The sequence below is a fragment of the Xinfangfangia pollutisoli genome (assembly GCF_020179405.1).
Classification (GTDB): domain Bacteria; phylum Pseudomonadota; class Alphaproteobacteria; order Rhodobacterales; family Rhodobacteraceae; genus Pseudogemmobacter; species Pseudogemmobacter pollutisoli.
On record NZ_JAICBZ010000012.1, the window covers coordinates 1 to 55816 of the forward strand.

The 55816-nt window shown below is 67.6% G+C and carries 53 protein-coding genes, 1 pseudogene and 3 riboswitches (1 of these 57 cut by a window edge); of the genes and pseudogenes, 22 read left to right on the forward strand and 32 right to left on the reverse strand.

The genetic code is table 11. The annotated features are described in order from the left end of the window. A pseudogene (gene purU, locus K1Y73_RS06160) lies at positions 1-153 on the forward strand (formyltetrahydrofolate deformylase); the annotation flags it as partial. Between the two features lie 24 nt (positions 154-177). Here the strand turns inward: purU and K1Y73_RS06165 are convergent. Next, positions 178-597: a DUF1636 family protein gene (locus tag K1Y73_RS06165; RefSeq protein ID WP_225027225.1), complete on the reverse strand. Its 420-nt coding sequence runs from the start codon at positions 595-597 to the stop codon at positions 178-180. Positions 598-632: 35 nt separating this feature from the next. After that, a riboswitch (cobalamin riboswitch) is annotated at positions 633-874 on the reverse strand. A 134-nt stretch (positions 875-1008) separates the two neighbouring features. On the opposite strand from K1Y73_RS06165, the gene K1Y73_RS06170 reads away from it, so the two are divergent. The 6 genes from K1Y73_RS06170 (at position 1009) to nrdF (ending at position 8950) form a co-directional block, all read left to right on the forward strand. After that, positions 1009-2049, forward strand: coding sequence for a homocysteine S-methyltransferase family protein (locus tag K1Y73_RS06170; protein WP_225027227.1), 1041 nt, complete (start codon positions 1009-1011; stop codon positions 2047-2049). Continuing rightward, a complete protein-coding gene (metH, locus tag K1Y73_RS06175) occupies positions 2046-4760 on the forward strand; it encodes a methionine synthase (protein ID WP_225027229.1) in 2715 nt (904 codons plus the stop codon). Before K1Y73_RS06170 ends, metH begins: the two co-directional genes overlap by 4 nt. 96 nt (positions 4761-4856) lie before the next feature. Continuing rightward, positions 4857-5046: riboswitch (cobalamin riboswitch) on the forward strand. Positions 5047-5148: 102 nt separating this feature from the next. Next, a complete protein-coding gene (gene nrdH, locus K1Y73_RS06180; protein ID WP_225027230.1) occupies positions 5149-5370 on the forward strand; it encodes a glutaredoxin-like protein NrdH in 222 nt (73 codons plus the stop codon). Positions 5371-5377: 7 nt separating this feature from the next. Next, a complete protein-coding gene (gene nrdI, locus K1Y73_RS06185) occupies positions 5378-5791 on the forward strand; it encodes a class Ib ribonucleoside-diphosphate reductase assembly flavoprotein NrdI (protein WP_225027232.1) in 414 nt (137 codons plus the stop codon). After that, positions 5776-7899: a class 1b ribonucleoside-diphosphate reductase subunit alpha gene (gene nrdE, locus K1Y73_RS06190; RefSeq protein WP_225027233.1), complete on the forward strand. Its 2124-nt coding sequence runs from the start codon at positions 5776-5778 to the stop codon at positions 7897-7899. The genes nrdI and nrdE overlap by 16 nt, the downstream gene beginning before the upstream one ends. A gap of 76 nt (positions 7900-7975) precedes the next feature. Further along, positions 7976-8950 (forward strand): class 1b ribonucleoside-diphosphate reductase subunit beta, encoded by a 975-nt coding sequence (gene nrdF / locus K1Y73_RS06195; RefSeq protein ID WP_225027235.1) that lies wholly within the window; start codon positions 7976-7978, stop codon positions 8948-8950. 57 nt (positions 8951-9007) lie between these two features. Here the strand turns inward: nrdF and iaaH are convergent, their stop codons facing one another. The 16 genes from iaaH to K1Y73_RS06275 form a co-directional block, all read right to left on the reverse strand. Further along, positions 9008-10411 carry an indoleacetamide hydrolase gene (gene iaaH, locus K1Y73_RS06200; protein ID WP_263626533.1) on the reverse strand — a complete coding sequence of 468 codons (1404 nt, stop codon included), beginning with the start codon at positions 10409-10411 and terminating at the stop codon, positions 9008-9010. 17 nt (positions 10412-10428) lie between these two features. Next, positions 10429-11430 carry a branched-chain amino acid ABC transporter permease gene (locus tag K1Y73_RS06205; protein WP_225027239.1) on the reverse strand — a complete coding sequence of 334 codons (1002 nt, stop codon included), beginning with the start codon at positions 11428-11430 and terminating at the stop codon, positions 10429-10431. 5 nt (positions 11431-11435) lie between these two features. After that, positions 11436-12314 (reverse strand): branched-chain amino acid ABC transporter permease, encoded by an 879-nt coding sequence (locus tag K1Y73_RS06210; RefSeq protein ID WP_225027240.1) that lies wholly within the window; start codon positions 12312-12314, stop codon positions 11436-11438. A gap of 3 nt (positions 12315-12317) precedes the next feature. Continuing rightward, a complete protein-coding gene (locus K1Y73_RS06215) occupies positions 12318-13031 on the reverse strand; it encodes an ABC transporter ATP-binding protein (protein WP_225027242.1) in 714 nt (237 codons plus the stop codon). Further along, positions 13021-13818, reverse strand: a complete 798-nt coding sequence (locus K1Y73_RS06220) for an ABC transporter ATP-binding protein (RefSeq protein ID WP_225027244.1) — start codon at positions 13816-13818, stop codon at positions 13021-13023. Before K1Y73_RS06220 ends, K1Y73_RS06215 begins: the two co-directional genes overlap by 11 nt. Before the next feature lie 23 nt (positions 13819-13841). Next, the gene (locus tag K1Y73_RS06225; RefSeq protein WP_225027245.1) at positions 13842-15149 is read right to left on the reverse strand and encodes an ABC transporter substrate-binding protein; all 1308 of its coding nucleotides are present in this window, start codon (positions 15147-15149) and stop codon (positions 13842-13844) included. A gap of 30 nt (positions 15150-15179) precedes the next feature. After that, the gene (locus tag K1Y73_RS06230; protein ID WP_225027246.1) at positions 15180-16610 is read right to left on the reverse strand and encodes an amidase; all 1431 of its coding nucleotides are present in this window, start codon (positions 16608-16610) and stop codon (positions 15180-15182) included. After that, positions 16607-17989, reverse strand: coding sequence for an aminotransferase (locus tag K1Y73_RS06235; RefSeq protein WP_225027247.1), 1383 nt, complete (start codon positions 17987-17989; stop codon positions 16607-16609). The genes K1Y73_RS06230 and K1Y73_RS06235 overlap by 4 nt, the downstream gene beginning before the upstream one ends. Continuing rightward, complete coding sequence (locus tag K1Y73_RS06240) at positions 17989-18387, reverse strand: RidA family protein (protein ID WP_225027248.1); 399 nt, start codon at positions 18385-18387, stop codon at positions 17989-17991. Before K1Y73_RS06240 ends, K1Y73_RS06235 begins: the two co-directional genes overlap by 1 nt. Positions 18388-18398: 11 nt before the next feature. Beyond that, positions 18399-19154, reverse strand: coding sequence for an IclR family transcriptional regulator (locus K1Y73_RS06245; protein ID WP_225027249.1), 756 nt, complete (start codon positions 19152-19154; stop codon positions 18399-18401). Then, complete coding sequence (locus K1Y73_RS06250) at positions 19154-21181, reverse strand: alpha-ketoacid dehydrogenase subunit alpha/beta (RefSeq protein ID WP_225027250.1); 2028 nt, start codon at positions 21179-21181, stop codon at positions 19154-19156. The genes K1Y73_RS06245 and K1Y73_RS06250 overlap by 1 nt, the downstream gene beginning before the upstream one ends. A gap of 292 nt (positions 21182-21473) precedes the next feature. Then, a complete protein-coding gene (locus K1Y73_RS06255) occupies positions 21474-22718 on the reverse strand; it encodes a type II toxin-antitoxin system HipA family toxin (RefSeq protein ID WP_225027252.1) in 1245 nt (414 codons plus the stop codon). 9 nt (positions 22719-22727) lie between these two features. Beyond that, a complete protein-coding gene (locus K1Y73_RS06260) occupies positions 22728-22991 on the reverse strand; it encodes a helix-turn-helix domain-containing protein (RefSeq protein WP_225027253.1) in 264 nt (87 codons plus the stop codon). A gap of 198 nt (positions 22992-23189) precedes the next feature. After that, entirely contained in the window at positions 23190-24074 is an 885-nt protein-coding gene (locus K1Y73_RS06265; protein ID WP_225027254.1) for an NAD(P)/FAD-dependent oxidoreductase, read from the reverse strand. Between the two features lie 3 nt (positions 24075-24077). Further along, positions 24078-24521, reverse strand: coding sequence for an Rrf2 family transcriptional regulator (locus K1Y73_RS06270; RefSeq protein WP_225027256.1), 444 nt, complete (start codon positions 24519-24521; stop codon positions 24078-24080). A 73-nt stretch (positions 24522-24594) separates the two neighbouring features. Further along, the gene (locus K1Y73_RS06275) at positions 24595-25632 is read right to left on the reverse strand and encodes a helix-turn-helix domain-containing protein (RefSeq protein ID WP_225027258.1); all 1038 of its coding nucleotides are present in this window, start codon (positions 25630-25632) and stop codon (positions 24595-24597) included. Between the two features lie 121 nt (positions 25633-25753). Between K1Y73_RS06275 and K1Y73_RS06280 the strand changes: the two genes are divergently transcribed. After that, positions 25754-26743: an alpha/beta hydrolase family protein gene (locus tag K1Y73_RS06280; RefSeq protein ID WP_225027259.1), complete on the forward strand. Its 990-nt coding sequence runs from the start codon at positions 25754-25756 to the stop codon at positions 26741-26743. Here the strand turns inward: K1Y73_RS06280 and K1Y73_RS06285 are convergent. From K1Y73_RS06285 to uxuA, 3 genes are read right to left on the reverse strand one after another with little or no spacing between them, the layout of a single operon-like run. Beyond that, positions 26740-27657, reverse strand: a complete 918-nt coding sequence (locus tag K1Y73_RS06285; RefSeq protein ID WP_225027260.1) for a sugar kinase — start codon at positions 27655-27657, stop codon at positions 26740-26742. The two genes, K1Y73_RS06280 and K1Y73_RS06285, sit on opposite strands and share 4 nt — an antisense overlap. Continuing rightward, positions 27654-29117: a mannitol dehydrogenase family protein gene (locus K1Y73_RS06290; RefSeq protein WP_225027262.1), complete on the reverse strand. Its 1464-nt coding sequence runs from the start codon at positions 29115-29117 to the stop codon at positions 27654-27656. Before K1Y73_RS06290 ends, K1Y73_RS06285 begins: the two co-directional genes overlap by 4 nt. Then, complete coding sequence (gene uxuA, locus K1Y73_RS06295) at positions 29114-30328, reverse strand: mannonate dehydratase (protein WP_225027264.1); 1215 nt, start codon at positions 30326-30328, stop codon at positions 29114-29116. The genes K1Y73_RS06290 and uxuA overlap by 4 nt, the downstream gene beginning before the upstream one ends. Positions 30329-30428: 100 nt before the next feature. On the opposite strand from uxuA, the gene K1Y73_RS06300 reads away from it, so the two are divergent. From K1Y73_RS06300 to uxaC, 6 genes are all read left to right on the forward strand, one after another. Then, entirely contained in the window at positions 30429-31145 is a 717-nt protein-coding gene (locus tag K1Y73_RS06300; protein ID WP_225027266.1) for a GntR family transcriptional regulator, read from the forward strand. Beyond that, positions 31142-32350, forward strand: coding sequence for an AGE family epimerase/isomerase (locus K1Y73_RS06305; RefSeq protein ID WP_225027268.1), 1209 nt, complete (start codon positions 31142-31144; stop codon positions 32348-32350). Before K1Y73_RS06300 ends, K1Y73_RS06305 begins: the two co-directional genes overlap by 4 nt. A 15-nt stretch (positions 32351-32365) precedes the next feature. Further along, the gene (locus K1Y73_RS06310; RefSeq protein WP_225027269.1) at positions 32366-33340 is read left to right on the forward strand and encodes a C4-dicarboxylate TRAP transporter substrate-binding protein; all 975 of its coding nucleotides are present in this window, start codon (positions 32366-32368) and stop codon (positions 33338-33340) included. Positions 33341-33403: 63 nt separating this feature from the next. Beyond that, positions 33404-33895 carry a TRAP transporter small permease gene (locus K1Y73_RS06315; RefSeq protein WP_225027270.1) on the forward strand — a complete coding sequence of 164 codons (492 nt, stop codon included), beginning with the start codon at positions 33404-33406 and terminating at the stop codon, positions 33893-33895. Beyond that, entirely contained in the window at positions 33892-35184 is a 1293-nt protein-coding gene (locus tag K1Y73_RS06320) for a TRAP transporter large permease (RefSeq protein WP_225027271.1), read from the forward strand. Before K1Y73_RS06315 ends, K1Y73_RS06320 begins: the two co-directional genes overlap by 4 nt. A gap of 1 nt (position 35185) precedes the next feature. Beyond that, positions 35186-36580, forward strand: coding sequence for a glucuronate isomerase (gene uxaC, locus K1Y73_RS06325; RefSeq protein ID WP_225027272.1), 1395 nt, complete (start codon positions 35186-35188; stop codon positions 36578-36580). A 118-nt stretch (positions 36581-36698) separates the two neighbouring features. Here the strand turns inward: uxaC and K1Y73_RS06330 are convergent, their stop codons facing one another. Then, on the reverse strand, positions 36699-37007 hold the full coding sequence (locus tag K1Y73_RS06330; RefSeq protein ID WP_225027273.1) for a DUF2834 domain-containing protein: 309 nt from the start codon (positions 37005-37007) through the stop codon (positions 36699-36701). Between the two features lie 306 nt (positions 37008-37313). Next, positions 37314-38210: a LysR family transcriptional regulator gene (locus K1Y73_RS06335; protein ID WP_225027274.1), complete on the reverse strand. Its 897-nt coding sequence runs from the start codon at positions 38208-38210 to the stop codon at positions 37314-37316. Positions 38211-38317: 107 nt separating this feature from the next. Here K1Y73_RS06335 and K1Y73_RS06340 point away from each other — a divergent pair, with 107 nt between their 5' ends. Continuing rightward, the gene (locus K1Y73_RS06340) at positions 38318-38941 is read left to right on the forward strand and encodes an NADPH-dependent F420 reductase (RefSeq protein WP_225027275.1); all 624 of its coding nucleotides are present in this window, start codon (positions 38318-38320) and stop codon (positions 38939-38941) included. A 36-nt stretch (positions 38942-38977) separates the two neighbouring features. On the opposite strand, the gene K1Y73_RS06345 is transcribed toward K1Y73_RS06340, so the two are convergent. From K1Y73_RS06345 to K1Y73_RS06360, 4 genes are all read right to left on the reverse strand, one after another. Continuing rightward, positions 38978-39667, reverse strand: coding sequence for a TetR/AcrR family transcriptional regulator C-terminal domain-containing protein (locus K1Y73_RS06345; RefSeq protein ID WP_225027277.1), 690 nt, complete (start codon positions 39665-39667; stop codon positions 38978-38980). Further along, positions 39667-40071 (reverse strand): DoxX family protein, encoded by a 405-nt coding sequence (locus K1Y73_RS06350; protein WP_225027278.1) that lies wholly within the window; start codon positions 40069-40071, stop codon positions 39667-39669. Before K1Y73_RS06350 ends, K1Y73_RS06345 begins: the two co-directional genes overlap by 1 nt. A 160-nt stretch (positions 40072-40231) precedes the next feature. Continuing rightward, positions 40232-41020 (reverse strand): alpha/beta hydrolase family protein, encoded by a 789-nt coding sequence (locus tag K1Y73_RS06355; RefSeq protein ID WP_225027279.1) that lies wholly within the window; start codon positions 41018-41020, stop codon positions 40232-40234. Between the two features lie 230 nt (positions 41021-41250). Then, positions 41251-42501, reverse strand: a complete 1251-nt coding sequence (locus K1Y73_RS06360) for an MFS transporter (protein ID WP_225027281.1) — start codon at positions 42499-42501, stop codon at positions 41251-41253. A gap of 121 nt (positions 42502-42622) precedes the next feature. On the opposite strand from K1Y73_RS06360, the gene K1Y73_RS06365 reads away from it, so the two are divergent. The 7 genes from K1Y73_RS06365 to K1Y73_RS06395 all read left to right on the forward strand — a co-directional run bounded on the left by K1Y73_RS06365 (position 42623) and on the right by K1Y73_RS06395 (position 49805). Continuing rightward, positions 42623-43327 (forward strand): ArsR/SmtB family transcription factor, encoded by a 705-nt coding sequence (locus K1Y73_RS06365; RefSeq protein WP_225027283.1) that lies wholly within the window; start codon positions 42623-42625, stop codon positions 43325-43327. A 482-nt stretch (positions 43328-43809) separates the two neighbouring features. Further along, positions 43810-45189: an MATE family efflux transporter gene (locus tag K1Y73_RS06370; RefSeq protein ID WP_225027285.1), complete on the forward strand. Its 1380-nt coding sequence runs from the start codon at positions 43810-43812 to the stop codon at positions 45187-45189. After that, positions 45186-45617, forward strand: coding sequence for a glyoxalase superfamily protein (locus tag K1Y73_RS06375; protein ID WP_225027286.1), 432 nt, complete (start codon positions 45186-45188; stop codon positions 45615-45617). The genes K1Y73_RS06370 and K1Y73_RS06375 overlap by 4 nt, the downstream gene beginning before the upstream one ends. Before the next feature lie 379 nt (positions 45618-45996). After that, positions 45997-46196: riboswitch (cobalamin riboswitch) on the forward strand. 33 nt (positions 46197-46229) lie between these two features. Then, positions 46230-47255 carry an ABC transporter substrate-binding protein gene (locus tag K1Y73_RS06380; protein WP_225027287.1) on the forward strand — a complete coding sequence of 342 codons (1026 nt, stop codon included), beginning with the start codon at positions 46230-46232 and terminating at the stop codon, positions 47253-47255. Beyond that, positions 47252-48283: a FecCD family ABC transporter permease gene (locus K1Y73_RS06385; RefSeq protein WP_225027289.1), complete on the forward strand. Its 1032-nt coding sequence runs from the start codon at positions 47252-47254 to the stop codon at positions 48281-48283. Before K1Y73_RS06380 ends, K1Y73_RS06385 begins: the two co-directional genes overlap by 4 nt. Next, positions 48280-49050 carry an ABC transporter ATP-binding protein gene (locus K1Y73_RS06390; protein WP_225027291.1) on the forward strand — a complete coding sequence of 257 codons (771 nt, stop codon included), beginning with the start codon at positions 48280-48282 and terminating at the stop codon, positions 49048-49050. Before K1Y73_RS06385 ends, K1Y73_RS06390 begins: the two co-directional genes overlap by 4 nt. Further along, a complete protein-coding gene (locus tag K1Y73_RS06395) occupies positions 49050-49805 on the forward strand; it encodes a class I SAM-dependent methyltransferase (RefSeq protein WP_225027292.1) in 756 nt (251 codons plus the stop codon). Before K1Y73_RS06390 ends, K1Y73_RS06395 begins: the two co-directional genes overlap by 1 nt. A gap of 397 nt (positions 49806-50202) precedes the next feature. On the opposite strand, the gene K1Y73_RS06400 is transcribed toward K1Y73_RS06395, so the two are convergent. The 6 genes from K1Y73_RS06400 to K1Y73_RS06425 all read right to left on the reverse strand — a co-directional run. Beyond that, positions 50203-51177, reverse strand: a complete 975-nt coding sequence (locus tag K1Y73_RS06400; RefSeq protein WP_225027294.1) for a sensor histidine kinase — start codon at positions 51175-51177, stop codon at positions 50203-50205. Further along, the gene (locus tag K1Y73_RS06405) at positions 51174-51848 is read right to left on the reverse strand and encodes a response regulator transcription factor (protein ID WP_225027295.1); all 675 of its coding nucleotides are present in this window, start codon (positions 51846-51848) and stop codon (positions 51174-51176) included. Before K1Y73_RS06405 ends, K1Y73_RS06400 begins: the two co-directional genes overlap by 4 nt. Beyond that, complete coding sequence (locus K1Y73_RS06410; RefSeq protein ID WP_225027296.1) at positions 51845-53332, reverse strand: DUF4153 domain-containing protein; 1488 nt, start codon at positions 53330-53332, stop codon at positions 51845-51847. The genes K1Y73_RS06405 and K1Y73_RS06410 overlap by 4 nt, the downstream gene beginning before the upstream one ends. A 143-nt stretch (positions 53333-53475) precedes the next feature. Beyond that, positions 53476-54087 carry an ATP-binding protein gene (locus tag K1Y73_RS06415; protein WP_225027297.1) on the reverse strand — a complete coding sequence of 204 codons (612 nt, stop codon included), beginning with the start codon at positions 54085-54087 and terminating at the stop codon, positions 53476-53478. Between the two features lie 236 nt (positions 54088-54323). Next, on the reverse strand, positions 54324-54791 hold the full coding sequence (locus K1Y73_RS06420) for a DUF2269 family protein (RefSeq protein ID WP_225027298.1): 468 nt from the start codon (positions 54789-54791) through the stop codon (positions 54324-54326). Then, positions 54788-55816: the 3' portion of an SDR family oxidoreductase gene (locus tag K1Y73_RS06425; protein WP_225027300.1), read on the reverse strand. It continues 267 nt past the right edge of the window; 1029 of the gene's 1296 nt are visible here — the last part of the coding sequence; the start codon falls outside the window, past its right edge — the gene reads right to left on this strand; it ends in the stop codon at positions 54788-54790. Before K1Y73_RS06425 ends, K1Y73_RS06420 begins: the two co-directional genes overlap by 4 nt.

The following is a 55816-nucleotide window of genomic DNA, read 5'->3' on the forward strand; positions in this document are numbered from 1 at the left end:
GATGACTATGTCAGCCTGGGCCGCGATGTGGAAAGCCAGGTGCTGGCCCGCGCCATCCACGCCCATATCCACCGCCGCGTCTTTTTGAACGGCAACAAGACCGTGGTCTTCCCGGCTTCGCCCGGCAGCTACGCCTCGGAACGCATGGGCTAAGCGCGCCCCGAGCGCGCCGCCCGGCTATTGGATCGGGCCGGCCCGGGTGACGATGATCGCCGCCGGGCCGCCCCCTGCCCCGCCCCCTGCCCCGCCGTCAAGGCCCGCCGCGCGGCTCTGGCAACGGGTGGCCAGATCGGTCAGCGCGTCGATATCGGCATCGGCCGCGACATCGCCGAACAGCCACATCGCCCCGGCCGAGGCGCGCCAGGCCAGGGTGCAGGGCCGGGTGCAGCTGGTCGGACAGGCCGAGCCCGACAGCTCGAACCCCGCGCCCAGACCCGCCAGGGCAATGGCCGAATGCAGCTGCGCCAGCAGCGCCAGGCCGGGCCGGCAGGGCTGGCCGGTATGCCGGCAGATCTGACAGAGGTGGATCTGATGCGCCGCGGGCTTGGCCCCGGCCGGGCAGGATCGCGCCGCCAATGGCGGCATTGGATGGTCCATCGCAGGCTCCTTCCGGGGCACCCCGCCCGGCTTGGTGGTCATTTCACGCGATGGCAGGTCTCCTGACTTGCGGGTCGCGGCCTTTCCCCACCTTCCCGGTCCGGCGCAGGGCGCGAAGGACCAGTGGTCGCTCGGGGGCAGGCTCGCCGCTTACAGTTGCGGGGGCAGTCGCGGCCTTGGCTTCGGGGATCCCCCCTTGGCCGCACCGCGTTCCCTTTTAACCCGGACAGGGATGCAAGCGCATCTCGGCCCGGGAACCATCGCGCCCAGATGGTCGCGCCGGGCCGGCGAAGTCAAGCCCGCGCCCGCGCGATTGGACATGAGACAATTTCATGTTCTTCAAGAGAATTATGAATTTCAAGCATCTGGCTGGCCGGCCTATATCCGCTGCAACCAGCCTTGGGATCTTCGATGACCGTGCCTCTTCCCCCCGTGACCGCCGCCGTACCGGCCGAACTGCAAGCCGCCGCGCAGCAGCGCATCCTGATTCTGGACGGGGCGATGGGCACGCAGATCCAGGCCCTTGGCCTGTCGGAAGAGGATTATGCCGGCCAGAAGGCCGGGGCCTGCTGCCGCCACCACTCGGACCACCCGCAGAAGGGCAACAACGACCTGCTGATCCTGACCCAGCCGCAGGCGATCGAAGAGATCCATTTCCGCTATGCCATGGCGGGGGCCGATATCGTCGAGACCAACACGTTTTCCGCCACCAGCATCGCCCAGGCCGATTATGGCCTGCAGGAGGCGGTCTTCGATCTGAACTCGGAAGGCGCCCGGATCGCCCGGCGCGCGATGGACCGCGCCATGGCCATCGACGGGCGGCGGCGTTTTGTCGCCGGGGCGGTCGGGCCCACGAACCGCACCGCAAGCCTGAGCCCCGATGTGAACGACCCGGGCTACCGCGCCGTGACCTTCGACGATCTGCGCCTTGCCTATGGCCAGCAGGTGATGGGGCTGATCGCCGGCGGGGCCGATCTGATCCTGATCGAGACGATCTTCGACACGCTGAACGCCAAGGCCGCGATCTTCGCCTGTCTCGAGGCTTTCGCGGCCAGCCGGGTGCATCTGCCGCTGATGATCTCGGGCACCATCACCGATGCTTCGGGGCGCACCTTGTCGGGACAGACCCCCACGGCCTTCTGGCATTCGGTCATGCATGCCCGCCCCTTCACCGTCGGGCTGAATTGCGCGCTGGGCGCCTCGGCCATGCGGCCGCATCTGGCGGAACTGGCGGCCGTGGCCGAAACCCGGATCTGCGCCTATCCGAATGCCGGGCTGCCCAACGCCTTTGGCCAATATGACGAAGGCCCGCAGGAAACCGCGCGCCAGGTGGCGGATTTCGCCCGCGACGGGCTGGTGAATGTGGTGGGCGGCTGTTGCGGCACCACGCCCGAGCATATCCGCGCGATCGCCGAGGCGGTGGCCCCCTTCTCGCCGAGGGCCGTGCAATGACCCCTCTTCTGCGCTTGTCTGGGCTGGAGCCCTTTGTCCTGACGCCCGACATTCCCTTCGTGAACATCGGCGAGCGGACCAATGTCACCGGCAGCGCCCGGTTCCGCAAGCTGATCGTCAACCGCGATTATGCCGCGGCACTAGAGGTCGCGCGGGATCAGGTGGAAAACGGCGCCCAGATCCTGGACATCAACATGGACGAGGGCCTGATCGACAGCAAACAGGCCATGGTCGATTTCCTGAACCTGCTGGCGGCCGAGCCCGATATCGCCCGGGTGCCGGTGATGATCGACAGTTCCAAATGGGAGGTGATCGAGGCCGGGCTGAAATGCGTCCAGGGCAAGCCGGTCGTCAATTCGATCAGCCTGAAAGAGGGCGAGGCGGCGTTTCGCCATCATGCCCGACTGTGCCAGGCCTATGGCGCGGCCGTGGTCGTCATGGCCTTTGACGAGACGGGCCAGGCCGACACGTTCCAGCGCAAGACCGAAATCTGCGCCCGCGCCTATCACATCCTGGTCGACGAGCTGGACTTCCCGCCCGAAGACATCATCTTCGACCCCAATGTCTTTGCCGTCGCCACCGGCATTGAAGAGCATGACAATTACGGCGTCGACTTCATTCAGGCCGCGCGCTGGATCCGGCAGAACCTGCCGCATGCCCATGTCTCGGGCGGGGTGTCGAACCTGAGCTTCTCGTTCCGCGGCAATGAACCGGTGCGCGAGGCGATGCATGCGGTCTTCCTGTATCACGCGATCCAGGCCGGCATGGATATGGGCATCGTCAATGCGGGCCAGCTGGCGGTCTATGACCAGATCGACCCCGATCTGCGCGCCGCCTGCGAGGATGTGGTGCTGAACCGCACGCCGCAGGCGACCGAGCGGATGCTGGATATCGCCGATCGCTACCGCGGCGGCGGCCGGGAAGAGAAGGTCCGCGATCTGGCCTGGCGCGACTGGCCGGTGGAAAAGCGGCTGGAACATGCGCTGGTGAACGGGATCACCGAATTCATCGTGGAAGACACCGAAGCGGCGCGTCTGGCGGCCGAGCGGCCGCTGCATGTGATCGAGGGCCCGCTGATGGCGGGAATGAACGTGGTCGGCGATCTGTTCGGCGCCGGCAAGATGTTCCTGCCGCAGGTGGTGAAATCGGCGCGGGTGATGAAACAGGCGGTCGCGGTGCTGCTGCCCCACATGAATGCCGAACGCGCGGCCAGCGGCGGCGAGGGGCGCCAGACCGCCGGCAAGGTGCTGATGGCGACGGTGAAGGGCGATGTGCATGACATCGGCAAGAACATCGTCGGCGTCGTGCTGGCCTGCAACAATTACGAGATCGTCGATCTGGGCGTGATGGTGCCGCCGCAGAAGATCCTTCAGGTGGCGCGCGAGGAAAAGGTCGACGCGATCGGTCTGTCGGGCCTGATCACGCCCAGCCTGGACGAGATGGTGCATCTCGCCGCGGAAATGGAACGCGACGGCTTCACCATCCCGCTGCTGATCGGCGGGGCGACCACCTCGAAGGTGCATACGGCGGTGAAGATCGCGCCGCGCTACAGCGGGCCTGCGGTCTATGTGCTGGATGCCAGCCGCGCGGTGGGCGTGGTGGGGGCGCTGCTCAGCCCCGCGCAGAAGGCGCCCTACCTGCAGGGCCTGCGCGCCGATTATGCCGAAGTGGCCGAGCGGCACGAACGCGGCGAGCGGGCAAAGCAGCGCCTGCCCCTGGCCCAGGCGCGCGCCAATGCGCTGAAGCTGGACTGGGCGGGATACAGCGTGCCGGCACCGCAGTTTCTGGGCGCGCGGGTGATCGACGACTGGGATCTGGCCGAAATCGCCCGCTATATCGACTGGACCCCGTTCTTCCAGACCTGGGAGTTGAAGGGGATCTACCCGAAGATCCTGCAGGATGAAAAGCAGGGCGAAGCCGCGCGGACGCTGTTCGCCGATGCGAAGGCGATGCTGCAGCGCATCATCGGCGAGCGCTGGTTCAGCCCGCGCGCGGTGCTGGGCTTCTGGCCGGCGCAGGCGGCGGGCGAGGATATCCGGCTTTACAGCGGCGAAGACCGGCAGGTGCCGCTGGCCACGCTGCACACGCTGCGCCAGCAGCACGCCAAGCGCCCCGGCCGTCCGAATGTGGCGCTGGCCGATTTCGTCGCCCCCGAAGGCAGCGTGGCCGATTATGTCGGCGGCTTCGTGGTGACCGCGGGCCCCGAAGAGGCCGCGATCGCCGCCCGGTTCGAACAGGCCAACGACGCCTATTCGGCGATCCTGGTCAAGGCGCTGGCCGACCGCTATGCCGAGGCCATGGCCGAAATGCTGCATCAGCGGGTGCGGCGCAGCTTCTGGGCCTATGCCCCCGACGAAAGCTTCTCGCCCGACGACCTGATCGGCGAGCCCTATCGCGGCATCCGCCCCGCGCCCGGCTATCCCGCCCAGCCCGACCATACCGAGAAGCTGACCCTGTTCCGCCTGCTCGATGCCGAAGCGGCAACCGGGGTGCAGCTGACCGAAAGCATGGCGATGTGGCCGGGATCCTCGGTTTCGGGCCTGTATATCGGCCATCCCGAGGCCTATTATTTCGGCGTGGCCAAGGTCGAGCGCGATCAGGTGGAAGATTACGCCCGGCGCAAGGGCATGACCCTGGCCGAGGCCGAACGCTGGCTGGCGCCGATCCTGAACTACGCGCCCGCCCCCGCCGCGGCGCTGGCCGCCGAATAGCGGCGCGGGCAGCGGTCGCGGGGCGGGCGGCGCGGTTTGCCCCCAAGGCAGGGCCGCCCGCGGCCCGCTAGATATTGACAACCACCGGCACAAAGCCTCTATTGATGGTGTCATGGTTCCTGCGAGGCGACTCGCGGGTGAAAATGGGAAGCCGGTGCGATGCCGGCGCTGCCCCCGCAACTGTAAGCGGCGAGCGAAGCTGGAACACCACTGGGGCCCTGCCCCGGGAAGGCCGGCCAAGCGTCAAGCCGCAAGCCAGGAGACCTGCCAGGACAGACGAGACGAAACCGTGCGGCGGGCGCGGGGTGCGCAGGTAAAGGCCAGACCTCGGGTCGGCCCGCCGTGCCCCTGCCCGTCCGCCAGAAAAAGAAGAAAAAGGACCTCAGGCATGGCCATCACCGTCTATTCGAAGCCGGCTTGCGTGCAATGCACCGCCACCACGCGCGCGCTGGACGCCCGCGGCCTGCCCTATCGGGTGATCGACCTGACCGAGGATGCCGAAGCGATGGAGCGGGTGATGGCGCTTGGCTATCGGCAGGCGCCGGTCGTGGTGGCGGGCGAAGCGCATTGGGCGGGCTTCCGCCCCGACATGATCGGGCGCCTGGCCTGACACCGCCGTGCCGGCGCTGGTCTATTACTCTTCGGCCTCGGGCAATACCGCCCGCTTCGTCGCGCAGCTGGGGCTTGAGGCCCTGCGGATCCCGATCTCGCCCGCGGCGCCGATGCCGGAACCCGCCCAGCCCTATGTGCTGGTCTGCCCAAGCTATGCCGACGGACAGGGCCGCGGCGCGGTTGCCAAACAGGTGATCCGCTTTCTGAACGACGCCCCGCGCCGCGCCCTGCTGCGCGGGGTCATCGCCAGCGGCAACCGCAATTTCGGCCATCTCTTCGCCTGTGCCGGCGGGGTGATCGCCGCGAAATGCAACATACCCGTGCTGTATCGCTTCGAATTGGCCGGGACGGAAACAGACATCGCCCGCGTCCGCGCCGGGCTTGCGACATTCCTGGGGACCCAATGCTTGACGCCGTGAAACCCGCGCTGGACTACCACGCCCTGAACGCGATGCTGAACCTGTATGACGATCAGGGCCGCATCCGCTTTGACGCCGACCGCATGGCGGCGCGGCAATATTTCCTGCAACATGTCAACCAGAACACGGTCTTCTTCCATTCGCTGGACGAGAAGCTGGGGTATCTGGTCGAGGAAGGCTATTACGAGCCCGAGGTGCTGGACCAGTATTCGCGCAACTTCCAGCGCCGCATCTGGGCCGAGGCCTATGCGCGGAAATTCCGGTTTCCGACCTTTCTGGGCGCGTTCAAATATTACACCAGCTACACGCTGAAGACCCGCGACGGCCAGCGCTATCTGGAACGCTATGAAGACCGGGTGGTGATGGTGGCGCTGACCCTGGCGCGCGGCGACGAGACGCTGGCGCTGCGCTTCATGGACGAGATCATCTCGGGCCGGTTCCAGCCCGCGACCCCGACCTTCCTGAATGCCGGCAAGACCTCGCGCGGGGAGCTGATTTCCTGCTTCCTGCTGCGGATCGAGGACAATATGGAATCGATCGGCCGGTCGATCAATTCGGCGCTGCAGCTGTCCAAACGCGGCGGCGGCGTGGCGCTGATGCTGACCAACCTGCGCGAGGCGGGGGCGCCGATCAAGGGGATCGAGAACCAGTCCTCCGGGGTGATCCCGGTGATGAAGCTTCTGGAAGACAGCTTCTCTTACGCCAACCAGCTGGGCGCGCGGCAGGGGGCGGGGGCGGTCTATCTGAACGCGCACCATCCCGACATCCTGCGCTTCCTCGACACCAAGCGCGAGAATGCCGACGAGAAGATCCGCATCAAGACCCTGTCCCTGGGCGTGGTGATCCCCGATATCACCTTCGAATTGGCCAAGAAGAACCAGGACATGTACCTGTTCTCGCCCCATGACGTGCAGAAGGTCTATGGCCTGCCCTTCTCGGAAATCTCGGTGACCGAGAAATATGCCGAGATGGTCGATGACAAGCGGATCCGGAAGAAGAAGATCAACGCCCGCGCCTTCTTCCAGACCCTGGCCGAGATCCAGTTCGAGTCGGGCTATCCCTACATCATGTTCGAGGACACGGTGAACCGCGCGAACCCGATCCACGGGCGCATCACCATGTCGAACCTGTGCAGCGAGATCCTGCAGGTCAACGAGGCCAGCACCTATAACGAGGATCTGTCCTATGCCCATCTTGGCACGGATATCTCCTGCAATCTCGGCTCGTTGAACATTGCCGCCACGATGGACGGGCCGGATTTCGGCGCCACGGTGGAAAGCGCGATCCGCGCGCTGACGGCGGTGTCGGAAATGTCGGCCATCGAGGCGGTGCCCTCGATCCGGCGCGGCAATGACGAGGCGCATGCGGTGGGGCTTGGCCAGATGAACCTGCACGGCTTCCTGGCGCGCGAGCGCATCCATTACGGCAGCCCCGAAGGGGTGGAATTCACCTCGGTCTATTTCGCCGCTGTGGCCTATCACGCGATCCGCGCCTCGTGCCTGCTGGCGCAGGAAAAGGGCACGACCTTCAAGGATTTCGACAAGTCGACCTATGCCGACGGGTCGTTCTTTGACCGCTATACCAGCCGCGACTGGCTGCCCGTCCTGCCCGAGGTGGCGCGCCTGTTCGGCGCGATCGCGCTGCCCAGCCGCGACGACTGGGCGCAGCTGAAGGCCGATGTGATGCGGCACGGGCTTTACAACCGCAACCTGCAGGCGGTGCCGCCGACCGGGTCGATCAGCTATATCAACAACTCGACCTCGTCGATCCACCCGATCGTGGCCAAGATCGAGATCCGCAAGGAAGGCAAGATCGGCCGGGTCTATTACCCCGCCGCCTTCATGTCGAACGACAATCTGGACTATTACCGCGATGCCTATGACATCGGGCCGGATGCGATCATCGACACCTATGCGGCGGCCAGCGAACATGTGGACCAGGGCCTGTCGCTGACGCTGTTCTTCCCGGCCGAGGCCACGACGCGCGACATCAACCGCGCCCAGATCCGGGCCTGGAAGAAGGGCATCAAGACGATCTATTACATCCGCCTGCGCCAGACCGCGCTGGAGGGGACCGAGGTGCAGGGCTGCGTATCCTGCACCCTGTGATCGGGCGATGCCGGGGGGCCAGCCCCCCCGGACCCCCCGGGATATTTATGGACAGATGAAGAGGAGAGCCTTCGCGATGAAGGATCATGCGGCGGGTTGCGCGATACGCAAGGCGATCAACTGGAACCGGATGCAGGATGACAAGGATCTTGAGGTCTGGAACCGGCTGACGGTCAATTTCTGGCTGCCCGAAAAGGTGCCTCTGTCGAATGACGTGCAAAGCTGGGCGACGCTGCGCCCCGAAGAGCGCGAGTTGACCATCCGCGTCTTCACCGGGCTGACGTTGCTGGACACGGTGCAGAACACCGTGGGCGCGCCCTCGATGCTGCCCGATGCGACAACCCCGCATGAAGAGGCGGTGCTGACCAACATCGCCTTCATGGAGGCGGTGCATGCGCGCAGCTATTCGTCGATCTTCTCGACCCTGTGTCTGACCAAAGAGGTGGACGAGGCCTTCCGCTGGTCGGAAGAGAACCCGCATCTGCAGGCCAAGGCCCGGCTGATCTGCGAGGAATACAAGGCCGGGGCCGATCCGCTGAAGCGCAAGATCGCCAGCGTCTTCCTGGAAAGCTTCCTGTTCTATTCCGGCTTCTACCTGCCGATGTACTGGTCCAGCCGGGCCAAGCTGACCAATACCGCCGATCTGATCCGGCTGATCATCCGCGACGAGGCGGTGCATGGCTATTACATCGGCTACAAATACCAGCGCGGGCTGGAAACCCAGCCCGAGGCCCGCCGGCAGGAGTTGAAGGATTTCGCCTTCGCGCTGATGTTCGACCTTTATGACATCGAACAACGCTACACGGCAGAATTGTATGACGGGCTTGGGCTGACCGAAGACGTCAAGGCCTTCCTGCATTACAACGCCAACAAGGCGCTGCAGAATCTGGGATATGAGGCGCTGTTCCCGCCCGCCGCCTGCGAGGTGAACCCCGCCATCCTTGCCGCCCTGAGCCCCGACAGCGAGAACCACGATTTCTTTTCGGGTTCGGGCTCGTCCTATGTGATCGGCAAGGCCGTCGCGACCGAGGACGAGGATTGGGATTTTTGACATCCGGGCCGGTCCCCGCGCGGGACCGGCAAGCCCGCGCTGCGGCGCGGGGCTTCGCTAGCGCGGCGCAGACGCGACCTGCTCGATCGCGAGGCCGATCTGCAGCAGATCGCGATCCGATCCCACCGGCCCATCAAGCTCAATCCCGACCGGCAGGCCATCCCGCGTGGTTCCGGCCGGAAGGCTGAGCCCGGGCAGACCGGCATTCGCGCCCGGATCGGTGTTGCGGATCAGCGTCTCGAACACCCCCCGCTCGGTTCCGTCGATCATCAGCGTGCCGAAGGCGCTGTCGGTGTCGATCCGCGGGGCCGGGACGGGCACGGTCGGGAAGATCAGCGCCGCCAGGCCCTTGTCGCGAAACGCATCAGCATAGATCCGGCACAGCTTGGGGCGGTGAACGGTGATCGCGGCGCGATAGGCGTCATCGGGCCGGTCCGCCAGCACCACCTCGAACGCGGCCCGCACATCGGGATTTGCGATCTGGCGGAAGATCTCGGCCATCGAGAGGTCGGCCCGGCCGTTCGATGCAAGCCAGGCCGGGATATCCTGGCGCGGTTCATGCAGGACGACCGGGGCCGAGACCTGGCGCCAGGCCTCGCGCAGCCCGGGCAGCCGCAGCGGGATCGGCTCGGCCCCTGCCGCGGCAAGCCGGTCGATCAGCGCGCGGCAGAGCTGCTCGACCTCGGGGTCGATCTCGGCCCAGAAACAGTCGGGAAGGCCCAGGCGCAGCCCGGCCAGCGGCCGGGCGCGGACCGGATCGGTGCCGGTGATCACCGCATCCAGCAGCGCCAGATCCGCGACCGAGGCCGCCATGGGCCCGGCCGTATCGTTGCTGTGGCTGATGGGCAGCAGCCCCTGGGCCGCATAGCGTCGCGCGCGGCCGCCGATGCCGACCGAAGGCCGCAAGCCCGCGATGCCGCACAGGGCCGCGGGAATGCGAATGGAGCCCGAGGTATCGGTGCCAAGCCCGGCCGAAACGATCCCGGCGGCGATGGCCGCGGCGGTGCCCCCGGAAGAGCCGCCGGTCACCCGCCCGGCATCGTGCGGATTGCGGGTCATCGGAACGGGCGCGAAATTGGTATTGGTGACGCCGAAGGCCAGTTCGTGCAGATTGGTCTTGCCCAGCAGGATCGCCCCGGCATCGAACAGGCGCTGCGCGACCGGCGTGGTCTGGCGCGCGTAAAGCTGTGCCAGGGCGGGCGTCGCGCCGGTGGTGGCCCAGCCCTGGACGTCGATATTGTCCTTCACGCCGATGGGCAGGCCGGCCAGCACCGGCAGAGGCGCGCCGCGCCGTCTTGCCAGATCGACCGCGCGCGCGGCCTCCAGCGCCTTGTCCGGCGCGACGGCGAGAAACGCATTCAGATGGCCAAGCGCCTCGGCGCGCCCGATCGCCTGGGCCATCATCGCCTCGGCGGTCTGTTCGCCGCTTTGCAGCTGGCGCAGCTGTTCGGTCATGCGCATGGTCTGCCCCCCTGACATCATTTCGCCTTCTCCGCCGCCGATGCGGCCGGCCCCGCAAGGCGCGCGCTCAGGCTTTGGAACAGCCCGCTCAGGCCCTTCGGCATCAGCACCACGCAGCCGACCAGGATCAGCCCCATGCCGATGTCGCGGAAATCGCCCAATTCGCGCATCAGTTCATCCGCGACCATCAGCACGACGGCGCCGATCACCGGGCCCCAGACCGTCCCGACCCCGCCGACCACGATCATCGACAGCAGAAACAGCAGATGCGGGAAAGAGAACACCACCGGGCCGACCACGCCGGTATTGACCGCATAGAAGGCGCCGGCCAGCCCGGTGAAGAAGGCCGACAGGCCGAAGATCCACAGCTGATAGCGAAAGCGGTCGACCCCGCGCGCGGCCGCATAGACCGGATTGTCGCGCAGGGCGCGGAAGGCCAGGCCCATGGGGCTGTGAATGATCAGGATCGAGAACAGGATCGCCGCGGTCAGCAGCGCAAGTCCGACATAGTAATTCCCGATATAGAAGCCCGATCCCAGCCAGTCGCGGAAGCCCAGATCTCCGAAGCGCGAAAAGCCCCGCACCCCGCCCATCAGCGGCATGCAGCCGGCCGGAGGATGGGTGAAGCAATCGGTATCGTTCACGATCAGCACATACAGCACCTGCGAGACGCACAATGTCAGAAGCGCGACATAGGGGCCGTAAAGCCGCAGGCAGGCCAGGCCCAGCGCGATGCTGGCAATTACGGCCACGACCGCGCCCGCCGGCATTGCCAGCAGCATCGAGGTGCCCAGGTAATAGCCCAGCATCGCCGTCACATAGGCGCCGATCGCAAACAGCGCGACCTGGGCAAGCGAGAAGATCCCGCTGATCCCGAAGACCAGGTTCCACTGTACCACGACCGTGGCCCAGATGAAGAAGAAGGTGGTCTGGGTCACCGAGTAGCGCAGGCCCGACACCATCGGCCAGGCCAGCGCGGCCGCGGCGAAAAGCCCGCACAGAAGAAGATCACGACGCATGGCAGTCATAGACGAACCCCCTGATGGCGCCCGAATACGCCCTGAGGCTTCCAGATCAGCACCACGATGACGAGAAGAAGCAGAAGGGCAAAGCTGAAGCGCACCCCGATCGTATATTGCACCGCCGCCTCGAACAGGCCGATGAACAGCGCCGCGACCACGCTTCCGGGCACGCGGCCAAGCCCGGCGACGACGCAGATGATGAAGGCCTTCAGCATCGGGTCGCCCCCCATATTGGGCAGCAGGCTGGACAGGGACGAGACGGTGATCCCCGAGATCGCGGCCAGGCCGCCAGAAATTGCCAGGACCAGCGCATAGACCCCGCCGATCCGCACGCCCATCAACCGGGCGGCATCGCGGTTCTGCGCGGTTGCCCGGATCGCCATGCCGATGCGGCTTTTCTGCAGAAACAGCCCAAGCGCCAGCATCAGCGCCATCGACAGCCCCAGGATCAGCAGGTTCTGAACCGGCAGATGCACCCCGCCAAGGCCGATCCCGCCCTGAACCGCCAGCGGCTGCGGTTTCGGCTGGGGGCCGAAGGCCATCAGGATCGCGCTTTCCATCACCGCGCCGAAGCCGATCGTCGCGATGAAGATGCGGGTCTCGAACCCCTCGGCGCCCAGCATCGGCCGGGCGATCAGCAGATAGATCAGCGCCCCCACGGCCGCGCAGACCCCGACGGCCACCAGCACGCCCAGCGCGGGCGGCAGGCCAAGCCCGGTCAGCGTGAACCAGGCCATGTAGCCCCCCAGCGCCATCAGCGCGCCATGGCTCATGTTCAGCATGCTCATCGCGCCGAAGACCAGCGCCAGCCCGACGGTCGAGATCGCATAGACCGCGCCCAGCGTCAGACCCGAGGCGATGATCTGGAAAAGCACATCCATCGCTTACACCCCCAGATAGGTTTCAAGAAGCTCGGGCCGGCCCGACAGCTGGGTGCCGGTGCCGCTCCAGGCCAGCGTGCCATGGTCCAGCAGATGCACCCGGTCGGCGATGCCGGCCGCCCGCATCGCGTTTTCCTCGACCAGAAGCAGGCTGCGCCCGGCCTGCCTGAGCCCCGAGATCACCTCATAGATCTGTTCGATGACGATCGGCGCCAGGCCCAGCGACGGCTCATCCAGCATCAGCACCCGCCCCGAGGCCATCAGCCCGCGGCCGATCCCGACCATGCGCCGCTCGCCGCCCGACAGCGTGCGGGCGATCTGGGTCTGGCGGTCGCGCAGCTTGGGCAGCAGGCTGAACACCTCGTCCAGGGCCGCCTTTTCCCGCCGCCCGGCCGCGGGCAGAAACGCCCCCATCCGCAGGTTTTCAAGCACGGTCATGTCGGGAAACAGCAGATCGCCCTGCGGCACATGCACGATCCCCCGCGCGACGACCGCGGCGGCGCCCAGGCCAGAGATCCGCGTCTCGCCAAGGCGGATTTCGCCGGACTTCGCCGGGATCAGCCCGGAAATCGCCCGCAGCAGAGTGGTCTTGCCATGGCCGTTCGGGCCGATCAGCGCGGTCAGCTGGCCCGCCTCGACCCGCAGCGACAGATCGTGCAGCACCGTCTGGTGCCCGTATCCGGCGGTCAGATGCGAGACGACAAGATCATCCGGCATGCTGTGCCCCCTGTTCCCGGCCGGCGGCCAGCCGCGCGACTTCCCGGCCCGCGCCCTGCCCGAGATAGACCTCGACCACGTCGCGATCCCGCGACAGGCCGGCGGCATCGCCTTCGTACAGCTTCTTGCCGTGATGCAGGATCATCACCCGGCTGGACAGCTGCACCAGAAAGCGCATGACATGTTCGATCAGCACGACCGTCACCCCATCCGCCGCCACCCGGCCCACGACCTCGGCCACCTGATCGATCTCGCGCTGGGTCAGCCCGCCCACGGGTTCGTCCAGCAGCAGCAGTTTCGGCGACATGGCCAGGGCGCCCGCGATCATCAGAAGCTTGCGGTCGATGACCGGCAGCGTCGCCGCCGGACGGTCGGCGCGGGTCTCCAGCCCGACCCGGCACAGCGCCTCTTGCACCCGGTCGCCGACCTCGGAGGGGATGCGGAAGCCCGGCATCCGGCGCGGTGCGCGGCCGTAATAGGCCGCGACCAGCACATTTTCCCGCAGGGTCAGACTGTCGAACCCGGTGTTCAGCTGAAACACCCGGGCAAGGCCCGCATGGCAGCGCCCGACCGGCGACAGACGGGTGATGTCGCGGCCTTCTAGAACGACCGAGCCCGACGTGACACGCGTCTGCCCCGAGATCATCTCGAAAAGCGTGGTCTTGCCCGCGCCATTCGGCCCGCCGATCCCCAGCACCTCGCCTGCGGCAAGATCGAAGCTCAGATCGCTGACCGCCATCAGCGACCCGAAGGCCTTCGTGACATTCCGGCAGGACAGGAGCGGCATTTGCCTGACCTGAGACATCGCCGTCACCCCTTGATCCAGGGCGGCGTGACGAATTCGGCCTTGGCATAGGGCCAGGGCGCGATCAGCACCGGCTCGGCCTGATGGTCCTGGATCTGCAGGAACTGGTGCGGCATGCCGAGCGACGGGTCGTCGGTGCCGCCGGGATACGAGGCCGCCGCCTGTTCGCCCGGAAGAAAGCGCGTCGTGCCGTTCGGGCCGCGATGGATCATCGCGCGGATCCGCGCGGCGACCTTGCGGTTCTGCGCCTCGTCGCCGGGCGCGCCCGAGCCGCCGGCCAGCGCCGCCGCCACAGCCCAGATCCATGCCGCGTTATAGGACTGGACGCCCGAGTTATGGCCCGCATCCGCGCCGAACCGCGCCTTGTAGCGGGTTTCGAAATCCAGCCCGATCTCGTCCTGCAGCGCGCCGATGACGGTCGAGAACACCACCCCGGCAGCGGCGGGGCCGGCGATGTCGCGGAAGGATTTCACCGAGGGCCCATATTGCATGTAGATCAGGCTGGGCGTCGGGTTGGTCATGAACTGGACCATGAACTGCGCCAGATCGGCCGGGAAATAATGGGTGACCACGATCACCCCCGGCGGGTCCTGCCGCAGTTTCGACAGGGTCGGCCCCCATTCCGAAATCGGCACGTTGACCGTCTCGTAAAGGCTGACCTCCCAGCCCAGCGCCGCGGCGCCTTCGCGCACCACATTGGCGATGTTCGACGAATAGGTGCCCGCCGACAGGATGATCGCCAGCTTGCGGTTGGCGGGCGTGAAGGCGCCCCCCTCGGTCAGCGAGGACAGGAATTTCAGCAGGCCCGACCCGTACCAGGTTTCGGAAGGATCGGTCTGGAACGATCCGAAATACCGTTCGGGATCTTCGCCCACCAGCACGCCATGCCCGCTGGACGTATCGTTGTGCAGATAGATGATCCCCGCATCCGCGATCGCATCCTGCACCGCCGAGCCGGATCCGGTGTTGTAGCCGTTGATCACCGCATGCACGCCGTAGCGGTCGATCAGCCGTTGCACCGCCTGCACATTGGTTGCATCGCCCATCTGCTTGGTGTCTTCGAAATAGGGTTCCAGCGGGCGGCCCAGGATGCCGCCAAGGGCGTTGATCTCGTCACAGGCCATGATCAGGCCATTGCGGAACTCGACCCCGTCGGCGGCGGCAAAATCGGTCAGCGGCGCGGCCTGGCCGACCGGGATCGGCTCGGCCGAGGTCTGCGCCAGGGCGGCATTCGCGCCCGACAGAAGGGCGGCGGCCCCGGTCAGCCAGGCCGACCCTTTAAGCATGCCTCGGCGATGGATGCGCTGATCCATGTCATAACTCCCTGTTGTGTTTGGTTTTGCTTAGGTTGCGCGCCTGGGCATCGCCCAGGGATTTGCCTGTTCCAGCTGCGCGGCCAGAGACAGGATCGTCGCCTCATCGTTCAGCTTCGCGGTCAGCTGAATGCCGATGGGAAGCCCGGCCTCGGAAACCGCCATCGGCACGCTTGCCGAGGGCAGCCCGGTGACATTGGCGGGGGCGGTGAACAGGAAGGATTGCAGCACCCGGTCCCAGGCCGTCTCGGCCCCCAGGATGGCGGCGTCGAAATGGCCAAGCCGGGGGGGCGCGAAGGGCAAGACCGGCGACAGCCAGATGTCGCGCGCCTGGAAGAAGCCGCCCATCGCGCGCGCCATGCCCTGAAACACCACCAGATCGCGGATGTAATCCACCGCCCGCCGCGCGATGCCCTGGGCAAAGAGATACTGGTTGAACGGCTCCAGCTCGCGCACCAGGATCTCGGGATCCTCGCCCCGCGCCGCGGCCAGGGCGCTGAGCCCGCGGGTCACGGTCATCGGCCAGAAGCTTGCCAGGGCCGCGCGGAAGGCCGCGCCGTCAAAGGGCAGCGTGACCTCTTCGACCTGATGGCCCAGCGCGCGCAGCAGATCGGCGGCCTGCGCCACCGCGGCGCGGCATTCGGGCGCCGCCGCCGTGCCGTCCGGCGCGTCGAAGGTGACGCCGATCCGCAGCCCGTTGCGCGGCCTGGCAAGCGCCGACAGAAAGCTTTCCGCCGGCGCGGGCGCAACATAGGGATCGCCGGGCAGCGCGCCGGCCGTGGCATCCAGAACCGCCGCACTGTCGCGCACCGTGCGCGACACCACATGTTCCGCCGTGATCCCGCCAATCGCCTCGCCGACATCGGGGCCAAGGGTGATGCGCGCGCGGGACGGCTTCAGCCCGAACAGGCCGCAGCACGAGGCCGGGATCCGGATCGAGCCCGCGCCGTCATTGGCATGCGCGACCGCCACATATCCCGCCGCCACCGCCGCCGCCGCCCCGCCCGAAGATCCGCCCGGCGTATGGTCGGGGTTCCAGGGGTTGCGCGTCGGGCCGCGCCAGACCGGCTCGGTCGTGCCCATGGTGACCATTTCAGGCACATTCGTCTTGCCCAGCGTCACCAGCCCCGCCTGCCGATAGCGGGCCATCAGCGCGCTGTCATGGTCGATCACGTTATGCTCCAGCAGCCTGGCGCTGCCGGTGGTCGGGGTTCCTGCCATGTGGCAGTAGAAGTCCTTCACCAGGAAGGGCACGCCGCGAAACGGCCCCTCGGGCAGATCCGCCGCGGCGGCCTGATCCAGCGCCTGGTCGAAAAAGCGCTGGGTCACGGCGTTCAGCGCAGGATCGCCCGCCTCGATCCGGGCGATGGCGGCCCTGGCCAGTTCCACCGCGCTGACATCGCCTTTCGCGACGGCCTCGGCCTGCGCGGTGGCGTCGCGGTCCAGAATCTCGTCGATCATGCCGGTTCCTCCGCCGGGTTTGCGGCAACTTCATCCGCCAAAGCATCAAGCGCCTGCCGCAGCCGGGTGAACAGCAGCGCCAGTTCGGTCTCGGAAATGATCAGCGGCGGGCAGATTGCGATCGTGTCGCCCAGGTTTCGCAGGATCAGACCCTGATCCAGGGCCAGGGCCACCAGCCGCGCGCCGACGCCCCGCGCTGGCGCGAAGGGCCGGCGCGCCGCCCGGTCGGCGACCAGCTCAACCGCGCCGATCAGGCCCACGGACCGGCTGTCGCCCACCAGCGGATGCCCCGCCAGCGCCTGGATCTGCGACCGGAAGACCGGCGCAAGGCCGCGCACCCGGGCCAGCAGATCCATCTCGTCATAGATCCGCAGCGTCTCAAGCGCGACGGCGCTGGTGACGGGGTGTCCGGCATAGGTGAACCCATGGCTCAGCCCGCCAAGCCGGCTGGCTTCGGCCCGGATCACCTGGAAGACCTCGTCCGTCAGCAGCGTCGCCCCGATCGGCTGATAGCCCGAGGACAGCGCTTTCGCGACGCTCATCATGTCGGGGCGGAAGCCGAAGGTCTGGCAGCCGAACCAGGCGCCGGTGCGTCCGAAGCCGCAGATCACCTCGTCGCTCAGCAGCAGGATGCCATGGTCGCGCAGCAGCTTTTCCAGTTTCGGGAAATAGCCGGCGGGCGGGATGATGACGCCGCCGGCGCCCATCACCGGCTCGGCGATCATCGCGGCAATGCTATGCGCCCCCTCGGCGGCGATCAGGGCTGCGATCTCGTCGACCAGCCGGTCGGCAAAGGCCTCTTCGCTTTCGCCAGCGGTGCCGGCCGTGTAGTGATGCGGCGTCTCGGCGAAGATCACGCCCGCATCGGGCCAGGCATAGGCCCCCCGCATCGGCGCAAGCCCGCTGAGCGTGGCCCCCAGCACCGTGCTGCCATGATAGGCGCGCTTGCGGCTGATGATCTTGCGCCGCTCTGGCGCGCCCCGACCGCTGTGATAAAGCCAGGCCAGCTTGATCATCGTGTCGACCGCTTCCGAGCCGGAATTGGCGAAGATCGCCTTGCCCTCGGGCATGGGCGACAGGGCCAGAAGCCGTTCCGCCAGCTCGATCGCCGCCGGGTTCGAGCGGCGGTTGAAGGTGTGATAGGACCCCAGCCGGCTGATCTGCTCGGCCGCGGCGCGCGCAAGACGCGGCTCATTGAACCCCAGCGAAGCGCACCACAGGCTGGACATGCCCTCCAGATAGCGGCGCCCGCTGCTGTCGGTGACGAAAACGCCGTCGCCGCGTTCGATGATCAGCGGCCCCTGCGCTTCCAGCGCGGCCGGGTCGGTCTGGGGATGCAACAGAACCGCAAGATCGGTTTCGGCAAGGGAATTGCGCATCACGCGGCCTCGATCCTGGCGGCAAGACAGTCGATCTCAAGCTTCCATTCCGGCCGGCCCAGCGCCTTGACCAGAACCAGCGAGGCGGCCGGATAGGGCGCGGCGATCACGCTGTCGCGCACCGCCCGGATGGCGGGCAGATCCTCGGGTGCGACGACGAAATAGGTCATCTTGACGATGTCGTCGAAGCCGAAGCCCTGGCTGGCCAGAAGGGCGCGGAAATTGTCGAAGATGATCCGGGTCTGTTCGCCGGCATCCTCGGGGATCGAGCCGTCGGGCCGCACGCCGACCTGGCCGGCAAGCTGGATCGTGGTCGCGCCGGGCGGGATGACCACGCCATGCGAATAGTTCCCGAAGGCCGCGGCCACATCGCTGCAGTTGAAATGTCTGATCGTCATGGGTCTGCCCTTCAGTTGCGCTGGACCAGCTCGGCCAGCTTCTGCTGGTAGGTTTCACGGAAGGCCTGAAAGCGTTGGGTCGGCGCCGACAGGGCCAGGGCATAAGGGGCGGTCCCGGCTTCCAGCGGCATCGCCATGCAGGAAATCCCCGGGGCGAATTCCTCGTCGTCATAGCCGATGCCCTCGGCCCGGATGCGGGTGAACTCGGCCTGCAGCGATTTGAAATCGGTCAGGGTCTTGTCGGTCAGCTTGGCCAGAGGCTGATGGTTCAGCAGGTATTCCGCCATGCGCGCCGTCGCGGCATAGGCCAGCAGCACCTTGCCCGCCGCCCGCGCATGGGCGTGCAGATACTGGCCATGCGGCATCCCGGCCGAGCGGATCGCATTCACCCCGGCCGCGACCTCGATGATCACGATCTCGCCCTGCCACCAGCCGACGACATAGCAGGTCTCGCCCGTCTCCTGCGCAAGTCGGCGCACCAGCGGCAGCATGTAATCCGGCGCCGAGAACTGGCGGCCGAAGGCCTCGGCCAGCGCGCCCACGCTAAGACCCAGACGGTAATTGCGCTGGTCGTCGCGAGCGATGAAGCCGGTATCTTCCAGCGTGTGGATCAGGTGATAGGCGGTCTGGCGTTCGATGCCCACCGCCGCGGCGATTTCGCGAACGCTGAGGCCCTGGTCGCTGCGCGCGATGGCCGTCAGGATGTTCACGCCGCGCACCACGGAATTGATGTGCAGACGCCCGGTTTTTTCGCCGCTCTCGGCCATCAGACGCACTCCTTCTGCAGGGTCTGGGTGTTTGAGTGCAGCAGATCGACCGCCGCCGCGACGATCTTCGTGGCATCGGGCAGCAGAGCGGCCTGCAGCACCGGCGAGGCCGGCATGCGCACATCGGGGGTGGCGACCCTGCGGAACGCAAGCGCCGAGGGGCCCAGCCTTTCGGCAAGCCCGGCGATGATCTCTGCGCCGAAACCGCCGGTCAGATTGGCCTCATGCACCACGACGACCCGTCCGCCCGTCGCGGTCACGGTCGCGCACAGCGTTTCCCAGTCGACCGGCGACAGCCAGCGCAGATCCAGCACCGACACATCGATACCATCCTGGCCCAGTCGTTCGGCGGCGACCTCGACCCCGGGCATCACGGCGCCCCAGCCCAGCAGGGTCAGGCTTTTGCCCCGGCGCCGCAGCGCCGCCCCCGCCGTAGACTGGCGCGGGGCATCGGGCCAGATCTCGCCCGGGCGCTGATACAGGGCGCGGGATTCGATGATCACCGCGGGATCCTCGCCATGCAGCGCCGCGCGCAGCATGTGATAGGCATCGTCGGGCGTCGAGGGCAGCCCCACCCGCAGGCCCGGCACATGGGCCAGCATCGCCTCCAGCGATTGCGAATGCTGCGCGGTCGAGCCGGGCGTCGCGCCCTGCTGCACCCGCACCACGATCGGCGCCGTTCTGCTGCCGCGGGTCAGGTAGCGGATATTGGCGGCCTGATTGATGATCTGGTCCAGCGCCACAAGCAGGAAATCGGCCCACATGATCTCGACCACCGGGCGCTTTCCTTCCAGGGCCAGCCCCACGGCCGAGCCCAGGATGGCGGCTTCGGCAATCGGGGTGTCGAACACCCGTTTCGCGCCGAAATCCCTTTGCAGATAGCGGGTTGCGCCGAAGATTCCGCCGGCATGGCCGACATCCTCGCCATAGACCAGCACCTCGTCGCGTTCGGCCAGTTCGCGCTTCAGCGCCTCGTTCACCGCCTGGATATAGGTGGCGTCCCGGGCGCTTCCGCGCGGCCCCGTCCTGTCGGGCCGCGCCGCGGGCGGGGCCGCGACATGGTGGGTCGCCGTGGCGGCATCGGGCATGGGCATCGCCTGCACCCGCTGCAGAACCCCGGCCCAGTCACGGTCAAGCCGGTCGCGCAGGATGGCAAGCTCTTCTGGGCTGCTGGCGCCCAGCGCGCAAAGCCGCGCCTCGAGCAGCGCAAGCGGATCGCGAAGCTGGCTTTCTTCCCGGTCCGCCTTGGGGCGGTAATGTTCGATATCGCGGTTGTAATGCCCCCAAAGCCGGGGCACCCGGCATTCGATCAGGACCGGCCCCTTGCCCGCCAGAACAGTGGCCCGGGCGATGGCGAAACTGTCGCGCACGGCAAGCGGATCGGTTCCGTCGATGGTGGCCGATTGCATGCCATAGGCATTTGCGCGGCGGGCCAGACGGTCCAGCCCGGTGATCGACAGCGTCGGCGTCATCTCGGACCAGCCGTTGTTTTCGCAGACGAAGATCACCGGAAGCTTGTAGGCCGCGGCAAAGACAAAGGCCTCGTGCAGGGCGCCCTGGCTGGTGGCCCCGTCGCCGAATGTCACCACGCAGACCCGGTCCGCCGCCTCGATCTGTGCCGCCATCGCGATGCCGCAGGCGATCGGGCCGCCCGCGCCGACGATGGAATTCTCGCCCACGAAGCGCGCATTCGGGGCGGTGACCAGGGCCGAGCCGCTGCGCCCGCCATTCACGCCATCGGCGCGGTGGCACAGTTCGGCAAACAGCGCCTCGGCGGGAACGCCGGTTTCCAGCGCCCAGCCGTGACCGCGATAGGTGGCGATCACCCGATCCGTCGGGCCAAGCCCGGCCAGGGCGCCGACCGGCACCGCCTCTTGCCCGGCGCAAAGATGCACCGACCCCGCGATCAGCGCATCCTTGCGGGTGCTGTGGTCAAGCGCCGCCTGTTCGAACTGACGGATGCGGTACATCCGCGCATAGGACTGAACAAGAAACTCGATGTCCGTATCGGTGAGAGAGGCGGGCAACTCAGATCTCCCTGCGCCAGGCTTCCAGTCCGTCGGACGCTATAAACCCACCCTTACAGAGTCAATATTTTTATAATCTTATCATTATGTTATACTATTGACGGAAAAAGCAATGCGCCCGCGCCCGCCCGCGTCGCTACGGATGCAGGCGGGCGCCGCTTCGGGCGGCAGGGAAAGAGGAACAGGACGGTCCACTTGCCGGGGCCGTCACCCGGCCAGGGCAAGGCGTGCGAAAGCCGCAGCCAGGGCGACTCAACCGCCGCGAGCCGACCGCCGCAACCGGGCTGGCCGCCTAGCGATCCAGCGTCTTCAGGATGCTGGCACAGCGGGCGCGGATCGCCTGGTCGACCTCGTCCAGCAGCGGATGGTCGCCGGCGGGCATGGCGGCAACAGCCCCCCTCGCCTCGGCCAGCCGATCCGGGATCGCCTTGGCCAGTGCCCCGACGCGGCCCAGCGCTACCCTTGGCGCCAGCCCGCATTTTTCCGCCTCGCGTGCCCAGTGCCGCCCCTCGACATAGGCGCCCCGGCGCTTGTCATCGACATCGAGGGCCAGGTTCTCGGTGATGCCGGGCCAGACCGTGGCGCACATCACATCGTAGATCGGCGCAAGGTCGACCCCGTCCCCGCGGATCAGGATGGAATAGTTTTTCAGATGCGCATCCGTGTTGCAGCAGAGCACGTTGAACACCATCGCATCCCACAGCCGGAACACTTCGGCCGCGCCGCCGATGGCGCGCAGCCGGTCCATCATGGCGGCGAAATTGCCCTTCGGGCCGCGCGCCTGGTTGTGCTGGTATTTCGCCGAGGGCGGCAGGCCCAGCGCCTGGCAGAAATCTTCCTGATGCAGCCGCCGCAACGCCGGACCCTGCGGCAGCCGGTCATAGCGCGCGACCAGCAGATACAGCCGCCGCCCCGCCCGGCCCGTGCTGACATCGGGCGCACGCAGCCCCACCCGCCGCGCCAGCGTCAGGCACAGCGCCTCATTCTGCACGCCGCCCCAAAGCCGGTCACTGTCGGGCTTCAGGATATGGCTGGACGCCGTGCCATTGACCGGAATGGCGATCCGCCCCCCCGGCAGCACGCGCACGGCCAGCTTGGTTTGAACCCCGGCCAGCGACATCGAGACCCCGTCTTCGCCGGCAAGGAAGGGTTTTCGCGGCAGCTCGTCGATGATCCGTTCCAGATCCTGTTCCGAGCCGAGTTCCCGCACCTCGCTGCCCGTCGCGCCGCGCTCGGCGAACGAGATCGCCCCCGACGTGTCGCGCCCCACCCGTCCCAGCAGGGCCAGGATATCAGTATGCGGAACATCCAGGATGCGGGCCATCATGCGGATGGCCTCGGTGTCTTCGGGCAGAAGGTTGATCAGCCAGGGCGCCAGCACCGGCCAGTCCCAGGGCGCGGCGCGAAGTGGCATGGTGGTTGACAGCGGAAAGGCGCCGTCCTGCGCCAGCCAGGCCGGGTCATAGCGAAAGGCCGGCGCGCCCCCGGCGCTGGCGACGATCTCGCCCACCGGATAGCGTTCATAAAACAGCTGCATGGCCCGGGCTCACAGCGGCGGAAGCAGCGGGCCGGGCGGCTTTGCCCGGTCGGCGAAGAGCGTGCCGATGCGCATGCCCAGCGCCTCGGCCGCGGCCAGGGCCGGGGCGAGGTAACTGGTGCCCTTGCCCCGCTCCAGCTCGCTGATGAAACGGCGATTGGTGCCGATCATGCCGGCCAGATCCGCCTGGGTATGGCCAAGCGCCTTGCGGCGCGCCCGGATCGCGGCGCCGAATTCGCGGGCCAGACGGTCTTCTGCCGTGGACAGGTTCATGAGCCCTCGCGCAAATGATACACAGGTGTATCGTATCGGCGGTGAAAGCGCAATATGATACACAGCTGTATCTTCTGCAGCGGCAGCGCCGAAATGATACCGCAAGGTAGCATCTGATCCGAAATCCGCCCGATGTTACCGATCGGTATCTTCACCCCCTTGCAGAAGCACTTGGGGCGCCGGGCGCCCCGGCGCGGCTTAGTCCGGCCATACCAGCGACCGGTGCAGTTGCGCGCCGGCCCAGGCGCCATCGCCCACCGCAAGCGAGACGGAATGCGGAAGCCTTGCCACATCGCCACAGGCGAACATGCCCGGAAGGCTGGTCTCCTTGGTGTCGGCGGTCTGGATCTGGCGGCCCATCGGCGTTTCGACCAGCGCGCATCCGGCCGCCTCGGCCAAGGGGCTGGCCGGTTCGGTCCGCGTCGCGGTGAACAGCCCCGCGAAGGACAGCACCCGGCCGTCGCGCAAGACCACCTCTGCCGCGCCGCGCAGCTGCTCGATCGGCTGGTCCTCGACCGTCACCCCGCGCGCCTGCAGGTCGCGCCGCTGGGCGGCATCCAGCGCCAGCGCGCCATTGGTCAGCAGGGTCACCTCGCCCCATTCCGGCAAAAGCTGGGCCTGATGCAGCGACATCGGCCCGGTCGCGATCACGCCGATCCGGCCCTGGCCCAGTTCGTAGCCATGGCAATAGGGGCAGTGGAACACGTTCCGGCCCCAGCGTTCGGCAAGCCCGGGAATCTCGGGCAGCCGGTCGCGGACGCCGGTTGCCAGCAGGATGCGGCGGGCGGCAAAGCTTTGGCCGTCTTGCGTGGCAACGCGGAAATCATCCTTCCGGCCGGTCAGCGCGACCGCGTGGCCATCGACCCAGCGCAGGGTCGGATAGGCCAGAAGCTGCTGCTTCGCCCCGGCATGGATCGCCGCGGGATCGACCCCGTCCTGGCCCAGGAAGCCGTGCGAATGGATGGCAAAGCGGTTGCGCCGCTGGCCCGCGTCGATCACCAGCACCTTGCGGCGGGCACGCAGCAGCTGCAGGGCGGCGGCCATTCCGGCGTAGCTGCCCCCGATCACGATGACGTCTTGCATGCCCTACTCCTGTGCGGCCCGCCTTTGCGCATGGCGGCGGGCGAAATCGCGGGCCAGATCGGCCAGCGTCACGTCGGCGAAACGCGCCAGCAACAGCGCCTCGGCCTCGGCGAAAGCGCCTTCCAGCGCCGCATTCACCGATTGCTCGACCAGACAGTCCGGCGTCTCGTGCCGGTTGCCGATGGCGAAGATTGCAGGCTCGCCCAAGGCCGCGTGCAGCCGCCGCAGGCTGACCGTTTCCAGATCGGCCGCGATCTGCCAGCCCCCGGCATGGCCGCGCGCGGCACGGACCAGCCCGGCCTCGCGCAGAAGGCCCATGGTCCGGCGCACCACCACGGGATTGGTGCCAAGGCATTGCCCCAGCGCCTCCGAGGTCATGGGCCCCTCCTGCTCGGCCATATGCAGCAGAGCATGCAGGACCGAGGAAAGTCGGCTGTCGCGTTTCATGTAACTATAGATGTTACGATTCGCGCCGTCTGTCAAGATCCTCCCGACGCGCCCTGCCCCGGTTCCGCTCAGTTCAGAGTTTCGCAGTCTCGCGCAGGCCCGGCCGCGGCCGTTTCGCCCATTCGGCGGGGCTCAGGCCCTTCACCCGGCGGAATTCGCGGTTGAAATTCGATTTGGTGTTGAAGCCGCTGGCCAGCATCGCTTCGGTGATGGGCTGCCCCGCGGCGATCAGATCGCAGGCATGATCAATGCGCCAGGTGTTGATATGGCGCGACAGGTTGCTGCCGCTTTGGCGGTTGACGGCGGCCGACAGGCGCTTTTCCGGCAGCCGCATCCGCCGCGCCAGCCGCTGCAGCGTCAGCCCGGGATCAAGGAACAGCCGGTCCTTGCGCAACAGCGCGTCCAGCCGGGCCAGGATGTCGCGATCCTGATCTGCCGTGGCGGGATCGGGGGTCGCCGGATCGGGGGTCGCGGGGGTGGGATCGGCACGGTCCTGCGCCTCGCCCGTGGCCTCGGGCGTGCTGCTGAGAAGCCCGATCCCCAGCAGGATCAGCGAGGCAAGCAGGCTGATGATCGCCTCGGCCCAGGCGGCATGGCCCCGGCTATAGGCCAGCGAGATCAGCACATCGCCCAGCGCCAGGGCGATCAGCAGCCCGCCCGTGACCTGCCAAAGCCGCCGGGGCTGCGCGCCCGCCGCGATCCGGGCAAGCGGCAGGTCCACCGCCCGGTGCAGCTGGCGCAGGATGGCCGCGCCATAACCCGCGAACACCAGCGACACCGCCAGATCCAGCGTCTGTGGCGCGTATAGGCGGCAGAACAGGCAGAAGGCCGGCGCGGCAAGATGCAGACCGTCCTCGCGCCAGGACGGGGCGCGGAACAGGCCTGCGGTGAAGGCCAGCCAGGCCAGCGGCGGGATCATCGCCGCCGTGACCGGCAGGATCGGCCGCAGCTCGCGGATCCCGTATCCCGCCGCCAGCGCGATCCCCAGCGCCTGCAGCGCGCAGGCCGACAGAAAGATCGCCAATCCCCCGCGCCCGCCCGCCAGCGCGGCGCGCAAGGCCAGGAAGACCAGGCACAGGGCGATGAAGGCGGGAATGGGCAGCATCAGCATGGGAACACCTCTCTCAGCCCGCTTCTGCGCCGAAATCCGGTTTCAGGCGACCTGAATCCCGGATCCAGGACGCCGGGCCCGGCGGTTTTGCGCGATCCGCCCTGCGATGATGGAGTGTGCCATGAAACGTCTTCTTGCCCAGATTGCGACCAGTCTTGTCCTTATCGCCCCCGCTCTTGCCCTGCCCTGTGCCGCGGATCCCGTGCCCGGCCATGCCGTCCTGACCGATGACACGGCGCCGGACCGGCCGCTTTCCCTGTCGCTGTGGTATCCCGCGCAGGGCGGGGACACGGTGCCGATCGGCGGCAATGCCGTGTTTGAGGCAACGCCGGCGGTGCCGGATGCACGCGTCCCGGGCGGGCGGTTGCCGCTGATCCTTCTGTCGCATGGCGGTCTTCGCTCGGCCGCGGATTCCGGGGCCTGGCTTGCGGCGGCGCTGGCGGCCGAGGGGTTTCTGGTGGTCGAAGTCAATGCGCCCGCCCCGGCGACGGCGGCGGCGGCGGTGGATGAGATCTGGCAGCGCCGCCGCGATATCCGCCGCGGGCTGGACCGGATCCTTGCCGATCCGGTCTGGTCCGGCCATGTCGATCCGGGGCGGATTTCGGTTCTGGGCTTTGCGCTTGGCGGCACGGCGGCGCTGTCGCTGGCCGGCGCGGCCTTCGATCCCGAGGCCTATCTTCGCGCCTGCAGCGGCCCGGTGCAGGAGGACCCCGATTGCGCCTGGTTCGCCGCGCAATCCGTGACGATGGACCGGGTGGATCAGGCCGAGCTGGGCAGGCCCGGTGCGGACAGCCGGATCGCCTTCGCCGTGGCGATCGCGCCGGAATATCTGAAGGCCTTCCCCGCAAAGGCGCAGGGGGCCGCGCTTCCGGCCCTGATCATGACGCTGGGGCCGCAGCCCCTGGCCGGGCCGCCCCCTGCCCGGCAGATCGCCTTTCCCAGGGCGCAGACCGCCGATGCCTTTGCCCTTTGCACCCAGGCCGGCGCGCAGATCCTGCGGGACGAGGGCGAAGACCCTGCGCTTTGCGGGCAGGACCCGGGCGCGCGCGCCGAGAGTCACGCAGCACTCATCGCCGCGATCCGCGATGCGCTGGCCGGTGCGCGGCCTTAGCCGGGCGTCTGGCGCAGGGCAACAAGGGCGCCGAACTGGCCGATGACCTGGCTTGCGATCGCGTGCCCGTCGCGCAGCGCCGCATCGGGGCCGCGCCCGGCCAGGCGGGCGGCCAGATAGCCGCCGTTGAAACTGTCGCCGGCGCCGGTCGTATCGACGGGCCTGTGCATCTCGACCGGGCATTCGCGATACTGGCCCGCGGCATGAAGCCCCATCGTGCCGCCGCCATTCTTGACCACCACTTCCGCCGCGCCGGCCTTCAGCCAGCGGGTGGCGCAGGCTGCAAGCGAGGCGTCGCCAAACCAGGTGGCGTCATCCTCGAAACTGGGCAGCAGGATCTGCGCGCCCTGGGCGGCTTCGGTCAGCCAATGGCGCATCGCCTCGGGGCTTTCCCAAAGCTTCGGCCGCAGGTTCGGGTCGAAGGCGGTCAGCTTGCCCGCGGCCCGGGCAGCGGCCAGCCGCGACAGCAGCGCCGCGCGCCCGGCTTCGGGCAGGATCGCCAAAGTGATGCCCGACAGATAGATCGCATCCGCCGCGGCGAAGGCCGCATCCAGATGGGCGCCATCCTCGGCCAGAAGCCGCGCGGCGGACCGGTCGCGCCAATAGGCGAAGCTGCGTTCGCCCTCGTGCAGCTCGATGGCGTAAAGCCCGACCGAGCGCTGCGGATCATGGGTCACAAACGCGGTGCCGATCCGCGCCTGCTGCAAAAAGTCCATCATCCGGGCCGAGAAGGGATCGGCGCCCAGCCGGGTCAGATAATCGACCTGCCAGCTGTCGGGCAGGCAGGCGCGCGCATACCAGGCGGTGTTCAGCGTGTCGCCCGCGTATCCCAGGCGCCACAGATCGCTGTCCTCGCCCGCCCCGGCGCGGGACAGTTCGACCATGGCCTCGCCGATCGACAGGAAGCGGCTCATGCCTCGGCCTCGTGGCCGACGGCATGGGCCATGCCCTGCGCCAGGATCAGGCCCAGCGCCTCGGTGACCGAGCGGCGCCAGTCGGCGGCGTCGCGCAGCGCCGGGGGCAGGAAGCCGGGCAGATCCATCAGCGCGGCACCGATCGCGGCGGCATCGCGGGGCAGGCCGGCCAGGGCGGTGCGGATCTCGGCCTCGCGCGGGTCGCGCAGGGCATAGGCCTGGCCGGCATCGGTTTCGCCCAAGGCATAGCGCATCCAGGCGGCGGTGGCGAAGGCGAAGGGGCGCAGCGGCAGGCCCTGCTCCAGCGCGACAAGCGCGGGCTGGAAGATCCGCTGCGGCAGTTTCTCGGTCCCGTCCATCGCGATCTGGAAGGTTTCATGCGCGATGGCGGGGTTGCGGAAGCGGTCCTGCAACGCGGCGGCATAGGCCGCAAGGTCGATGCCCGGCAAGGGCGGCAGAACCGAGGCCGCGGCCGCATGGTGGCGCGCGACCAGCGCCGCCAGCGCGGGATCGGCCATCACGTCACGCACATATTTCTTCCCCGACAGGAAGCCCGCATAGGCCAGCATCGAATGGCTGCCATTCAGCATGGTCAGCTTCATGCGTTCATAGGGCGCCACGTCCGAGACGAACAGCGCGCCCCCCGCCTCCCAGGCCGGGCGGCCGGTGGGGAAGTGATCCTCGATCACCCATTGCAGGAAGGGTTCGGTCTCGATCGCGGCCAGATCGGTGCAGCCGGTCTGACGTTCCGCCTCGGCCAGGGTCTCGGCGGTGGCGGCGGGGGTGATGCGGTCGACCATGGACGAGGGGAAGGCGACCTCAGCGGCGATCCAGTCGGCCAGATCGGCATCGCGCATCCGGGCAAATCCGGTCACGCCATCGCGCAGAAGCGCGCCATTTTCCGGCAGGTTGTCGCAGCACAGAACGGTGAAGGGCGCGACGCCGGCCGCGCGCCGCAGCCGCAGCGCCTCGGTCAACAGGCCCAGCGCGCCCGAGGGATGGGCGGGGTCGGCCAGATCGGCCGCAACGGCCGGGTGGCGCGGATCGGGCGCGCGGCGGGCGCGGTCGATGCCATAGCCCTTTTCGGTCACGGTCAGCGTGACGATGCGCACCTGCGCGTCGACCAGCGCGGCCAGGGTGGCAGCGGGATCGGCGGCGATCACATCGCGGATCGCCCCGATGACCCGGGCCGAAGTGCCGGCGGCACCGCGTTCGATCAGCGTATAAAGCCCGTTCTGCGGGTTCAGCGCCTGCGCCACCTCGGTGGACCGCAGGCTGACCCCGGTGATCCGCCAGTCGCCGCCCTGTGCGGCCAGCGCATCATCGGTCATCACCGCCTGATGGGCGCGGTGAAAGGCGCCGATGCCCAGATGCACGATGCCCCGGCCATGCGCCTGCGGATCATAGCCCGGCAGGCGCGCCGGGCCATGCAGCGCCGTAAGCGACTCGAGCCGGCTCACCGCAGACCCTCGACCGGATGGTCCAGCGCGGTCATGATGCCGCGCAATTCGGCCAGGCCCTTCAGCCGCCCGATGGTCGGATAGCCGGGCTGCGCCTTGCGGCCCAGATCGTCGATGATGTCCTGCCCATGGTCGGGACGGAACGGGATCGAGGCATCGGCCCGGCCCGCGGCCTTGCGCTTGCGTTCCTGCCGCAGGACCGCGGCGATCAGCGCGACCATATCGGTGCCGCCGCCCAGATGCTCGGCCTCGTGGAAGCTGCCGGCGATGTCACCGCTTTCGCGCAACACATTGCGCAGATGCAGGAAATGCACCCGGTCGCCCAGCCGGTCCATCATGCCCGGCAGGTCATTGTCGGGCCGCGCGCCCAAGGACCCAGCGCAGAGCGTGACGCCATTGGCCGGCAGGTCCACCGCATCAAGAACCGCGCGATAATCCGCCTCGACCGACATGACGCGCGGCAGGCCCAGCAGCGGAAACGGCGGATCGTCGGGATGGCAGCACAGCCGGATCCCGATCTCTTGCGCGATGGGCGTGACCTCGGCCAGGAAATCGATCAGATGCTGGCGCAGCTGCGCGGCGGGCAGATCGGCATATTCGGCCAGATGCCGGCGCACATCGTCCAGGCTGAAGCTTTCGGCCGCACCCGGCAGGCCGAAGACCACGTTCTTCGCCAGATCCTGCTTCTGCGCCTCGGTCATCGCGGCAAAGCGCCGCGCCGCCGCCTCGACCACCTCGGCCGGGAAATCATTCGCCGCACCGGGGCGGGCCAGGATGTGGATGTCGAAGGCCGCGAAGTCGATCAGGTCGAATCGCATGCAGGTGCCGCCGGTGGGCAGGCGCCAGGCCAGATCGGTGCGGGTCCAGTCCAGCACCGGCATGAAGTTGTAGCAGATGACCTCGATCCCGGCCGCGCGCAGGTGCCGCATCGAGGTTTTCCAATTGGCCAGATGGTCGCGCCAATTGCCCTTCTGCTTCTTGATGTCTTCGGAAACCGGCAGGCTTTCCACCACTTCCCAGGCCAGGCCCGAGGGGCTGCCATCCTTCATCGTGGCGATTTCGGCCTGGCGGCGGGCGATTTCCTCGGGCGTCCAGACCGCCCCCGTGGCGACGTGGTGCAGCGCCGAGACGACGCCCTCGACGCCGGCCTGCCGCATGTCATCGACCGAACACAGATCCTTCGGCCCGAACCAACGCCAGGTTTGCCGCATTGCCCAATCTCCTCCCTTGCCTTTGCCTGTCGGATACCATGCGCCAAATCTGTTGACTAGTATGGAAGTATGGCAGTAACCCTTTTGCGGGGAGGACGGGATGGATACGATTCTGGCGAAAGCATCGCTTTTGGCGCAGGGTGCGGCTGTCGGGCCGCAGCTGCACCGGCTGCTGCGCGACCGGATCATCCGGGGCGACATGCCGCCGGGATCGCGCATTTCCGAAACCGAGATCGCGCTGGCCTATTCCGTCTCGCGCCAGCCGGTGCGCGAGGCTTTCATCAAGCTGGCCGAGGAACTGCTGGTCGAGGTGCGCCCCCAGCGCGGCACCTTCGTCAGCCTGATTTCCGTCCCCGCCGTCATCACCGCCCGCTTCATCCGCGAAGCGGTCGAGGCCGATATCGTGCGGCGCGTGGCCGAGCTGGCCGATAGCGCTGCGCTGGAGATCCTGGACGCGCGGATGGCCGAGCAGATCGCCCTGCCCGCCGATGCCGCGGGCGAAGACTTCATGCGCGTGGACGAGGAATTCCACCGCGCGCTGGCCGAGCAGGCCGGTCAGGCCGCGGTCGCCGACCGGCTGGAAGAGATGAAGATCCACATGAACCGCGTCCGCCATATCAGCGCGCGGCAATTCTCGCGCGAGCGGCTGATCTCGCAGCATGCCGAGGTGGTCGAGGCGATCCGCGCCCGCGATCCGGCGCGGGCCGAGGCCGCGATGCGTGGCCATCTGCGCGAGATCGTGGTCGATCTGCCCGGAATCGTCGCCACCTACCCTGCCTTTTTCGACGGGCATGACGGCCTGGAGGCGATGCCGTGACCGCCGCGCAGGCCCTGGACCGGGCGATGACACGCAGTGCCGGGGATTGGGCGGATTGGTTCTGGTCGGTGTCGCTGCCCGACTGGCTGCGCCGCGCGACCGACCCCGAGGGCGGGCTGCTCGATGCGCTGGATGCCGAGGGCCGGGCCGATCCCGAAGCCGGGCGCACGGTGCTGGCCCAGGCGCGCAGCCTGTTCACCCTGGCGCATCTGGCGCTGCTGTCGGGCGACCCGGCGCTGACCGCCGCGGCCAAGCGGCAGGTCGCGGTATTGCCGCGCTATCGCAAGGCGCCGGGTCTGTACCGCCGGATGATCGGTCGCGACGGCCAGCCGCTGGACGTTCTGGCGCGCAGCTATGACCAGACCTTCGTCCTCCTGGGCCTGGCGACCTGGAACCGGCTGTCGCCCTCGGCTTCGGTCGCGCAAGAGATCGAGGCCTGCTGGCAGGCGCTGTCGACCACTTTGACCGATCCCGCGACCGGGCTTTTGCTGGAAGATGACGGCGTGGCGGCCCCTGCGGCGCCCGGTGCGCCGCCCCGGGCGCAGAACCCGCATATGCATCTGTACGAGGCCTGCCTTCAGGCCTTCGAGATGTCGGGCAATCCGCTGTGGCAGACCCGCGCCGCCGATGTGCGCGCGCTTGCGCTGCGGCATTTCCTGGACGCCCAGACCGGCAGCATTGCCGAGTTTCTGACCCCCGACCTGCGCCCCCTGCCCGGCGCCGACGGTCTGCGGCGCGAGCCGGGGCATCAATGCGAATGGGCCTGGCTGCTGCGCCGCGAGGTCGAACTGGGCGGCGATGCCGCGGTGCTGGACACCGCGCGCCGGCTGGAAGCCTTCGCCGAGGCGCAGGGCTTTGCGCCGACGGGCCCGCTGGCCGGCGCCGCCTATGACGCGGTCTCGGCCGAAGGCGGCGTGACCGAGCCCACCCATCTTCTGTGGCCGCAGACCGAAGCGATCAAGCTGTTCGCCCTGCGCCATTCCGCGGGCGAGGCCGGCATGGGCCCCCGCGCGCAGCAGCTGCTGTGCCTGGTCTTCGCGCAGTGGGTCTCGGGCCGCCCGGCCTTCGTGAACCGGCTGGATGCCCAGGGCCGCCCGCTGTGGTCCGAAGCGCTGACGCGGCTGCAATACCATCTTGTGCTTGCGCTGACAGAAGGCGCGCGTGCCGGACTCTGGCCGGGCATCCCCCGGCCCCATAACACCTGAAGGAGGAGAAAAAGGATGAATTTCAAGACACTTGGGCTGGCCGCGGCGCTGCTTGCGTCCTCGGCGGTGGCGGCTTTCGCCGAGGTTCAGTTCGCGCTGTCCACCTCGCAGAACGCGACGGACCCGCTGGCCATGGCCATGGAAGAAGCCGCGACCCAGATCGAGGCGCGGACCAATGGCGAGATTCAGGTGACGGTCTATCCGTCCTCGCAGCTTGGCTCGGACAATGACGTGCTGGAGCAGATCCGCAACGGCGCGGCGATTGCCGTTCTGGTCGATGCCGGCCGTCTGGCGCCGTTCCAGAAAGAGCTGGGCATCCTGTCGGCCCCCTATCTGGTCGATGAATGGACCCAATATGCCGCGATCACCGCGTCCGAGCCCTACAAGGCCTGGGTCGAGGAACTGGCCGCCTCGTCCGGCCTGCGCCTGCTGAACTACAACTGGTTCCAGGGCTCGCGGCAGATGTTCACCAAGAAGCCGGTGACCAAGCCCGAAGATCTGGCCGGCGTCCGCGTCCGCACCATCGACGCGCCCGGCTGGCTGGCGACTGTGAACGCCATGGGCGCGACCGCCGTGCCGATGCCCTGGTCGGAAGTCTATTCCGCCCTGCAACTGGCCGCGATCGACGGCGCCGAGGCGCAGCTGACCGGGGCTTACGGCATCAAGCTGCATGAAGTGACCGGCAACCTGGCCTTCACCAACCATGTGCAGCTGGTGACCGGCCTGACCACCTCGGAAGCCTGGTTCAAGACCCTGACCCCGGAACAGCAGACGATCCTGGTCGAGGAACTGGCCAAGGCCGGCGATGCGGCCTCGGCCGCGACCGTGGCCAAGGGCGAGGAAGTCCTGGCCGAGATGAAGGCCGGCGGCATGGTGGTGAACGAGGTGAACCCCGAGGACTTCAAGGCCCTGACCGCGGGCGTCTATGCCCAGCTGGGCCTGGAAGAGGCCCGGGCCGCCCTGCAGCCCTATATCGACGCCGCCAAGTAAAATCGCAGCGGGCGCGGCGATCCCGTCGCGCCCGATCCCCCGGGAAGGGGCAGGGAGGAATTTATGCTGAAACTGTTCGACAAGCTCGAAGAGCTTGTGGCGGTTGTCCTGCTTGCAGGCACCGTCGGTGCCGTGCTGGTCGGGGCCGTTGGCCGCTCAGTCGGTCATCCGGTGCCCTCCGGCCCCGAAATCGCGCAGTTGCTGCTGATCTGGACCTGCATGCTGGGCGCCGATCTGGTGATGAAGCGCGGCGAGCATATCCGCATCTCGGCCCTGCCCGACGCGCTGCCCCCGAACGGGCGGCGGCTGCTGCATCTGATCTGCGTCGTCTGCATCATCGGCTTTCTGGGCTATTGCGGCTGGCTGGGCTGGCATCTGGCGATGTCGAACTGGGCGCGCGAGATGGGCGCCTCGGGCCTGTCCTATGGCTGGGTCACGCTGGCCTTCCCCGTCGGCTGCGCGCTGATGATCGTCTCGATGATCCGCCGCCTTGTCGGCCATGGCCTGCTTTTCTCAATCGAACCCGAACACCGCGACGGGGAGCAACTGCTGTGATCTCTTTCCTGCTTCTTGTCGCCGCCCTGGCCCTGATGGTCATCGGCATGCCGGTTTCCTTCGCCATCGGCGTGGCAAGCCTGGCCTATTTCCTTTTGCCCACCACCTTTATGCCCGACGTGACCGCCGTGCAGCGGATCATCGCGGCCAGCCAGTCCTTCCCGCTTCTGGCGGTGCCGCTGTTCATCCTGGTCGGCCATCTGATGAACGGATCGGGCATCACACCGCGGATGATGACGCTGGCCTCGACCTGCGCGGGCTGGATGCGCGGCGGGCTGGCCCAGGTCAGCCTGCTTCTGTCGGCGCTGATGGGTGGCATTTCGGGCTCGGCCGTCGCCGATGCGGCGATGCAGTCGCGCATCCTGGGCGGGCCGATGATCAAGGAAGGCTATTCCAAGGGCTTCACCGCGGCGCTTCTGTCGGTGGGCGGGCTGATCACCGCGACGATCCCGCCCAGCCTGGGGCTGATCCTTTATGGTTTCCTGGGCGAGGTCTCGATCGGGCGGCTGTTCATCGCCGGGATCGTGCCGGGCGTTCTGTTGACCATCGCGCTGATGATCGCCACCGCCTGGATCGCCAAGAAGCGCGATTACAAGCCGGTGAATGACCGCCTGCCGACCTTCCGCGAAGTGATCTCGGCGGTGAAGACCAGCTTCTGGGCCATCCTTTTCCCGATCTGGCTGATCGTCGGCATCCGGTTCGGCATCTTCACCCCCTCGGAAGCAGGCGCCTTTGCCGTGGCCTATGCGCTGGTCGTGGGCGTGGTGATCTATCGCGAGCTGACGCTGGCCTCGATCATCGACGCGCTGCTGCTGTCGGTGCGCGACATCGGCATGATCATGTTCATCATCCTGCTGTCGGGCGCCTTCGGCTATGTCATCACCTTTGAACGCGTGCCCCAGACGCTGGCCGAAGTGACGATGGGCCTGTTCTCGTCGCAGACCGCCCTTCTGTTCACCATCGCGGTCTTCCTGCTGTTGTTCGGGATGCTGGTCGAGGCGACGGTCATCGTGATGCTGCTGACGCCGATCCTGGTGCCGGTGATCACCGCCGCCGGCATCGACCCGGTGCATTTCGGCCTGATCATGATGACGCTGGTCACCTTTGGCGGCATGACCCCGCCGGTGGGCGTGTCGATGTTCACCGTCTGCGGCATCCTGAAATGCTCGTACAAGGAATACACGATCGAGCTGATCCCCCTGGCGCTGGCCGTGTTGGCGGTGGTGGTGATCATGATCCTGTTCCCGCAGATCGTGATGTTCCTGCCCGACATGATGATGGGGGGCTGAGATGCTGCTGCATCCCGACCGCCTGTTCCCCGCCGATCCGGGCACGCGTGCCCTGGCGCGGGGGCTTTATGCCACCGTGGCCGATGCGCCCATCGTCTCGCCGCATGGCCATACCGATCCGCGCTGGTGGGGGGAAAACCCCGCCTTCGCCAATGCGGCCGAGCTGTTCGTGATCCCCGACCATTACGTGGTGCGGATGCTGGTCAGCCAGGGCGTGCCTTACGAGGCCCTGGGGATCGGGCCGGGGGCGGAAACCGATCCGCGCGCGATCTGGCGCTGCTTTGCCGCGCAGTACCATCTGTTCCGCGGCACGCCCTCGCGCCTGTGGGTCGACCATGCCCTGTCCGAGGTCTTCGGGCTGCAGGACCGGCTGTCCCCCGCCAATGCCGATGCGCATTTCGATGCGATCGGCGATCTTTTGGCCCGGCCGGACTATCGGCCGCGGGCGCTGTATGACCGTTTCGGGATCGAGGTCATCGCCACCACCGATTCCGCGCTGGACGATCTGCACTGGCACCGGCAGGCGCGCGAAAGCGGCTGGACGGGCCGGGTCGTGCCGACCTATCGGCCCGATGCGGTGATCGACCCCGAGGGTGAGGGCTTTGCCGCGGCACTGGACCGGCTGGGCGAGATCACCGGCTGCGATACCGGCGCCTGGCAGGGCTATCTCGATGCCCATCGCGCGCGGCGGGCCTTCTTCAAGGCCGAAGGCGCCACGGCCACCGACCATGGACATCCGACCGCCCAGACCGCCAACCTTTCGGCGGCCGAAGCCTCGGCTCTGTTCGACCGTGTGCGCGCCGGCAAGGCCTCGGCTGCCGAGGCCGAGCTGTTCCGGGCCCAGATGCTGACCGAGATGGCGAAGATGTCGGCGGAAGACGGGCTGGTGATGCAGCTGCATCCCGGGTCCTTCCGCAGCCACAGCCCCGGCGTCTTCGCGCGCTATGGCCGCGACCGGGGTTTTGATATTCCGGTGCAGGTCGGCTTCACCGCCGCGCTGAAGCCCCTGTTGGATGCCGTGGGGCTGGATCCGGCCTTCCGCATGATCCTGTTCACGCTGGACGAAACCACCTATGCGCGCGAATTGGCGCCGCTCGCCGGCGCCTATCCCTGCCTGCGCCTGGGCCCGCCCTGGTGGTTCCATGACAGCTACGAAGGCATCCGCCGCTTCCGCGAGATGGCGACCGAGACGGCGGGCTTCCTGAACACCGTGGGTTTCAACGACGACACCCGCGCCCTGTGTTCGATCCCCGCCCGCCATGATGTCAGCCGCCGCACCGATTGCGGCTTCCTGGCAGAGCTGGTGGTGACCCACCGGCTGGACGAGGACGAGGCCTATGCGCTGGCGCCCCTGCTGGCCGGCGGCCTGGCGCGCGAGGGCTATCGGCTGGGCTGACGCCCCCTACCCGGATCAGCGGCTGCCGCGGCCAAACCGCGCGGCGGCAGCCGCCTGCCATCCTTGCCGGGGCGGCGCAGGGATCATCCGGCCCCTGCGCCGCCCCGGAACGGCGCCGTCACGCCCGTTCGCGCAGATACAGATACAGCGGCAGCGCCAGCGACAGGCCCACGAAGAAGCTGGCCGGCAACACCAGCCACCACCGCGCGACCTGATGCTGCCCCGCGTCCTGCCAGGACCAGACCCAGAAGATCGCGATCGAAATCAGCACATCGGCCGAGAAACCGGCCGCCGGGCCATTGGCGAACAGCGATTGCAGGAACAGCGGCAGGGCCAGCCCGTTCTGGGCGAAGAAGGCCCCGAAGAACAGCCAGGGCACCACCGTGCCGACAATCGCCATGGCGAGATAGAAGTTTCTGAGCGTCATGTGCGTTTCCCCCTTCAGCGACGTCCCGGGGCCGGGTCGGGCCTCCGGCGCGGGGGATATCAGACCTTCCCGCGGCCTGCGCGGGGAATCGGCGCTGCCTGCCGCTTCGAATGCCTTTGCCATGGCCCCCGATCACGGGTCGATCCGGGGCCGCATCCCGGCCCGTGACGGAACCGGACAGACGACGATGGCGGCTCACCGAAGCGCCGGGGCGTAGGGCCCCTTGACCATACGGGCGACCGGCACGCCGGGAAATCCGGGCGGCAGGAAATCCGGGCGGCGCGAAGGCCAAAGCCCGCCGGCGGATCACGGCTCCGGGGCTTCCCGCAATCCCTCGACGATCGCGTTTATGACGGCCGACACCCTTTGCGGTATGAAGCGGCGCGATGGAAAGACGGCGTGAATCGGCAGTTCCGGCTTGCCCCATCCCTCCAGCACCTCGACCAGCGTTCCGCGCGCCAGATCCTCTTCGACAAGGTGCAGGGGAACCTGCACGATGCCGGCACCTGCCAATGCCGCCACGCGCTGCGCCTCGTCATAGTCAAGTTCCAGCGCACCTTTCACATCGACCAGCACCGGCGCGCCCGCCGGTGTCAGGAAGCGCCATTGATCGCGGGTGGTCAGGTTCAGGTTCAGGATGCAGGGCAAAGTGGCAAGGTCGGCGGGCTTGTCCGGAACCCCGTGGCGCAGCAGGAACGCGGGCGCGGCGCAGCAGACGAAACGGTAGGTCCCGATCCGCCGCGCGATCAGCCCGCTGGGCTTCAGATTGCCCACACGGATCGCCAGATCATACCCTTCGCTGATCAGGTCAACCCGGCGGTCATTCAGCGCAAGTTCGATGATCAACTGGGGGGACGTCTCGACCAGACCGGCCAGAATTGCCGTCAGTTTCTTTGTGCCCAGCGTGGTCGGCCCCGAGATCCTGACCCGCCCCTTCAACCCGCCCTTCGCATCGCCGATCCCCGACAGCGCCTCAAGCCCGTCCAGAACCTGCGTGGCCTGCGCCAGAAACTCCTGCCCGCGCGGGGTAAGCCGCAGGGTGCGGGTGGTGCGTTCGACAAGGCGCACCCCATAGCGATCTTCCAGCGACTGCACCCGTCTGCCGACCATCGCGGGCGAGACGCCAAGGCGACGCGCAGCCTCGGCAAAGCTGCCGGCGCCGGCCACCGACACGAAGGTTTCCAGTTCGGGGATCTCGCTCATCCGATACAATCCTGCAATTCAGAATCTATCATTCAATCTCTACACGCAATGATGCCTCAGGGCTATCTTCCCGACTGAACAAGGGCGAAATCACAAGGAACATCATCATGACAACGGCAATCATCGGTCTGGGGAACATGGGCAAGGGGCTGGCGCAGCGCCTGTCGGGGCAGACGGACCTGCTTCTCGCAAGCCGCAACCTGGACGCCGCGGAGAAGCTGGCGGCAGAGCTGAAGGGCGCGCGGGGCGTCAGCGTCGATGCGGCGATTGCCGGGGCCGATATCGTCATTCTGGCGCTTGGCTATGAGGCCGCTCTGGACGTCGCGGCCCTGCCGGGCCTTGCGGGCAAGATCGTGGTCGACATCACCAACCCGGTGCTGCCCGATTTCTCGGGGCTGCAACTGGGCCATACCAGCTCGGCCGCCGAAGAGATCCAGAAGCGCGCCCCGGGGGCCAAGGTCGTCAAGGGCTTCAATACCATCTTCGCAGGCCTGTTCGGGGCCGAGCGCGCGGCGACCGCCGCGGTTCCGGTGTTCCTGGCGGGCAATGACGAAACGGCCGTCGATGCCGTGGCTGCGCTGGTCGAGCAGGCGGGCTTCACCCCCGAGCGGACCGGCGATCTGGGCGCGGCCCGGCTGCTGGAGCCGCTGGCCATGCTGAACATCCGCTTTGGCTATGGGCTTGGCAAAGGCACGTCGCGCGCACCGGGCTGGATCGAAATCGCCGCCTGATTGCAAAGACGAAAGGCGGGGGATCCCCCGCCTTTCCTATTTCCCGCCGGGCGGGCCGTAAACGGTCAGGAAGATGTCCACGCCGCGTGCCACCCGCTGCTGGATTTCCACCTCGGTCAGGGGCGGCCGGACGCCCAGCTTGATCTCCAGCGTCACGAAGCCAAGCCAGAGCCCGGTCAGGGCGTCGGCGGCCTCGGCGCTGCTGGCCTGCCTGAGCTGGCCCCGCGCGATGGCATGTTCGATAAGCGCGGCAAGAATGCGCTGCCCGCGCCCGGGCCCCGCTTCGAAGAACCGCTTCGGCAGCTCGTCCTCCTGCGCTTCCAGCGAGGCGATCAGCCGATCCCATCCCAAGAGATCGCGATTGTTGATGAAGGTGACATACCGGGTGCCAAAGGCCGCCAGGGCCTCTGCGATCGGCACCTCGGTTGCACGGGCGAACTGGTCATCGGTGATCGTGATATCGGCCTCGCGCCGAATCACCGCTTCGATCAACGTACTTTTATCCGAGAAATTGGCGTAAAGCGTCGCCTTGGCCACGCCCGCCTTGGCGGCGACCTCATCCATGCCAACCTCGATGCCGCGCGCCAGAAACAGCAGGCGGGCGGCATCCAGAAGCGCCGTGCGCTTTGCATCGTCCTTCGGCCGCCCCCGCGGGCGCTTGGCCTGCGGGTCCGGCGCGGGGGTGGGGTCGGGCGCGGGGGTGGGGTCGGGCAGGTCCGGCACCATCAGGCCAGGACCGAAAGGATCGCCGCCATCATCAGCCCGCCGACCACGGTGACATGTTCCAGCGCGATGTGGAACTCATGCGTGCGCTTGGGTTCGGAATAGGTCCAGAACGGGTGGCCGATCGGAATGGTCAGGATCAGGAACACCGCCAGCGCGCCGGCACCAAGCCAGCCCAGCCCGCCGATATTGCTGATCACCAGGGCCGAGCCCAGCAACTGGGTCGCGATCGTCGCCACGGCGAACAGACGCGGGGCCGGCAGGTTCACGTCGACCATCTCCTGAACGATGGCCTTGAAGTTGAACAGCCCGAACAGCCCCGCCATCCAGAAGACGAAGGTCAGCACGATATTGGCAACCACGATGGCTGCGGGGTGGCTTAGGGCGAGCGTGATGAAGGTGTCCATGGGGCCTCAGATAATTATCATACATCTGGGTATAATAATTAATTTATCAGACTTTCAAGTCTGATAAATGTGCCGGACCTGCGGAAAGCCCGGTCCGTCCGCCCCCGGCAGGCCGCATCCGGCGCGAAAGGCGCGCAGGTCATCGACGGATTTGACAGGGTCAGCTGCCGACCAGACGCCTGGCCTGCCCGACGATCGGCGCAAGCATCGGGCCTTGCGCGTCAACGATATCGAAGTGATCGATGCCCTCTGGCGTCACAAGATCCACGGCGTCGCCACTCTGCCTGGCCCGTTCGGCATAGGAGGCCGTCATCTCCTTGCGCCAGGCATCTTCAAGGCTTCCGGCAACCAGGACTTGCGGGATACCGAAGGGCAACAGCTGCGCCGGCGAGGTTTCGGCAAAGCGGGGCATCGCTTCGGGCAGGGACGACACCCCCAGCAGGGTCAGTATGTCTGTCCGGTTGCCGATCCTGAGCGAGGCTTCCAGATCATTGACGCCGCCAAGCGAGATCACCCCTTTCAGCGGCAAGGGATCGGGCGTGTAAAGCGCGCTTCCCGCTGGCAGATTTCGCCTTCCGGCCAACCACAAGGCAAGGTGGCCGCCCGTGGAATGGCCGATTGCAATCACCCTGCGCAGGTCAAGCGGGTGGTGAAGGGCGATCTCGGACAGGTGGTCTGCGCCCGCCGCAACATCGTGAAAGGTGCCCGGATAGCCGCCGCCCAGATTTCCGAGGCGCCGGAACTCCAGATCCCAGGTGGCAAACCCGGCCTCGGCAAGCGCCTCGACAAAGGGCGAGGCATAGTCCTTGCTCCAATCCGCCGTCCATCCGCCGCCATGCACGAAGACGACAACCGGGAAGCCTGCCGGCGGTGGAGCATCTTTCGGCAGGCGCAGATCGGCGTATTGAACCGGGCTTTCCGCGCCATAGCGGATCCGGGCCTCGGGCAAACGGACCGGCAGCGAGGCCGCCAGGTCGAAGGGGTGGGGGTGGTTGGGCGTGGGTGCGTGTGTCATTTCAGGGCATGTTCTGGGCCGAGGGGGCGCCCGCCCTGCAAATACCGGGCGCGCCGACCCTGACTATCACGATCGCGATGGCTTTGCCGAGGCCTTGATCCGGCAGCGGATTTCGGAACCGCTGCCGCGCGGCAGGCCAGGCTGTGACCCGGCCCGCTGCGCCGTTATCCTTGCGTCGGGCGCCCCTGCCCTTCTCGCCCCAGAAGCAGACAGGCGATCGCGGCAAGCTGGATGGCTGCGGCGCAAAGAAACAGCACCGCCGTTCCGGCAGTGTCGCCCATGCGCAGCAGCCCGAACGCCGCCGGAGCGAAAGCATATCCGGCCTGGCCGATCGCCACGATCAGCGGCACCACGCGGGCGGTCTCGGCCGGGGAAAACTCCTGCTGGGCGATCAGGGGCGGCAGCGAGGTCGCATTGCCGATGCCCAGCCCGAACAGCGCGATGCCCAGCACCAGCCACAGACCCGCCTCGCCCGCCGCCAGAAGGAACAAGACCGAGCCGATCACCTGCACCCCGTAGCTGGCACAGGCCACAAGCCGGCGGTCGGCGGCGGCGGGCATCGTCCAGCCGACCAGCGACCGCCCCAGGATCGCGGCAACCGTCGCGCCGCCCATCGCCAGGCCCGTCCTCCCCTCGCCCAGCACCGGAACCAGCACCGAGAACAGATGTGCAAGAAGCCCGATCTGGGCGAAGAGCCCCAGCATCATGCCGGCGGCCAGGGTCAGGAACTTGCGGTCGCGCAGGAAGGATCGGCTGAGCGGCGCCCTGCGCGGAACGGTCTGCGGGGCCGCATGCCCTGCGCCATCGGCGGATTGGCCCAGGCCCTCGGGCGTGTGGCGGAACACCAGCACCGACAGCATCCCGACCGCGACAAGCATGACCCCGCCGACGGCCAGCGCTGCAGGGGCAAAGCCCATGCCCGAGATCAGCGCGATCCACAGCGGCGAGAAGATGACGCCGCCCAGGCTTGCCCCGTTATAGGCCATGCCAAGGGCGGCGGGGCGGCGCAGGCTGAACCAGGGCGCGATCAGCGCGTTGACCGCGGCGGCCCCCATCGCGACCCATCCCGCGCCGCTTACCAATGCCGCCAGGACCAGCTGCCAGGGCTGTGCCGCCAGCGCCCAGCCAAGGATGCCCAGGGCAAGCAGCGCCGCTCCGGCCACCGTCACCACGGGCACGCCCAGGCGCCGATACAGGCGGGGCAGATTGGCCACCACCCCGGCCCCGAACAGGAAATGCACCGTCACCGCCGCCGAGACCATCGCCACCGGCCAGCCGGTGCGCGCGACGACCGCGTATAGAAACACCGGCGGGCCATAGAAGCCCACGCCCCAGCCGAAAGTGGCCAGAAGAAAGGTGGCGGCGACGACATGCCAGCCGAAGAACGGCCGGGCGGCGGGGGAAGGCAGGGTCATGGGCGAGGCTCTCGATGATGTCGCGCCGGTTATGGGCCAGGCCCGGGCCGCGATGCTTCGGTGAAAGCCGAAGCATTCGGCCCCGGCTTGCGCTAGGCTGTGGCAGAACCGGGAGAGCCAGATGGCCACATCGAACCGCATCGCCGAGATCGCCGCCGCCGTGGGCGAGCCCGCGCGGGCCGCCATGCTGGCGGCCTTGATGGACGGGCGCGCCCTGACCGCCACCGAACTGGCCGAAGTTGCCGCGATCACGGCGCAGACGGCCAGCGGCCACCTGGCCCGGCTGGCCACGGTCGGGTTGATCAGCGCCGAAAAGCAGGGCCGTCATCGCTATCACCGCCTGGCCAGCGCCGAGGTGGCGCGGATGATCGAAAGCGTCATGCAGATTGCGGGCGGCGTCACGCTGGCCCGGCCCCTGCCTCGTACAGGCCCCAGGGATGCGGCCCTGCGGCAGGCCCGCACCTGCTATGATCACCTCGCGGGGGCGCTTGGCGTCAGCATCGCCGATGCGCTGCGCGCCAGCGGCGCGGTCGAGATCGAGGGCGATGCCGCAGCACTGTCAAAGGCCGGGCGGGCGCAGATGCAGGCGCTCGGCATCCTGCAATTCGGGGCCGATCCGCGCGGCACCCGCCCGGTCTGCCGCCCCTGTCTGGACTGGAGCGAGCGCCGCCCGCATCTGGCCGGCGCCCTGGGGGCGGCGATCTGCGCGCATGCCCTGGATCAGGCCTGGGTGCGGCGCCGCCCGGGCACCCGCGCGCTGGAGATCACGCCGGCCGGCCGGATCGGCTTCCGGCAGGCCTTCGGGGTTGAGATGCGCGCGGGCTAAGGCCGGCCACCGCATCAAGGGCTGAACGGCGGGTCCTGGGAATGCCGTCTCGCAGGCCGAAGGCGCCGCGCGACGGCGAGGGGCGGGAAGCGGGCGTTCGCTGTGCGCCGCATGGATGACCGGCATGGGCCGGCCAGGCCTGCCTTGGCGGCGATCAACCGGATGAGCGGAACCCAACGGTCGCCGTGCTGCAGCATGTCCCTTCGGACCTGAAGCAGTCATTGGCTTCAGCGCTCTCGGACCCGGTTGAAAGGCTGGTTGAGCCCTACGCCGCCGACCCCGGCATTTTTGCGATTGCGAGGGTGTTTGACCTGACCGCACTCGCCTGCTATGGCCTTTGCCCATGGTTCCGGCACCTGCCGCCTGCGGCGCGAGCCACGGTGAAGCCCGGATGACAAGACACCTCACCCTCGAAGCATTTCGCGCGGTGGGCAATGCAGGCCCCCATTCCACCTTGAAATGCCTCTTATGAGGAGTGGGCGATGTCTGTGCGGCACGCTGACCAACAGGTCAATTCTTTTCTGACCGCCCCGATCGGGCGGCTGTTTCTGTCGAACGCTGTTCCCATGGCCGTGGTCATGTCGATGGGCGGCGTTCTGAATGTCGTCGATGGGATTTTCGTCGGACATTTCATCGGGGCAGACGCGCTCGCGGCCGTGAGCCTGGCCTTCCCGGTGGCCATGGTGCTGTCGGCGCTGACGACGCTTGTGGGCGGTGGCATGTCGAGCCTGATGGCGCGGGATCTGGGCGCAGGCGATCGCGTGTCCGCCGGGCGGATCTTCACCCAGGCGCATGGGCTGGCGCTGGCGATTTCTGCTGGTTTTGCAGTGCTTTGGGCTATTTTCGGCCTTGTGATTGTCGATACCCTGGCTGCGGGCAGCCCCAGCATTGCCAGATCGGCGCAGGACTATCTGACGATCATTCTTCTTGGCGCGCCGGTCCAGCTCGTGCTTGGCATTCATGCCGATGCCCTGCGCAATGAGGGACGCGCGGGTCTGATTGCCGGCCTTTCCGTGCTGGTCAACCTGCTCAACATCGGGGCGAACTGGCTGGGGATCGTTGTGCTTGATCTTGGGATTTCCGGGTCAGCCCTCGGCACCGTCACGGCGCAGACGCTTGGTCTGGCGCTGCTGGTCGGCATGAGGGGGGGCAGCAAGGGCCTGTTGCCACTTTCTGTTTTGCGCAGGCAGAGCTGGTACGGGGCGTGGTCGCAGATCGTTCGGCTGGGTCTGCCGCTGTGTCTCAGTTTCATTGGCATCGCCCTGGTCGCCAGTCTGGTGATCCTGTCGCTGCGATTTTCCGGCGGGCCGGGGCATGAGGCCTTGGTTGCCGCCTATGGCGTCGCAACGCGGCTTTTGGGCTTTGCCTTCCTGCCGCAGATGGCACTTGCACTGGCGATGCAAAGCATTGTCGGCAACAACGCCGGTGCAGGACGAAATGACCGTGCGCGCGCCACCTTGCGGCTGGCGATGGCCGGCGCCTTCGTCTGGTGCCTGTCGGTGGCGCTGGTCGGGATCTTCGCGGGAACAGCCCTTGGCCGTTGGTTCAGCGACGACCCCGCCGTGATCGCCGGCGTTGCCACGATCCTGCGACCGATGCTGTTGCTTTATGCCTTATCCGGCCCGGTCCTTGTCCTTGCGCTGTATTTCCAGGCCCTCGGCCAGCCGGGCCGGACTGCGGCTTTGACTTTGGTGAAGCCCTGGCTTCTCTTGCCCCTTCTCATCGTGGGGCTTTGTGCCGCCTTCGGTGTGCGGGGCATCTGGCTGGCCTTTCCGCTCGCGGACACGATCATTCTTGCCCTTGCGGCAATGGTGGGGTGCAACGTCCTGCGCAGGGCCGGCACTGTGGAGGAGCGGGCATGACCATTGATGAGGCGAAGGCACAGGCGAAGGCTTTGCGCGCCGCGCTGCTGGCGCAGGGAACCACGATCAGTCATTCGCAGGCGCTGGAACTGGTCGCCAGACAGCAAGGTGCGCGGGATTGGAATACGCTCCACGCGCGGCTGGCTTTGCGCAATGCTCCGGCCGAGCTCGCCGTGAATGACCGCGTGCGCGGCCATTATCTTGGTCAGCCTTTCACCGGGCAGATCATCGGCCTGTCCGGTCCGGCCAGCCATCGGCGTATCTCAATCCGCTTCGATACGCCGGTCGATGTGGTCAGGTTCGAGAGCTTTTCGAACCTGCGCCGCCAGGTCACTGCCATGATTGACGAACATGGCCGCGCGCATCGTCATACCTCAGACGGGGCCCCCCAGTTGATTGTGGAAACAGACATGGGCCCGCCGTACTAACGCCGGAAAGCGGGGCTGTTCTTGGCTGACGGGCGGGAAACGGTGCTGGATTTCTGCTTTGTCCCCAGCGCCACCGTCGTGGCCGCGCCCCTTGCTGCGGCATCAATTGAACGTGGGCTTTCCGGCCACGCTTGTCTCTGGAGCATAATGCAGCATCCCGCCTCGGGCCTGCACAAAGGGCCGGAACGCCGACGGATGGCGGCGCGGCATTGCGCTTGCGGCAATCCTGGAAAAGCCGCCACCCGCGTGTGCTGCGGCAATCGCGACAATCGCTGTAGACAGAACCGGCCGTCTGGATGCCGCTGTTTGGATCTTTCGACGTCTGCTGAACCCGTCCGGCGTATGATGACACACCCGCATTGACAACCTCGATCCCGGTCCGCATGTTGCCCGCGATGGTTCCGGTTCACGCCGGATGAAAAGGGAACACGGTGCGGCACCCCGGTGCCAAATCCGCGACTGCCCCCGCAACTGTAAGCGGCGAGCAACCTCCGACAGCCACTGATGCGGATGCATCGGGAAGGCGGAGCGCGCTTTGACCCGCGAAGTCAGGAGACCTGCCATCATGACATGAACCAAGCCCGGACGTGGGGTCCGGAGAGGGATATGATGATGACGACCGTTTCCGGCGCGACCCTGCGCCGCGTGGCCTTTGGCTTCGGCCTGGCAAGCATTCTGATCGCGGGCCTGGCGCGCGCCGATACCTTCCCCTTGGAGATCGAGAATTGCGGCCGCGTCCTGCGCTTCGACGCGCCCCCGCAGCGGGTGGTGGGGCTGGGCCAGAACAGCACCGAGATTCTGCTGCTGCTGGGGCTGGAAGACAGCATGGCGGGCAGCGCCATCTGGGTTTCTCCGGTTCTGCCCGAGCTGGCGGCGGCGAATGAGAAGGTGGAACGCATCTCGAACAACATGCCCAGCTTCGAGGCGGTGGTGGCCAAGGAGCCCGACCTGCTGGCGGTGCAGTTCGAAAGCTCGGTCGGGCCGGAGGGCCGGGTCGGCACGCCGGAGCAATTCGCGGATCTGGGGATCGCGACATATGTCTCGCCCGCGAATTGCGGGACCAGCACCCGCGCCAATGGCGACAGTCTGCGCGGCAACCTTTATTCCAATGACCTGCTGTATGCCGAGATCGCGGATCTTGCCCGGATCTTCGGGGTCAGCGCGCGCGGCGGCGAAGTGATCGCCAAGCTGAAGGCGCGGGAAGAGGCGGCGCGGGCCAGGGTTCAGGGCCGTGCGGATGAAGTGTCGATCCTTTACTGGTTCTCTTCGGCCGAGGTGGCGGGCGATGCCTGGGTGGCGGGGCGCACGGGCGCGTCGGGCTATATCAACGCCATGTTGGGCGCCAAGAACGTGATCGCGACGGATGAGGAATGGCCGCTTGTCGGCTGGGAGACCATCGCGGCGGCGGATCCCACGGTGATCGTGATCGGCACCATGGACCGGCGCAGCCAGGCGGCGGATGATCCGGAGGTGAAGAAGGCCTTCCTGTCCTCGGACCCGGTGGTGAAGGAACTGGCGGCGGTGCGCGAGGGCCGCATCGTCGAGATGGACGCGCAAGCGATGAACCCCACGCTGCGCACCATCATGGGGCTTGAAGTGGTAGCGGATGCGCTGGACCGCTTCGGCCTGCTGAAGTGAGTCTCGCCTCTGCGGGCCGGCCGAGTGTCCTGGCCCTGTCGGCGCTTGCGGTGCTGGCCGCACTGCTGCTGGCGATCGCCCTGGCGGTGGGGATCGGTGAGATGCCGATCTCTCCCCTGACCACGCTTCAGGCGGTGACCAACCGGATCGGACTGACCGAGGTGCCGCTGAAGCGGATCGAAGAGGCGGTGATCTGGGATTACCGCCTGTCGCGCGCCCTTGTCGCGGCGCTGTGCGGGGCCGGGCTGGCGCTGTCGGGCGCCATCCTGCAAAGCCTGCTGCGCAACCCCCTGGCCGAGCCCTATGTGCTGGGGATTTCCGCAGGCGCGTCGACCGGGGCGGTGATGGTGATGCTGCTGGGCTTCGGCGCGGGGACCTTCAGCCTGTCCGTCGGCGCCTTTGGCGGGGCGCTGGCGGCGTTTCTTTTCGTCGTGCTGCTGGCGGGCAATCGGCAGACGGCGGATCGCACGATCCTTGCCGGGGTCGCCGCCTCGCAACTGTTCAACGCGCTGACCTCCTGGATCGTCTCGACCTCGGCCAATGCCGAACAGGCGCGGAGCGTCATGTTCTGGCTGCTGGGCAGCTTTTCCGGGGTGCGCTGGCCGGATGCGGCGCTTGCGGCGGTGGTGCTGGCGGCGGGGCTGCTGGTCTGCCTGGCCCATGCGCGCGCGCTGGATGCCTTCACCTTCGGCGAGGATGCGGCCCGCGCGCTTGGCATTGACGTGCGCCGGGTGCGCGTGGTCCTTCTGGTCACGACCGCGCTGATGACCGCCACCATGGTCAGCATGGTCGGCGCCATCGGCTTCGTGGGCCTTGTCATCCCCCATGCCGCGCGCTTCCTCGTCGGGCCCGGCCATGCCCGGCTGTTGCCCGCCACCGCCCTGACCGGCGCGCTGTTCATGGTCCTGGCCGACATCGTCTCGCGCCTGATCATCGCGCCGCAGATCCTGCCGATCGGGGTGGTCACGGCGCTGGTCGGCGTGCCGTTCTTCTCGGTCATCCTGTATCGGGCGAGGGCGGCGTCATGACGATCGAGACCCATGGCCTGGGCTGGAGCGCGGGGCGGAAAACGATCTTCCAAGGCGTCAGCTTGCGGATCATGGCTGGCGAGACTTTCGGCCTGCTGGGGCCGAACGGATCGGGGAAAAGTTCGCTCCTTAGGGTGATCGCCGGGCTGCGACCGGCCAGCGCGGGCCGCGTGGCGCTGGATGGAGAGGATCTGTCGCGCCAGCCCGCGCGGCACATTGCGCGCAAGGTGGCTGTCGTCGATCAACATGCCACGACCGAGACGGCGATCACCGTGAACGAGGTGGTCCGCCTCGGCCGCACCCCGCATCATGGACTGCTGTCGCCCTGGACCGCGGCCGATGACCGCATCGTCGCGGCTGCGATGGAACGCGCCGATGTGGCCCATCTGAAGGACCGACCCTGGCAGATCCTCTCGGGCGGCGAGCGGCAGCGGGCGCAACTGGCCCGCGCGCTGGCGCAGCAGCCGACGCATCTGATCCTGGATGAGCCGACCAACCACCTCGACATCCAGCATCAGATCGAGATCCTTGACCTTGTCTCGACCCTGCCTGTCACCAGCGTGATCGCGCTGCATGACCTGAACCTCGCCGCGCGTTTCTGCGACCGGATCGGGGTGCTGCAAGCCGGGCGGCTGGTCGCCTGCGGTCCGCCGGCCGAGGTCCTGACCGAAGCCCTGATCGCATCGGTCTTCGGGACGGCGGCGCAGGTCGCCCCTTCGCCCCATCACGGGCGGCCGCATGTTCAGTATCTGATGCCGGAGGCCTGATGCACAATCGCAGCCTGAAGGATGACATCCGCGATTACTGGGCGGAACGGTCGCAGACCTATGACGCAAGCCCCGGCCATGGCCTCGGCCCGCGTCGGGCCGAATGGCAGGCACTGCTGTCGCGCCATCTTGGCCCGGCAGAGGGCCGACAGGCGCTGGATCTGGGCTGCGGCACCGGCGAGATCACACTTCTGCTGCAGGCGCTGGGGTTCGCGACGACAGGTCTCGACATGACACCGCAGATGCTGGACTGCGCGCGGGCCAAGGCGCGGGGCCTGCCGGTTCGCTTCATCGAGGCCGATGCCGCTTTGACCATGCTGCCCGATGCCAGCACCGATGTGATCGTCGCGCGTTACCTGTTCTGGACCCTGACCGATCCCGCTGCCGCCCTGGCCGACTGGCACCGCATCCTGCGGCCCGGCGGAACGCTGCTGCTGATCGACGGCGACCATGTCACCCCGCCGCCTCTTGCCCGGTTGGGGCCGCTGATGGACAGGCTGCTGGGCAAGGATCCCACCGCCGCGCACGGGCTGGTGACGCAGGCGCAATGGCGCGCCCATGCCGGCATCGTCGCCCGCCTGCCCTTCCGCGACGGTCTGCGTGCGCAGGATCTGACCGTTCAACTGGAAAAAGCCGGGTTCGCTACGGCGCGCCGTGACACGCGTATCGCCGCCCTGCGCCCCATGGGCTGGCGCCAGCGGCTCCTCCGCCTGGGCACACATCGCTTTGCGATCTCGGCGAGGCGGGCGATCTGAGCTTCCTGTCCAGTTCTGTTCAACTCAATCGGGAGATTGGTCGGTGCGCCGCAATACACGCCTGCACCAGGCGATCCTTTGATCAAGCGCTGAGAGAAAGCGCGATGGCCGCTTGGTTTGCTATCGCCTTGCCCAGGACAGGTTTCGCTTATCCGAGATGTTTCAGATCGTTAGGCCGAACGTAGCTGCGACCAGGGTAGCAGTGGCCGCAACCATCAGTGCGGCGACGACTACCTGTGCGCCGAACAGGTTTCAACTCTCGTGGAGTTGAGATCGGCCCGAAGCGGCCGGTCGCCCCTCGGCGCGCTCTTCTCGTAGCTGCCGCTCAGGCATTGCGCAGCGACGGCGCAAGGCAGCCCAAAGAGAACCTCCGCGCTGATCGCGGCGCAATCCTGACTCAATCGGTCGCGGCGCGGCCAAAGAGAATGCGGAACCGGGTGGGCTGGCCGGTGCAGAGCGTGATCCCGGCGCGATGGGCAGACAGCAGGTTGCGCACGACCGCAAGGCCCATGCCGGTGCCGCCCGACGCCCGACGCGTGGTGAAAAAAGGCTCGAACACCCGCGCTTCGTTGCCCTTCGAGATGCCGCAGCCATCGTCAGAAATATCGAGAGACACGCCCTCTGGCGACTGGGCGGCCTCGATCCGCACCCGCCCCGCTCCGTGTTCGGCGGCATTACGCAGCATCTGCGCCAGTACGATCGCCATGCCTTCGGTCGCGATCGGCAGGGCCAAGGTGTCGCCGGTGGCCGTGATCTCCAACGCCGGGTAATCCGCTTGCAGCGCGGGCAGCAGATCGGCCAACCGCGATTGGCCCAGATGGCGCAGTTCACGCGCTTGCGCGGCAAGGCGCAGCGCGGCCAGTTGCGCCTCGATCTGCGCCCTTGCGCCATCAATCTCGGCCAGCAACCTGGCATCTTCGGGCGTCAGGGCGCCACCGTCCTGCATCAGTTCCGACGCCGCCCGGATCGCCGCAACGGGGGTTTTCAGTTCATGCGTGACATGGTCGGTAAAGGCGCGGATCGTCGCCTCGCGGTCACGCGCCGCCTCGGCCATGGCGATCACCCGCACCGCTGTCGCAGCAGTCTCGCGCGTGCCGAAATGTTCCGGCCGGCGAGCATCGGCGCCGCTTTCCTGCGCCCTTGCATAGCCTTCGAGCGCGCGGATCGGTCGCAACAGGAGCCGCAAGAGCAGCCAGCCCAGCCCCGCGGTCGCAGCGGTTATCGTCAGCCCCAGCCCCGCCGCCGTCACCTTGAACCCGATGACTGGCCCCAGATAGCGCAGCGTTACCAGTCCGATGAATGACAGTGCCAACGTACCCGTCAGCGCTCCGCCCAGCACGAAGGCCAGCGAAGGCCGCCAGCGCCGGATCATGTGCAGGCGCCCAGTCGCATGCCCTGCCCATGCACCGTCTCAATGGCGCCGTCGCAGCCCGCCTCGGAGAGTTTGCGGCGCAGGTTGCGCAGGTGGCTGTCGAAGGTGCGGTCCGAAACCGCGCTTTGCGCTCCCCAAAGCGCCGCAATCAGCACGGGCCGCGGGACGAGCCGGTCCGGCTCGGCCAAAAGCCGCGCTAGGATGTCGAATTCGGTCGCAGTCAGCGCCTGATCCACCCCCGCGACCCGGCAGACCCGCGCCCGCAGATCGAGCGTGATCTTGCCGTGGGCAAGCGTTTCCGGGCTGGACGCCCACCCCGCGCGCTTGAGGATCGCGCGCACCCGCGCCACCAGTTCGCGTGGCGAAAACGGTTTCGTCACATAGTCGTCCGCACCCAGTTCCAGCCCGACGATGCGGTCGATCTCGTCGTCGCGCGCGGTCAGGAACAGGATCGGCACGTCGGATGTGGCGCGCAGGCGACGGCAGACCTCGAACCCGTCCAGCTCCGGCAGGCCGATGTCGAGCACGATCAGATCGGGCGCCTCCCGACGGGCATGGATCAACGCGCTGGTACCCTCGGCGGCGGTCAGCGTGGCAAAGCCCGCCCGTTCCAGCGCGATCCGCAACAGATCGCGCAGGCGCGGGTCGTCATCGACGATCAGGATCTTCATCGCGTCCGCTCCGGTATCTTCATTGCGGAACTGTAGCGGGCGACGCGCCATGAACGGAACCCCCATTCCCGCCAACCGGGGGTTTGGGGCGGAAACCAGATCGCGCAGGGGCGGGGCTCAATCCGCAGCCCGGAGGTCGCCCGCATGGCATCCAGAAACGCGCCATGCGCCATCGGCCCGAGCGAACAGATATAGTCGGTATCGGGGTTGGCCCGGGCCAGGTTCTGCGCCGCGATGATCTGCGCGAAATTGACGAAGGCGCAGAGATAGAGTGTGCCAAGGCCAAGCGCCGCACAGCGGATCAAAAGCCACGCGGCATTGCGCCCGCGCAGGAGTTGCACCGCGACAAGGCCAAGCCCGATCGCCACAAGACCCATCCAGATTAGGGCGTAGAGCCGCAGATAGGTCAGCCCGTAGGTGTCGATGTAATGCTCCAGTCGCATCATCGCTGCGCCGCACAGCACCATGTTTTGCGCCAGCCACACCAGCAGAAGCGGTCGGATCGCCCGATGTTCGTGCAGGAACGGCCGCGCCGACAGCGCAAACGCCCCCGCCAGCAGCGCGGTCGCCAAAAGCGGATAGGCGCCGCGATGGGCGTATTCGGCCAGGCTCATCCCCTCGGGCAGGGTGGCGCCAAAGACGAGGATCGACAGGTCGGTGAGCGATTGCATCGCGATCAGCGCGTTGAAAAGGACAAGCGCGCGCAGCACCGAGCGCGGGTTGAGGCCAAGGCGGGCGGCCCGGGGCAAGGCGATGGGCGAGAGCGACGCCAGGGCGGGCAAGTCGGGCGACAGCAGGGGAGCGACAAACAGTGCCGCCGCGCCCCAGAACGCCGCGCGCGAAAGCGCCGACCAAAGGTCGAGGTCAAGCGCCAGTACCTGTGCCAGAACCGGGTTCGCCTGCATCAGAAGTCCCAAAAACACGAGGCTTCCGGCCAGCGGAAAGGCCCAGTCGCGCAGGGCCTTGCGCGCGCTGCGGCTGGCGTGAGAAGGGCGAGTGATCTGCGCCAACACGCCCGCGTGCAGTGAAAGTGGCGCCAGCCAGTACCCGGGCAGACGACCCAGCCAGGCCGCCGTCTGCGCCAGCATCTCGGTCTTCCCGGCCTCGGGGCGGCGCAGCCAGACCAGCGCCAACGCCAGCCCTAGGCCCAGAAAGGCCAGCGAGAGCGCCTGCAGATGCTCGACTACCGGCAGCGCCGTAAGCACAAGCAGCACCACCGGCCGAGCGGACTGCCGCCAGCTCCCGGCCGCGGCCACGCCAAGGATCGCAAGTGCGAAGAGTGCCAAGGACAGACCGGGGGCGTGATGCCAAAATAACAGATCCGCCAGCGCGACCAAACCCGTCAGCCCCGCCCAATGCGGGCCTCTGGTGGTCCGCGCCTCGCCCTGCGGCACACCGGGCGGGCCGGAGACCGGCGCATCAAGCCACCAGCCGTCACGCGCAAGGGACCGGGGCAGTCCGGGGATAAGTAGGGGCTGTGTCATGATCTGGCTCCGCAAACTGTTTTGCGAGACCTTGCGTCGGCCCGTGTGCAGTTGCCGCGCGCAGTTTGTGCAGATGTCGTGCAGAGCGACCGAAGCTGCGCACCGGAGTGCGGCCATTCGCTGACGATTAAGCCGCCCTCGCTTCAGGTGTCTTGAATGGCCATTCCGGTGATGTTGCGCCCCGACACTTCGATTACGGCGCAAGGCAGGTCAGAGCCGCGATTTGTTGATGGTGCGTGGCACGACTGCCTGCGCGAGATGTCTGTTTCCTGCGCGTCGCATTGCGCCAGATGGAGCCCGCTAACGTCGGCTATCGCCGATTGCCGCGGGTGCGATGCCGCAACCTCACGGGCCGCTTCCCGCCCATTCCGGCCTAAGGAAAAGGTCAAACGAAACAGCGCCCCCTCGGCGCTCTTCGCCAGCGCGATATCGGTGTGATGGGCCTGCAGGATGCTGCGCACCACCGTCAGGCCTATCCCGGTTCCGCCTTCTTCAGGGCGGTTGGTGAAGAAGGGATCGAACACCCTGGCCGCGTTTCCAGGTGGCACCCCGCAACCGTTGTCGTGAACGGTGAGGGTGCGAGCCTTGTCGGCGTCGCTTGCCCGCAACGTTCCGGTATCGGCACCATACTCTGCCGCATTGCGCAGCACATGGCCAAGGATGATCCGCAGCCCCTCTGACGCAAGGGGGATTTCGATGGCCATCCCACCGGCAACCGGCCTCAGGCCCGGCCAGTCGGCGTTCAGTGCGGGCATGCGCTGCGATGGCCTGCCTCGTCCCAGGTCGCGCGTCTCGCGCGCCCTTGCCGCATCGCGCAGGGCAGAAATCTGGGCTTCAAGTTGCGCTCCGGCACTGGCGAGCTGCGCGAACGGCGCGGTCCTCTGGCGCCAGCACGGGACTGTCGTCCAGCAACTCCGCGCCCGCCCGGATCGCGGCGGCCGGGTTGCGCTGCTCATGCGTCACGTGATCGGTGAAGGTCCGGATCGCATCGTCAGAACGTCGGCTTTGCCAGCATCAGCGAAAGGATTGCCAGCACCGCCGCAAAGGCCGGAAAGCCGAAGGCGAACCACCAGCGATAAAGCCGATGGTAGGCCTCAGGCAGAGGTCCGCCCTGTGCGGCGGCAAGGCGGGCCATGTCGCGCAGCCGGATCTGCATCCAGACCACGGGCAGCCAGAACAGCCCCACGAAGACATAAAGGGCCAGCGACAGCGCCACCCAGCCGGACAGCAGCGGCCAGCCTGTCTCGCGCGCCAGCAGATAGCCGGTGATCGGCTGAAGGATGGCGGCGGTCGCGGTGAACACCGTATCGGCCAGAACCACGATACCCGCGACATGGGCGATCAGTCGCGGATCGCCCGATCGGTTCGAGATGACCATGAAGAAGGCGATGCCCGCCCCCGTGCCCAGAAGCACTGTTGCGCCGATCACATGCAGGACGCGCAGGATCTCGTAAGTCATCGCTCCTCCAGCCCCAGCGCGACCATGGCCGCCAGCACCATGCCGGGGATGACCTTGATCATCGGCCCCAGCGGATCCAGCCAGAGATCCGGGGCCAGCACCAGACTGCCAAGAAGGTAGGCTGCCGACAGCCCGATCATCCCCAGGGCCGCCATCCTTGCGCGGGGGCGCCAGAGGATCGCCAGCCCCAGCAGGATATCGGCCAGCGCCCCGCCAAACACCGTCGGTGCCGCGATCCAGGCCGGAATGCCGCGCCCGCCAAGGACCGCCATGGCGCGCGCCGGGTCGATCAGGGTGATCGCCCCCGAGGCACACCAGAACAGCGCCAGCGTCGCAATGGCCAGAGGCAGCAGGAAATAGGACCGTGCGAACAGCCTTTCCTGACGGGTTGCAGGCAGGCTTTCCAGTGTCGCCGACAAAGACCGGCAAGGCCGGCCCCCCGCTTCCAGCCAGGCAGTCGGATCGCCCCGGATCCCGTCCGACAGCGCTTGCAGGGCGCTGCTGCGCAGCGGCGAGCGCCAGCCCAGATGCCCAAGACCATCGGCGCCCCGCCCGATCAGACGCAGCAATGCATCGGGAAAGGCCGGGCGAAAGCGCGGCGCGGGGAAACCTTGCCAATGCCTGACACAGTCAACCAGTGTCGCAAAGCTTTGCGCCCCCGGCTCGGTCAGGTCGGCGACAAGGCCCGAGGGCACCTGACCCTTTGCAGCCACGACGACCGCCCCGGCCAGGTCGTCGACATGAACGGTCTGCACCCGCGCCTCTGGCAGGACGCGCGGCAGGATCAGGGGCAGCGCGGCCACGCCACGCAACAGCGCCGTGCCGCCATAGGCCTCGGGCGAAAGCACCAGCACCGGCCGAAGGATCACCCAGTTCCGCGCCCCCGCGGCAAGGATCGCATCGCCACGGGCCTTCGATCGGAAGAATTCCGTCGATGCCGCAGGCTCCGCCCCCGCCGCCGAGATCTGCACGATGCGCAGCGGTAGACCCCTTGTCGCCTCGACCAGCCGGGACAACAGCGTGAC

Bases quoted from the DNA above. Each gene is read 5' to 3' on its own strand.
- K1Y73_RS06165 (WP_225027225.1), bottom strand. From the start codon at position 597: ATGGACCATCCAATGCCGCCATTGGCGGCGCGATCCTGCCCGGCCGGG.
- K1Y73_RS06170 (WP_225027227.1), top strand. From the start codon at position 1,009: ATGACCGTGCCTCTTCCCCCCGTGACCGCCGCCGTACCGGCCGAACTG.
- metH (WP_225027229.1), top strand. From the start codon at position 2,046: ATGACCCCTCTTCTGCGCTTGTCTGGGCTGGAGCCCTTTGTCCTGACG.
- nrdH (WP_225027230.1), top strand. From the start codon at position 5,149: ATGGCCATCACCGTCTATTCGAAGCCGGCTTGCGTGCAATGCACCGCC.
- nrdE (WP_225027233.1), top strand. From the start codon at position 5,776: ATGCTTGACGCCGTGAAACCCGCGCTGGACTACCACGCCCTGAACGCG.
- nrdF (WP_225027235.1), top strand. From the start codon at position 7,976: ATGAAGGATCATGCGGCGGGTTGCGCGATACGCAAGGCGATCAACTGG.
- iaaH (WP_263626533.1), bottom strand. From the start codon at position 10,411: ATGCGCATGACCGAACAGCTGCGCCAGCTGCAAAGCGGCGAACAGACC.
- K1Y73_RS06205 (WP_225027239.1), bottom strand. From the start codon at position 11,430: ATGCGTCGTGATCTTCTTCTGTGCGGGCTTTTCGCCGCGGCCGCGCTG.
- K1Y73_RS06210 (WP_225027240.1), bottom strand. From the start codon at position 12,314: ATGGATGTGCTTTTCCAGATCATCGCCTCGGGTCTGACGCTGGGCGCG.
- K1Y73_RS06215 (WP_225027242.1), bottom strand. From the start codon at position 13,031: ATGCCGGATGATCTTGTCGTCTCGCATCTGACCGCCGGATACGGGCAC.
- K1Y73_RS06220 (WP_225027244.1), bottom strand. From the start codon at position 13,818: ATGCCGCTCCTGTCCTGCCGGAATGTCACGAAGGCCTTCGGGTCGCTG.
- K1Y73_RS06225 (WP_225027245.1), bottom strand. From the start codon at position 15,149: ATGGATCAGCGCATCCATCGCCGAGGCATGCTTAAAGGGTCGGCCTGG.
- K1Y73_RS06230 (WP_225027246.1), bottom strand. From the start codon at position 16,610: ATGATCGACGAGATTCTGGACCGCGACGCCACCGCGCAGGCCGAGGCC.
- K1Y73_RS06235 (WP_225027247.1), bottom strand. From the start codon at position 17,989: ATGCGCAATTCCCTTGCCGAAACCGATCTTGCGGTTCTGTTGCATCCC.
- K1Y73_RS06240 (WP_225027248.1), bottom strand. From the start codon at position 18,387: ATGACGATCAGACATTTCAACTGCAGCGATGTGGCCGCGGCCTTCGGG.
- K1Y73_RS06245 (WP_225027249.1), bottom strand. From the start codon at position 19,154: ATGGCCGAGAGCGGCGAAAAAACCGGGCGTCTGCACATCAATTCCGTG.
- K1Y73_RS06255 (WP_225027252.1), bottom strand. From the start codon at position 22,718: ATGCAGCTGTTTTATGAACGCTATCCGGTGGGCGAGATCGTCGCCAGC.
- K1Y73_RS06260 (WP_225027253.1), bottom strand. From the start codon at position 22,991: ATGAACCTGTCCACGGCAGAAGACCGTCTGGCCCGCGAATTCGGCGCC.
- K1Y73_RS06265 (WP_225027254.1), bottom strand. From the start codon at position 24,074: ATGCAAGACGTCATCGTGATCGGGGGCAGCTACGCCGGAATGGCCGCC.
- K1Y73_RS06270 (WP_225027256.1), bottom strand. From the start codon at position 24,521: ATGAAACGCGACAGCCGACTTTCCTCGGTCCTGCATGCTCTGCTGCAT.
- K1Y73_RS06275 (WP_225027258.1), bottom strand. From the start codon at position 25,632: ATGCTGATGCTGCCCATTCCCGCCTTCATCGCCCTGTGCCTGGTCTTC.
- K1Y73_RS06280 (WP_225027259.1), top strand. From the start codon at position 25,754: ATGAAACGTCTTCTTGCCCAGATTGCGACCAGTCTTGTCCTTATCGCC.
- K1Y73_RS06285 (WP_225027260.1), bottom strand. From the start codon at position 27,657: ATGAGCCGCTTCCTGTCGATCGGCGAGGCCATGGTCGAACTGTCCCGC.
- uxuA (WP_225027264.1), bottom strand. From the start codon at position 30,328: ATGCGGCAAACCTGGCGTTGGTTCGGGCCGAAGGATCTGTGTTCGGTC.
- K1Y73_RS06300 (WP_225027266.1), top strand. From the start codon at position 30,429: ATGGATACGATTCTGGCGAAAGCATCGCTTTTGGCGCAGGGTGCGGCT.
- K1Y73_RS06310 (WP_225027269.1), top strand. From the start codon at position 32,366: ATGAATTTCAAGACACTTGGGCTGGCCGCGGCGCTGCTTGCGTCCTCG.
- K1Y73_RS06315 (WP_225027270.1), top strand. From the start codon at position 33,404: ATGCTGAAACTGTTCGACAAGCTCGAAGAGCTTGTGGCGGTTGTCCTG.
- uxaC (WP_225027272.1), top strand. From the start codon at position 35,186: ATGCTGCTGCATCCCGACCGCCTGTTCCCCGCCGATCCGGGCACGCGT.
- K1Y73_RS06330 (WP_225027273.1), bottom strand. From the start codon at position 37,007: ATGACGCTCAGAAACTTCTATCTCGCCATGGCGATTGTCGGCACGGTG.
- K1Y73_RS06335 (WP_225027274.1), bottom strand. From the start codon at position 38,210: ATGAGCGAGATCCCCGAACTGGAAACCTTCGTGTCGGTGGCCGGCGCC.
- K1Y73_RS06340 (WP_225027275.1), top strand. From the start codon at position 38,318: ATGACAACGGCAATCATCGGTCTGGGGAACATGGGCAAGGGGCTGGCG.
- K1Y73_RS06345 (WP_225027277.1), bottom strand. From the start codon at position 39,667: ATGGTGCCGGACCTGCCCGACCCCACCCCCGCGCCCGACCCCACCCCC.
- K1Y73_RS06350 (WP_225027278.1), bottom strand. From the start codon at position 40,071: ATGGACACCTTCATCACGCTCGCCCTAAGCCACCCCGCAGCCATCGTG.
- K1Y73_RS06360 (WP_225027281.1), bottom strand. From the start codon at position 42,501: ATGACCCTGCCTTCCCCCGCCGCCCGGCCGTTCTTCGGCTGGCATGTC.
- K1Y73_RS06365 (WP_225027283.1), top strand. From the start codon at position 42,623: ATGGCCACATCGAACCGCATCGCCGAGATCGCCGCCGCCGTGGGCGAG.
- K1Y73_RS06370 (WP_225027285.1), top strand. From the start codon at position 43,810: ATGTCTGTGCGGCACGCTGACCAACAGGTCAATTCTTTTCTGACCGCC.
- K1Y73_RS06375 (WP_225027286.1), top strand. From the start codon at position 45,186: ATGACCATTGATGAGGCGAAGGCACAGGCGAAGGCTTTGCGCGCCGCG.
- K1Y73_RS06380 (WP_225027287.1), top strand. From the start codon at position 46,230: ATGACGACCGTTTCCGGCGCGACCCTGCGCCGCGTGGCCTTTGGCTTC.
- K1Y73_RS06390 (WP_225027291.1), top strand. From the start codon at position 48,280: ATGACGATCGAGACCCATGGCCTGGGCTGGAGCGCGGGGCGGAAAACG.
- K1Y73_RS06395 (WP_225027292.1), top strand. From the start codon at position 49,050: ATGCACAATCGCAGCCTGAAGGATGACATCCGCGATTACTGGGCGGAA.
- K1Y73_RS06400 (WP_225027294.1), bottom strand. From the start codon at position 51,177: ATGATCCGGCGCTGGCGGCCTTCGCTGGCCTTCGTGCTGGGCGGAGCG.
- K1Y73_RS06405 (WP_225027295.1), bottom strand. From the start codon at position 51,848: ATGAAGATCCTGATCGTCGATGACGACCCGCGCCTGCGCGATCTGTTG.
- K1Y73_RS06410 (WP_225027296.1), bottom strand. From the start codon at position 53,332: ATGACACAGCCCCTACTTATCCCCGGACTGCCCCGGTCCCTTGCGCGT.
- K1Y73_RS06415 (WP_225027297.1), bottom strand. From the start codon at position 54,087: ATGCCCGCACTGAACGCCGACTGGCCGGGCCTGAGGCCGGTTGCCGGT.
- K1Y73_RS06420 (WP_225027298.1), bottom strand. From the start codon at position 54,791: ATGACTTACGAGATCCTGCGCGTCCTGCATGTGATCGGCGCAACAGTG.